Source organism: Paenibacillus glycanilyticus NBRC 16618, from assembly GCF_004000805.1.
GTDB classification, from domain to species: Bacteria; Bacillota; Bacilli; order Paenibacillales; family Paenibacillaceae; genus Pristimantibacillus; species Pristimantibacillus glycanilyticus.
The window spans coordinates 1-57,671 of record NZ_BILY01000030.1 but is presented as its reverse complement, the minus strand read 5'-3'; the positions used below and the strand labels follow the sequence as shown (position 1 = coordinate 57,671).

At 51.5% G+C, this 57,671-nt stretch carries 50 protein-coding genes and 1 riboswitch (1 of these 51 running past the window's edge); of the genes, 15 read left to right on the top strand and 35 right to left on the bottom strand.

Translation table 11 applies throughout. The features are described 5' to 3' along the window. On the top strand, positions 1-97 hold the 3' portion of the coding sequence (locus tag PGL01S_RS21525) for an OmpL47-type beta-barrel domain-containing protein (RefSeq protein ID WP_244935698.1). The gene continues 3,158 nt to the left of window position 1, outside the view; 97 of the gene's 3,255 nt are visible here — the last part of the coding sequence; its start codon lies off the left edge, out of view; it ends in the stop codon at positions 95-97. Between the two features lie 34 nt (positions 98-131). Here the strand turns inward: PGL01S_RS21525 and PGL01S_RS21520 are convergent, their stop codons facing one another. The 3 genes from PGL01S_RS21520 to PGL01S_RS21510 are packed head-to-tail and all read right to left on the bottom strand — an operon-like array spanning position 132 to position 2,091. Further along, entirely contained in the window at positions 132-1,139 is a 1,008-nt protein-coding gene (locus tag PGL01S_RS21520) for an NAD(P)-dependent alcohol dehydrogenase (protein ID WP_127496626.1), read from the bottom strand. A 32-nt stretch (positions 1,140-1,171) separates the two neighbouring features. After that, on the bottom strand, positions 1,172-1,588 hold the full coding sequence (locus PGL01S_RS21515; protein ID WP_127496625.1) for a hypothetical protein: 417 nt from the start codon (positions 1,586-1,588) through the stop codon (positions 1,172-1,174). A 38-nt stretch (positions 1,589-1,626) separates the two neighbouring features. Then, entirely contained in the window at positions 1,627-2,091 is a 465-nt protein-coding gene (locus PGL01S_RS21510; RefSeq protein WP_127496624.1) for a hypothetical protein, read from the bottom strand. Between the two features lie 148 nt (positions 2,092-2,239). After that, positions 2,240-2,343: riboswitch (TPP riboswitch) on the top strand. Between the two features lie 308 nt (positions 2,344-2,651). Here PGL01S_RS21510 and thiC point away from each other — a divergent pair. Beyond that, a complete protein-coding gene (gene thiC / locus PGL01S_RS21505; protein ID WP_127496623.1) occupies positions 2,652-4,415 on the top strand; it encodes a phosphomethylpyrimidine synthase ThiC in 1,764 nt (587 codons plus the stop codon). A 315-nt stretch (positions 4,416-4,730) separates the two neighbouring features. Here the strand turns inward: thiC and PGL01S_RS21500 are convergent, their stop codons facing one another. From PGL01S_RS21500 to PGL01S_RS21470, 7 genes are all read right to left on the bottom strand, one after another. Then, a complete protein-coding gene (locus PGL01S_RS21500; RefSeq protein ID WP_116394019.1) occupies positions 4,731-5,609 on the bottom strand; it encodes a carbohydrate ABC transporter permease in 879 nt (292 codons plus the stop codon). A gap of 95 nt (positions 5,610-5,704) precedes the next feature. Further along, on the bottom strand, positions 5,705-6,586 hold the full coding sequence (locus tag PGL01S_RS21495; protein ID WP_116394018.1) for a carbohydrate ABC transporter permease: 882 nt from the start codon (positions 6,584-6,586) through the stop codon (positions 5,705-5,707). 103 nt (positions 6,587-6,689) lie between these two features. Further along, positions 6,690-8,036, bottom strand: a complete 1,347-nt coding sequence (locus PGL01S_RS21490; protein WP_116394017.1) for an extracellular solute-binding protein — start codon at positions 8,034-8,036, stop codon at positions 6,690-6,692. Positions 8,037-8,138: 102 nt separating this feature from the next. Then, positions 8,139-8,927, bottom strand: coding sequence for a response regulator transcription factor (locus tag PGL01S_RS21485; RefSeq protein WP_127496622.1), 789 nt, complete (start codon positions 8,925-8,927; stop codon positions 8,139-8,141). Next, complete coding sequence (locus tag PGL01S_RS21480; RefSeq protein ID WP_127496621.1) at positions 8,899-10,677, bottom strand: cache domain-containing sensor histidine kinase; 1,779 nt, start codon at positions 10,675-10,677, stop codon at positions 8,899-8,901. The genes PGL01S_RS21485 and PGL01S_RS21480 overlap by 29 nt, the downstream gene beginning before the upstream one ends. Positions 10,678-10,776: 99 nt before the next feature. Further along, the gene (locus tag PGL01S_RS21475) at positions 10,777-11,088 is read right to left on the bottom strand and encodes a carboxymuconolactone decarboxylase family protein (RefSeq protein WP_127496620.1); all 312 of its coding nucleotides are present in this window, start codon (positions 11,086-11,088) and stop codon (positions 10,777-10,779) included. Continuing rightward, positions 11,081-11,494, bottom strand: a complete 414-nt coding sequence (locus tag PGL01S_RS21470; protein WP_127496619.1) for a tautomerase family protein — start codon at positions 11,492-11,494, stop codon at positions 11,081-11,083. The genes PGL01S_RS21475 and PGL01S_RS21470 overlap by 8 nt, the downstream gene beginning before the upstream one ends. 110 nt (positions 11,495-11,604) lie before the next feature. Between PGL01S_RS21470 and PGL01S_RS21465 the strand changes: the two genes are divergently transcribed. Together PGL01S_RS21465 and PGL01S_RS21460 are read left to right on the top strand one after the other, a co-directional pair. Next, entirely contained in the window at positions 11,605-12,489 is an 885-nt protein-coding gene (locus PGL01S_RS21465) for a LysR family transcriptional regulator (protein ID WP_127496618.1), read from the top strand. Positions 12,490-12,566: 77 nt separating this feature from the next. Beyond that, positions 12,567-12,965 carry a GNAT family N-acetyltransferase gene (locus PGL01S_RS21460; protein ID WP_116394010.1) on the top strand — a complete coding sequence of 133 codons (399 nt, stop codon included), beginning with the start codon at positions 12,567-12,569 and terminating at the stop codon, positions 12,963-12,965. 157 nt (positions 12,966-13,122) lie between these two features. Here the strand turns inward: PGL01S_RS21460 and PGL01S_RS21455 are convergent, their stop codons facing one another. From PGL01S_RS21455 to PGL01S_RS21440, 4 genes are all read right to left on the bottom strand, one after another. Next, positions 13,123-13,725 carry a response regulator transcription factor gene (locus tag PGL01S_RS21455; RefSeq protein WP_373864168.1) on the bottom strand — a complete coding sequence of 201 codons (603 nt, stop codon included), beginning with the start codon at positions 13,723-13,725 and terminating at the stop codon, positions 13,123-13,125. Then, on the bottom strand, positions 13,725-14,813 hold the full coding sequence (locus PGL01S_RS21450) for a sensor histidine kinase (protein WP_244935696.1): 1,089 nt from the start codon (positions 14,811-14,813) through the stop codon (positions 13,725-13,727). The genes PGL01S_RS21455 and PGL01S_RS21450 overlap by 1 nt, the downstream gene beginning before the upstream one ends. A gap of 74 nt (positions 14,814-14,887) precedes the next feature. After that, positions 14,888-15,646, bottom strand: a complete 759-nt coding sequence (locus PGL01S_RS21445; RefSeq protein WP_127496615.1) for an ABC transporter permease — start codon at positions 15,644-15,646, stop codon at positions 14,888-14,890. A 16-nt stretch (positions 15,647-15,662) separates the two neighbouring features. Next, positions 15,663-16,553: an ABC transporter ATP-binding protein gene (locus tag PGL01S_RS21440; RefSeq protein ID WP_116394006.1), complete on the bottom strand. Its 891-nt coding sequence runs from the start codon at positions 16,551-16,553 to the stop codon at positions 15,663-15,665. A gap of 201 nt (positions 16,554-16,754) precedes the next feature. Here PGL01S_RS21440 and PGL01S_RS21435 point away from each other — a divergent pair, with 201 nt between their 5' ends. After that, a complete protein-coding gene (locus PGL01S_RS21435; protein WP_127496614.1) occupies positions 16,755-17,213 on the top strand; it encodes a VOC family protein in 459 nt (152 codons plus the stop codon). A gap of 267 nt (positions 17,214-17,480) precedes the next feature. On the opposite strand, the gene PGL01S_RS21430 is transcribed toward PGL01S_RS21435, so the two are convergent. The 5 genes from PGL01S_RS21430 to tynA all read right to left on the bottom strand — a co-directional run bounded on the left by PGL01S_RS21430 (position 17,481) and on the right by tynA (position 22,085). Further along, on the bottom strand, positions 17,481-18,143 hold the full coding sequence (locus tag PGL01S_RS21430) for an HD domain-containing protein (protein ID WP_127496613.1): 663 nt from the start codon (positions 18,141-18,143) through the stop codon (positions 17,481-17,483). Positions 18,144-18,155: 12 nt separating this feature from the next. Beyond that, positions 18,156-18,776: a CDP-diacylglycerol--glycerol-3-phosphate 3-phosphatidyltransferase gene (pgsA, locus tag PGL01S_RS21425; protein WP_244935694.1), complete on the bottom strand. Its 621-nt coding sequence runs from the start codon at positions 18,774-18,776 to the stop codon at positions 18,156-18,158. Then, positions 18,718-19,062 (bottom strand): hypothetical protein, encoded by a 345-nt coding sequence (locus PGL01S_RS21420; RefSeq protein WP_127496612.1) that lies wholly within the window; start codon positions 19,060-19,062, stop codon positions 18,718-18,720. The genes pgsA and PGL01S_RS21420 overlap by 59 nt, the downstream gene beginning before the upstream one ends. Before the next feature lie 143 nt (positions 19,063-19,205). Continuing rightward, a complete protein-coding gene (locus PGL01S_RS21415) occupies positions 19,206-19,664 on the bottom strand; it encodes a GNAT family N-acetyltransferase (protein WP_127496611.1) in 459 nt (152 codons plus the stop codon). A 123-nt stretch (positions 19,665-19,787) separates the two neighbouring features. Continuing rightward, positions 19,788-22,085 carry a primary-amine oxidase gene (gene tynA, locus PGL01S_RS21410; RefSeq protein ID WP_127496610.1) on the bottom strand — a complete coding sequence of 766 codons (2,298 nt, stop codon included), beginning with the start codon at positions 22,083-22,085 and terminating at the stop codon, positions 19,788-19,790. Positions 22,086-22,293: 208 nt separating this feature from the next. Here tynA and PGL01S_RS21405 point away from each other — a divergent pair, with 208 nt between their 5' ends. The 3 genes from PGL01S_RS21405 to PGL01S_RS21395 all read left to right on the top strand — a co-directional run bounded on the left by PGL01S_RS21405 (position 22,294) and on the right by PGL01S_RS21395 (position 24,988). Further along, positions 22,294-23,094 (top strand): helix-turn-helix transcriptional regulator, encoded by an 801-nt coding sequence (locus PGL01S_RS21405; protein WP_127496609.1) that lies wholly within the window; start codon positions 22,294-22,296, stop codon positions 23,092-23,094. 97 nt (positions 23,095-23,191) lie between these two features. Further along, positions 23,192-23,998, top strand: a complete 807-nt coding sequence (locus PGL01S_RS21400; protein ID WP_127496608.1) for an alpha/beta fold hydrolase — start codon at positions 23,192-23,194, stop codon at positions 23,996-23,998. Between the two features lie 18 nt (positions 23,999-24,016). Next, entirely contained in the window at positions 24,017-24,988 is a 972-nt protein-coding gene (locus PGL01S_RS21395) for a sensor domain-containing diguanylate cyclase (RefSeq protein ID WP_127496607.1), read from the top strand. Positions 24,989-25,825: 837 nt separating this feature from the next. Here PGL01S_RS21395 and PGL01S_RS21390 read toward each other — a convergent pair. After that, complete coding sequence (locus PGL01S_RS21390; protein ID WP_127496606.1) at positions 25,826-26,095, bottom strand: hypothetical protein; 270 nt, start codon at positions 26,093-26,095, stop codon at positions 25,826-25,828. A 166-nt stretch (positions 26,096-26,261) separates the two neighbouring features. On the opposite strand from PGL01S_RS21390, the gene PGL01S_RS21385 reads away from it, so the two are divergent. After that, positions 26,262-27,467, top strand: a complete 1,206-nt coding sequence (locus PGL01S_RS21385) for an MFS transporter (protein ID WP_127496605.1) — start codon at positions 26,262-26,264, stop codon at positions 27,465-27,467. 67 nt (positions 27,468-27,534) lie between these two features. On the opposite strand, the gene PGL01S_RS21380 is transcribed toward PGL01S_RS21385, so the two are convergent. From PGL01S_RS21380 to PGL01S_RS21355, 6 genes are all read right to left on the bottom strand, one after another. Further along, the gene (locus tag PGL01S_RS21380) at positions 27,535-28,734 is read right to left on the bottom strand and encodes a glycosyltransferase family 4 protein (protein ID WP_127496604.1); all 1,200 of its coding nucleotides are present in this window, start codon (positions 28,732-28,734) and stop codon (positions 27,535-27,537) included. Beyond that, positions 28,724-29,728 carry a lysylphosphatidylglycerol synthase domain-containing protein gene (locus PGL01S_RS21375; protein ID WP_127496603.1) on the bottom strand — a complete coding sequence of 335 codons (1,005 nt, stop codon included), beginning with the start codon at positions 29,726-29,728 and terminating at the stop codon, positions 28,724-28,726. Before PGL01S_RS21375 ends, PGL01S_RS21380 begins: the two co-directional genes overlap by 11 nt. A gap of 180 nt (positions 29,729-29,908) precedes the next feature. After that, positions 29,909-30,358 (bottom strand): GNAT family N-acetyltransferase, encoded by a 450-nt coding sequence (locus PGL01S_RS21370; RefSeq protein WP_127496602.1) that lies wholly within the window; start codon positions 30,356-30,358, stop codon positions 29,909-29,911. Positions 30,359-30,481: 123 nt separating this feature from the next. Further along, on the bottom strand, positions 30,482-31,252 hold the full coding sequence (locus PGL01S_RS21365; protein ID WP_127496601.1) for an ABC transporter permease: 771 nt from the start codon (positions 31,250-31,252) through the stop codon (positions 30,482-30,484). Further along, the gene (locus tag PGL01S_RS21360; RefSeq protein WP_127496600.1) at positions 31,245-32,225 is read right to left on the bottom strand and encodes an ABC transporter ATP-binding protein; all 981 of its coding nucleotides are present in this window, start codon (positions 32,223-32,225) and stop codon (positions 31,245-31,247) included. The genes PGL01S_RS21365 and PGL01S_RS21360 overlap by 8 nt, the downstream gene beginning before the upstream one ends. Positions 32,226-32,251: 26 nt before the next feature. Further along, positions 32,252-32,854: a TetR/AcrR family transcriptional regulator gene (locus PGL01S_RS21355; protein ID WP_127496599.1), complete on the bottom strand. Its 603-nt coding sequence runs from the start codon at positions 32,852-32,854 to the stop codon at positions 32,252-32,254. 499 nt (positions 32,855-33,353) lie between these two features. Between PGL01S_RS21355 and PGL01S_RS21350 the strand changes: the two genes are divergently transcribed. Together PGL01S_RS21350 and PGL01S_RS21345 are read left to right on the top strand one after the other, a co-directional pair. Beyond that, positions 33,354-39,791 (top strand): Ig-like domain-containing protein, encoded by a 6,438-nt coding sequence (locus tag PGL01S_RS21350; RefSeq protein ID WP_127496598.1) that lies wholly within the window; start codon positions 33,354-33,356, stop codon positions 39,789-39,791. A gap of 135 nt (positions 39,792-39,926) precedes the next feature. Further along, the gene (locus tag PGL01S_RS21345; RefSeq protein WP_127496597.1) at positions 39,927-40,544 is read left to right on the top strand and encodes a DUF975 family protein; all 618 of its coding nucleotides are present in this window, start codon (positions 39,927-39,929) and stop codon (positions 40,542-40,544) included. A gap of 283 nt (positions 40,545-40,827) precedes the next feature. On the opposite strand, the gene PGL01S_RS21340 is transcribed toward PGL01S_RS21345, so the two are convergent. The 5 genes from PGL01S_RS21340 to PGL01S_RS21320 form a co-directional block, all read right to left on the bottom strand. After that, positions 40,828-41,862, bottom strand: a complete 1,035-nt coding sequence (locus PGL01S_RS21340) for a FecCD family ABC transporter permease (protein ID WP_127496596.1) — start codon at positions 41,860-41,862, stop codon at positions 40,828-40,830. Between the two features lie 3 nt (positions 41,863-41,865). After that, positions 41,866-42,942 (bottom strand): FecCD family ABC transporter permease, encoded by a 1,077-nt coding sequence (locus tag PGL01S_RS21335; protein ID WP_244935692.1) that lies wholly within the window; start codon positions 42,940-42,942, stop codon positions 41,866-41,868. Between the two features lie 146 nt (positions 42,943-43,088). Then, positions 43,089-44,093, bottom strand: coding sequence for an iron-hydroxamate ABC transporter substrate-binding protein (locus PGL01S_RS21330; protein WP_244935691.1), 1,005 nt, complete (start codon positions 44,091-44,093; stop codon positions 43,089-43,091). Between the two features lie 237 nt (positions 44,094-44,330). Next, positions 44,331-45,203, bottom strand: a complete 873-nt coding sequence (locus tag PGL01S_RS21325) for a carbohydrate ABC transporter permease (RefSeq protein ID WP_127496595.1) — start codon at positions 45,201-45,203, stop codon at positions 44,331-44,333. A gap of 18 nt (positions 45,204-45,221) precedes the next feature. After that, positions 45,222-46,169 carry an ABC transporter permease gene (locus PGL01S_RS21320; RefSeq protein ID WP_127496594.1) on the bottom strand — a complete coding sequence of 316 codons (948 nt, stop codon included), beginning with the start codon at positions 46,167-46,169 and terminating at the stop codon, positions 45,222-45,224. A gap of 157 nt (positions 46,170-46,326) precedes the next feature. Between PGL01S_RS21320 and PGL01S_RS21315 the strand changes: the two genes are divergently transcribed. The 3 genes from PGL01S_RS21315 (at position 46,327) to PGL01S_RS21305 (ending at position 51,544) form a co-directional block, all read left to right on the top strand. Beyond that, complete coding sequence (locus PGL01S_RS21315; protein ID WP_127496593.1) at positions 46,327-48,075, top strand: histidine kinase; 1,749 nt, start codon at positions 46,327-46,329, stop codon at positions 48,073-48,075. A 36-nt stretch (positions 48,076-48,111) separates the two neighbouring features. Then, positions 48,112-49,719, top strand: coding sequence for a response regulator transcription factor (locus PGL01S_RS21310; protein ID WP_127496592.1), 1,608 nt, complete (start codon positions 48,112-48,114; stop codon positions 49,717-49,719). Positions 49,720-49,837: 118 nt separating this feature from the next. Then, the gene (locus tag PGL01S_RS21305; RefSeq protein ID WP_127496591.1) at positions 49,838-51,544 is read left to right on the top strand and encodes a type 2 periplasmic-binding domain-containing protein; all 1,707 of its coding nucleotides are present in this window, start codon (positions 49,838-49,840) and stop codon (positions 51,542-51,544) included. A 379-nt stretch (positions 51,545-51,923) separates the two neighbouring features. On the opposite strand, the gene PGL01S_RS21300 is transcribed toward PGL01S_RS21305, so the two are convergent. From PGL01S_RS21300 to PGL01S_RS21285, 4 genes are all read right to left on the bottom strand, one after another. Further along, entirely contained in the window at positions 51,924-52,919 is a 996-nt protein-coding gene (locus PGL01S_RS21300; RefSeq protein ID WP_174806586.1) for a glycoside hydrolase family 43 protein, read from the bottom strand. Positions 52,920-52,949: 30 nt separating this feature from the next. Continuing rightward, entirely contained in the window at positions 52,950-53,792 is an 843-nt protein-coding gene (locus tag PGL01S_RS21295; RefSeq protein ID WP_116393980.1) for a carbohydrate ABC transporter permease, read from the bottom strand. A gap of 2 nt (positions 53,793-53,794) precedes the next feature. Further along, positions 53,795-54,679: a carbohydrate ABC transporter permease gene (locus tag PGL01S_RS21290; protein ID WP_116393979.1), complete on the bottom strand. Its 885-nt coding sequence runs from the start codon at positions 54,677-54,679 to the stop codon at positions 53,795-53,797. A gap of 121 nt (positions 54,680-54,800) precedes the next feature. Further along, positions 54,801-56,081, bottom strand: coding sequence for an ABC transporter substrate-binding protein (locus PGL01S_RS21285; protein WP_127496590.1), 1,281 nt, complete (start codon positions 56,079-56,081; stop codon positions 54,801-54,803). A 147-nt stretch (positions 56,082-56,228) separates the two neighbouring features. Here PGL01S_RS21285 and PGL01S_RS21280 point away from each other — a divergent pair, with 147 nt between their 5' ends. Then, a complete protein-coding gene (locus PGL01S_RS21280) occupies positions 56,229-57,299 on the top strand; it encodes a GntR family transcriptional regulator (RefSeq protein WP_127496589.1) in 1,071 nt (356 codons plus the stop codon). Positions 57,300-57,671: the final 372 nt, after the last annotated feature.

Below are 57,671 nucleotides of genomic sequence, written 5' to 3'. Positions count from 1 at the left end.
GGGCAAAACGCCCGGCGCCTACGAATACCGCTGCGAGCTTTTGAATGCGGCAGGCGTTACCGCGAGCGATACGATTACCGTTACCGTCGTGAAATAATGGGATAAAAAGATCGGCAAGAAACCCCATGCCTTTATGGCATGGGGTTTTCGCTTTTTATGCGGACAACGACTTTCCCTTTAAATTCCCCTTCCCCGAAGTACCGGAGAGCTTCGGCGGCATCCTGCAAACCATACAGCCGGTCAATGACGGGAGCAATACGGCCCGCTTCAGCAAGCGACCTCCATACCTGCTGATCCGCATGATTAGGCTTATGAACCAGAATAGTCATGTTCTTCTTCTCAAACCTGCGGATCAGCGGTGCGGCGAGCAGCGTCTGGAGAAGACGAGGCATTAAGCCGCCTATCATAACGTATGTACCGCCTTTCTTTAGCGCGCGCTTCACCTCGAAGACGGAACGGGTTCCCACTACATCCAGGATAAGATCGTATTGCCGCCCATTTGCGGTAAAGTCCTCTTTCTTGTAATCCAGCACATGGTCCGCTCCAAGGGACAGCAGCATGTCCCGCTTGCCCGCACGGTCAACGGCGGTTACCTCCGCCTCGTGCAGCTTGGCATATTGGATGGCAAACGTACCTACACCGCCCCCTGCCCCATTGATGAGCACTTTCTGGCCCTTCTGCAAATTCCCTTTATCGCGCATTCCCTGCAGGGCAAGCACGGCCGCTTGCGGAATCGCTGCCGCTTGCTCGAAGCTCAGCCTATTCGGCATTGGAGTTAATGCCTCCTCGCCCGCGCATACGTATTCGGCAAATCCGCCCCAGCCCCAGCCGCAGCCGGACAGATCGCCGAACACCTCATCGCCAGGACGGAACCGCGTGGCGGAGGCGCCAACGGCAATTATTTTCCCGGCAATATCCGCACCAAGAATCGGATACCGCGGCTTGCGGAATCCGCCAATGCGGGTTATGTACGGTTTGCCGCGGAGCAGATCCCAATCCCATGAATTGACCGAAGCAGCATGAACCTCGATCAGCACTTCATGCTCTTTCGGCACGGGGACATCCACTTCTTCGAGCTCGAGAACCTCCGGAGAACCGTAAGCCTTATAGACCAGCGCTTTCATCTTACGAACACTCATGTCCGTCCTCCTCCAAATAGGAGATATATGAGCTACAGCTTATCGATCGCTCTGCTAATCTGCTTGATTAACAGCGGATTATCCTTGTTGTAAGACCAATAGTTGACGATCAGATTCTTCTTGCGTATGACATTCGGGTACAAATCATTCATCTTGATCGGAGTAGGCGTTCCGTCTAAGCTCTCCACACGGATACGTTCCTTTTCCGAAGAAAATACATAAGCAAAAACAAACTCGCGATGGGCCATATCTGCAGCGGGAAGCGTTAATTCAAAGGTTACGGGTTCAACTCCGTTGATATTAACCGGAGTAGATGCCAGCTGTTTAACCTCATCGGACGATAACTCGCGAACTTCAAGGCCTTGCTTCTGAAGAGCTTTGCTCACGCCATCGGCATGTAAGGCTTCCTTGCCCGCGCAAGCAGACAGCATTAGGACTATTGCAATCATTAAGACTCCCGATAATAGTTTCATTTCATTCTGCCTCTCTATATCCATCTAAAAAAGAACCCGTAATCGACGTTTACGTTATTCCGCTTCGCCCAGTCGGCGATATCCGCGAAGCCTTGTTCCTCTTCGTTCACATATCTGAAGCACATACGGACAGGAACAATTCTCGCGCCATAAGGCTTAATCCCGATAATCGGATGAACCGAGTCCCGCCTGATCATGATGACCTTAATCTGCTCAGGCGTAATCGCAGCTCCGTTAAGCAAAAGCGCATCCCCCTGCAGGCAGAGATCAATCGGTTTCTGTAATGCCCGGTACAGGGACCAGAGCAATACGGCAGCGCAGAAGCAAGAAAACACTATGGCCGGAACGTACAGGACCGCATAATCGTCTTTTCCCCGCAGCGTACAAACAAGAAAGAGTGAACACAGCACCGTCATCGCAAAAATGTTCTTCAGGCCCGAAGGGTTTCTGACCGCATGCTTGCATGGCTGATTGTCCAATTCATCCAACCTCCCCTGATCAAGTACGAGATTGTATATTACTATTCAATAAACGGTCAAATCATCCTGCCTATCAGCCCTAAAATGAAAGATTCCGCTTGAACGGCAGCTTGACAGCTTCCTTTTTCGAGTGTACTCTTTTGACAAGGAATTCCACTAGGGGCGCCCGCAAGGGCTGAGATAAGGCTTAGCCTTGGTCCCTTTGAACCTGATCTGGGTTATGCCAGCGTAGGAAAGTGGTCTTGTGCGCGTCAGCCATATGCGATAGAAACGGATGCTATTGTCATCCGTCCGTTTCGATTTGCACGGATTTCGACACCTCAAGCCGCTCCCGACGGGGCGGCTTTTTTTGTTGCCGGCGAATCGTCCGGCCGCATCGAAAGCTGCCTTTGGGGAGCGACCCGGGGTTGCGGGCTTTGCCCTTCCGGGGTGAGCTCTGCCTATTCGCCCGTGTCTAATTAACGGGCTGCTGAAGCTATGCCGCGTACAGTCTCATTACCCTAAACAACGGCCTCCTAGCGGACATTCCGAACCTATCGAATGCTCTTAGGAGGTTTTTTATGCCGATTTTATCGACGCCGCTGCCGGGCAGCCGCAAAACGTATGTGAGAGGATCAAGGGAAGATATTCGTGTTCCCATGCGCGAAATCGTATTATCCGAAAGTCGGGGAAAAGACGGACTGCCGCAGCCAAACGAGCCCGTACGGGTGTATGACTCAAGCGGCCCGTACACGGACGAGTCCTACGAGGCCGATGTACGAAAAGGTCTCCCTATCTTGCGCGGCAAGTGGATCAGCGATCGTGGTCACGCCGAAGCTTACGACGGCCGGGTAATTAAGCCGGAAGATAACGGATTTTCAAACGAGGAACGAGCAAAGAAGAATGGCGCGGAAATTTTCCCGGGCCTGACTCACCGGCCTCTACGGGCAAAGCCGGGAAAAAACGTCACGCAGCTTCACTATGCCCGCAAAGGCATCATTACTCCGGAAATGGAGTTTATTGCGATTCGGGAAGGTGTTGATCCTGAGCTGGTCCGTTCGGAGGTGGCCCGCGGGCGTGCGGTTATACCGGCAAACATCAACCATCCCGAACTCGAACCGATGATTATCGGGAGCCGTTTCCATGTAAAGATTAACGCGAACATCGGCAATTCTGCCGTTACCTCCTCTATCGAAGAGGAAGTCGAGAAAATGACGTGGGCAACCCGCTGGGGAGCGGATACGATCATGGACTTGTCCACGGGCAAAAACATCCATACCACACGCGAATGGATTATCCGCAACTCCCCCGTTCCCGTTGGTACCGTACCCATTTACCAGGCGCTTGAAAAAGTAAACGGAAAAGCGGAAGACCTGAGCTGGGAAGTGTTTCGCGATACGTTAATCGAACAGGCTGAACAAGGCGTCGATTATTTCACTATTCATGCCGGCGTGCTGCTGCGTTACATTCCGCTTACGGCCAAACGCGTTACCGGCATCGTTTCCAGGGGCGGCTCCATCATGGCTGCCTGGTGTCTTGCTCACCATAAGGAAAACTTCCTCTACACCCATTTTGAAGAAATATGCGAGATTATGAAAGCCTACGACGTGTCGTTCTCGCTTGGAGACGGCCTGCGTCCAGGCTCCATTGCAGACGCCAACGATGAAGCTCAGTTTGCGGAGCTGAGGACGCTTGGAGAGCTGACGGATATCGCTTGGAAGCATGATGTCCAGGTCATGATTGAAGGGCCGGGCCATGTCCCCATGCATCTGATCAAAGAAAACGTCGACCTTCAAATGGAGATCTGCAAGGAAGCGCCGTTTTATACCCTAGGGCCGCTTACCACGGACATCGCGCCGGGTTACGACCATATCACATCGGCGATAGGAGCAGCGATGATCGGTTGGTTCGGAACGGCAATGTTATGCTATGTAACGCCTAAAGAGCATCTGGGCCTCCCAAATAAAGAAGATGTTAAAGACGGTGTCATCGCCTACAAAATAGCAGCGCACGCCGCCGACCTTGCCAAAGGACATCCCTTGGCGAAACTCCGGGACGACGCCTTGTCGAAGGCAAGGTTCGAATTCCGATGGCGAGACCAGTTCCACTTGTCCCTTGATCCTGAACGAGCGATCGCCTACCATGACGAGACGCTGCCCGCCGAGGCGGCGAAAACGGCTCACTTCTGCTCCATGTGCGGACCAAAGTTCTGCAGCATGCGGATAACGCAGGACATTCGGGAATACGCGGAAGCGCGAGGACTGAATAACGAAGAGGCTTTCGAGGCCGGAATGAAAGAACAGGCGGATTCGTTCAAAATATCCGGAAGCAAGCTATACGGCTGAACTAAGACGGTACGTTTCGAGAGCCATTCGAGGCGATAGGGTAACAGTTGGGCTACGTTGGATTTCGTACAGCGTATCGGGCTATTTTTGACTGTTTACTGGATCTACATTGGAGTCTCTACAGGATAGTCCGCTCATTTGGACGATTCTTGCTCATTCTGGCCCCTTATACTGGAGTGAATCCAACGTAGCCTCCGTGTTCTTCCTTTCCCCCTGATTTCAATGGAGTAAATCCAACGTATGAGGAGGAAAAAGCTGAGGCTGTACCAAGGTCATTAAAAATGACGATGGCACAGCCTCGTTTGAATTATTTAATTACCCTTTAACCGAGCCGGCCGCGATACCTTCTACGATCCGGTCACTGAGGAACAGGAACGTGATAAGGATAGGCAGGATGCTGATCATCAGCGTGGCGCCGATTGCGCCCCAGTCGGTAGTGTATTGGCCGATAAAGTTCTGAACGCCAACGGTCAGTGTTTTGAACTTGTCCGAGCTGATAAACGTATTAACGAATATAAATTCGTTCCAGTTATAGATCATGTTGATAATGCCCGTTGTAGCCAGCACGGAGCTGGTCATCGGGAACACGATGCTGAAGAATACCTTATGAATGCTGGCTCCGTCAATGATGGCCGCCTCCTCGACTTCCTTCGGCAGAGCGACATAAAAGCCAAGCAGAATCATAATCGTGATCGGCATGTTAAACGCGACATAAGACAGAATGAGTGACAAAGGATTATCAATCAGATGCGCCTTGTTGAACATGCTGAACAGCGGAATCAGCGTCGAGTGCACCGGAATCATCATCGCGACCATAAAGAGGCCTAGGACAAGCGAGCTGAGCTTCCATTTCATGCGGGTAATCGCAAACGTCACCAGGCTGCCAAGCACAATCGTCGCGGCCGTTGCCGCTACCGTAATCCATACGCTGTTCAGGAAATACGTATCGATATTGCCCGCATTCCACACTTTGCTGTAGTTATTCCAATGCGGAGGCGACGGCAAAGCAAACGGCGATAGATTAAAAACTTCCTGGTTGTTTTTCAAAGAGAAGAACAAAAGCCAGATGAGCGGGTAAACCTGGAACACCGCTACGGCGATGAGAACAATGTACAGTACAGCATAGCCGACCTTCATTCCTATTCTCGAACCGGATTTCGCTTCTCCGCCCAGTTTCATAGTTGTCGATGACATGAAGCGTACCTCCTGAAAAGAATTATCACACCAGCATCCTAAACAAGGCTGCCAGTGATGATTCTTACTTCGTAAGCATTAGATAAAATGTAAATCTAGGAATACTGGATCGTGTCTTTGCTGGCTGTTGCCTTGCGGATGATCCATGTTGCTACCAGACAGATAATAAGCAGGAAGAAGCCAACCGCGCTGCCGTAACCGAAGTCGTAAGCTTTAAAAGCTTTATGGTACATGTACGACGCCATTACCTCACTGGAGCCGTTCGGCCCGCCGTCCGTCATGACATAGATCAAGTCGAAGTATTTCAGGGAACCTACAACCGCCAGGACAACCGTTACTTTCACAACTTCCATAACAAGAGGGAATTTGATTCTCCAAGCGATTTGGAACGAATTCGCCCCGTCAATCTTAGCCGCTTCTTCCAAGGAAGAAGGGATGTTCTTCAATGCCGCATAGTAGATCAGAATATAGAAGCCCGCGTATTGCCACAGAATCGGAATAAACAAAGCGAACAAAACAAGATCCGTCTCTGCCAGCCAAGCGGGAGGATTTGCAACGCCAAGGGATTCCAGCAAGCTATTCATAATGCCGTTAGTAGGATGATAGATTTTGAGCCACAGCTGAGCGATGGCCACCGAGGACAGCAGCATCGGGATTAAGTAAATTTTGCGGAACAGGTTTGCTCCTTTGATTTTTGCCGCAAGCACCATGGCTACGACGAGATAAACGATAAGACTCAACATCGAAAATACGGCTAGCAGAAGCGAATGTCCCGCACTGCTCCAGAAAGCATGATCCTTAACCAGCGTTGCGTAATTGTCGAGGCCCACCCACTTCATTGCGCCAATGCCATTCCATTCGTTCAATCCGTAGTAGCCCGTCAGAACGATTGGGATATACACGACGGCCAGAATGAGCAGAAGGGATGGCAGAACGTATAAAGCGATGACTTTCTTGTTAGATAACACCTTATCCAATTTGGCCGACTCCTTTCTCTGTCAAAAATAAGGAGAGCCGCCTACCCGGTATTTCCGAACCCGTTCGTCCGGATAGGCCTCTCTTTATTTTTGGATGTCTGAACTAGTTGCCTTTCGCGATGGCCGCATCTTGTTCGGATGCAAATTTCTCTGGGTTAACGGCTTTGCCGAAGAGCGATTGGATCATGTTCAGATGAGTCTCAGCCGCGTTAGCCGGCAATTGAACGTCCGCGAACAAGGTAATGCTGCTTGCTTTGTTCAGTTCGTTGAACAGATCGATGTACAGCTGCGGCAGCTGGATCGAGGAAGTATCGATCTTCGTAGCCGGAATAACTCCTGCGCCGGTTACCGATTGCTCGCCCCACTTCGTTACGAAGTATTGCACGAATGCTTTCGCTTCTTCTTTTACTTTGGAGTTTTCCCCTACGAACAAGCCTACGCCTGGACCGCCAACCCAGCTGTCCGCGTTGCCTTTGCCGCCTTCAACCGTCGGGAATTTAAAGAATCCAACGCTGTCGCGGAACGATTGCGGAATGTCTTCGTTGGTGGTGAAGTTCGGCAGCTCCCAAGTACCCATCAGGTACATTGCGGCATTGCCGTTCAGGAATTCGGATTTCGCTTCTTCGTTCGACAGGCCGTTAAAGCCTTTGACGAACGCGTTTGCGTCAACCAGGGATTGCACTTCGGAAGCGGCTTGCTGCAAGCCCGGATCCGTAAATTTCGCCGTGCCTTTAATGGCGTTGGCTACCGTTTCTTGACCCGCAATACGGTCAGCCAGGTACATGTACCACAGGGAACCCGTCCAGCGGTCTTTGTTGCCAAGCGCGATTGGAGCTACGCCGTTATCGGACAGCGTTTTCACGACTTGCTTGAATTGCTCGTATGTCGTTGGAACTTCAAGATTGTACTTCTTGAAAATTTCTTTGTTGTAGTAGATTGGAGCGATGTTGAACTCCAGCGGAAGCGCATACGTTTTGCCGTCGATCGCGTAAGCTTCCGTTGTACCCGCTACGAATTTGCCGTTCAGCTCACCGCTGAGCAGATCGTCAACCGGCGTGAACAGCTTGCCGTCTACGTACGGCTTCAAGAAGCCGGCCGCCCAAGTTACGCCCACATCAGGAAGCTGATTCGATGCAGAGAGGACTTTTAATTTGTTTTTGTATTGCTCGTTATCGAGGACCTCTTGCTTGATCGTTACGTTAGGGTGTTCTTTTTGGTAATCGTTGATGATTTGGTTAACGATTTTGTTCTGGCCCGCGGATACGCCTTCCGGCCACAGGTGCATGAAGTTGATCGTTACCTTTTTGTCGGAACCGCTTTCAGAGGAGCCCCCGTTAGAAGCCGTATTACCATTATTTGAGCTGCTGCCGCTGTTGTTGCCGCATGCTGCCGTTACGATGGCGAGACAGAGAATAAGTCCGAGTGTCATCCACTTCGATTTTTTGAACACGTTTACAACCCCTTTTTGACTGATGTGTTTGTGTTGCTAAACAAATTGTAACAGCGCTTTCACAGCAGCATAAGGTATGGTGAGTTGGGAAAAATACTACTTTTATTGGATTGTCTCCTCCACGTGCGAGACATTTTTTCGATATTGCCCAGGACTTACTCCTTCATGCGAACGGAACACTTTGACGAAATATTTGGCCGTCTGATAGCCAGCTTTCTCGGCAATTTCGTTGATCGACAGACGCGTATTGGTCAGCAATTCCTTGGCTCTTTGCACCCGGCGTCTTGTCAAATAATCGCTGAAGGTCAGCCCGGTCTGCTCCTTGAACAGGACGCTGAAATAGCTTGCGTTCATATGCAGATGATCGGCGATATCCCGCATCGTAACCGGCTCATGCAGACGCTCGTCCACATACTGAATCGCTTCCTTCACCGGCGCGCTGTATTGGGTCTCCTGTTCGGTCGTCTCCAGCAGCTTCGTATCGACAAGCCGCTCCATGCGTTCAATCCGGTTGAGCTCTTCCTCTTTGCGGAACGCAAGCTCCACGGCTTCCACCAGCTTTTTCTTGTCCAGCGGCTTGAGCAAATACTCGATAACGCCAAATTGCAGAGCCTTATGGGCATAGTCGAACTGCGGATGGCCGGAAATGACGATGACAACCGGCGGATGCTGCCTGTCCCTCAGCTTCTCCACAAGCTCCAGCCCGTTAATCTCCGGCATCCGGATATCGGTAATAACCAGATTGGCTTCATTGGCCTCCAGCCATTCCAATGCTTCCACGGCACTGGACGATGTTGTAATCTCGTAGCGGCCTGCCGACCACGACTCCAGCACCTTCCGCACGCCCTCTCTTGTTCTTGGCTCATCGTCTACGATCAGAATCGTCTTCATTTGCTTCGCCCCCATGTTCAATCGGTATTTCAAAGGACATCCTTGTGCCCGCTCCCTGCTCGCTTTGAATCTGTAGGCCATGCGTCTCTTCCCCGTAGTAAAGCCTGAGTCTTCGGTCGACGTTGGAAATGCCAACCCCATTTCCCTTCGCATCATGGACATGTCCCTGCTTCATCGCCGCGTAAAGCGACTGCACCTTGTCAAAGCTCATGCCCGGGCCGTTATCCGTAACGGAAATCCGAATGTATCCCGGCCGTTCGGTTTTCTCTATGCCGATCACAACCGAGCCTTGTCCGATTCGCTGCTCTACCCCATGCGAGATGGCATTCTCGACAAGCGGCTGGATCAGCAGCTTCGGAATCGGAAAGCCCCGAAGACTCTCATCGCCTTCGATCGACCACTTCAGCCGGTCGATCAAGCGCATCTCCATGATTTTCAGATAACGCTCCGCATGCTCCAGTTCATCGGCTACCGTTACCCATTCGTCATCGTCCGCCCGGTTAATCACATACCGGAACAGCCCGGACATCGCCACAACGACCTGGGACAGCTCTTCTTCATCCTTGTCCTCAAGCGCCCAATATAACGCTTCCAGCGTGTTGAAAAGAAAATGCGGATTGATCTGCGCCTGGAGCGCCTTCAGCTCCGTTCGGCTCTGAATAATCTCCTTCTCGTACACCACTTCGATCAGCTCGTTCAAATAAGCGACCATCTGGTTGTACGTATTGTTCAGCTCGTTAATCTCCAGCGTGGAGGACGTTACCGGAATAGGCTTCAGCGAACCGTATTTTGCGCCTCTCATCGCCTTGATCAGATTAAGAATCGGGCTCGTAATCATGGTCGACAGGATAAAGGTTAAGATCAGGAACAACAGGACCCCAACCATAACCGATACGAGTATGGCCGTGCGCAGCACCGATACTCCTTCAGCGGCATATTCGGCCGGCGTCAGGATTAACACCTTCCAGCCTGCCGCTGCCTCAAGCTGCTTCTGAATGGGAATATACAATCGGCCATGCATGCTGATGGTCTTCCCGTCCGTCTTCTGAAGAACGTCCTGCGGAATGTCAGCCGAGAAGTTCGCCGCGATAATCTGGCCGGAGCCGTCGATCAGCCCCATTTCCTCTTTGCCGTCCGAGGATGTATTCGCATCGATTAGCTCAAAATATTTTTTGTCGATTCGGACCAATAAATACCCGGCATTGGAAAAGGACTGGTCAATCAGGCGTACGCGGCGGATCGCCGTAATCTGATTCGGATTATTCTTATCGATGCCGAACCATACGAGCTGACCTGCGGCACGGTCCGCCTCCCGGATCCATTCATTGGGTACCCGGTTGTACAGGCTGATATCCGTCAGCGGGAACAATACCCGGAAGCCATTCGAGTACAATTCAATGGACTGCACGCCGCTTACATACGCCTGCTGCTTCCGGATTTCATGCTGGAGCACCTGACGCTCCTCGAAGGTCAGGTTGGTGCCGCCCGCTTCCTTGGCCATCAGGCTCTGAATCGATGCGTTGGTGGCTACCTGCATCGTAAACGTCTCCATCTGATGGAGCAGAACGTCCATCTTGCCGGTCGCCTGCACCGCTGTCTGTTGAATATGATTTTCGGCATTATTGCGCAGCAGCTCCGAGACTTGTCCGTAAGTAAAAAAGCCTACCGAAGCAAGGACGAGCAGCATAACGAGCACGAATCCGAGAAAAATCTGATTCCGCAACGTGTTCATGCGATTAAACTGGAACAACCCGGACACCCCCGCCTAATATCTGTCGCCATTACTATACACAATATAAATAAAAAAAAGAAAGCTCCTTCATCGGGGCCTCGCTCGAAACGGTTACATTTACTGTTGATTCCGAATACGGTCCATTGCGGAAGCGGCCCTAGGCCATCCCGCATAAAAAGCCAAGTGCGTGACCGCTTCAGTCAGCTCCTCTTTCGATAAACCATTCTCCCTGGCAAGCTGCAGATGATAAGGGAGCTGCTCCATATGCCCGCCGGCCACCAACGCTGCTACGGTAATCAAACTTCGCTCGCGCAGCGAAAGTTCTTCCCTCCGCCACAAGTCTCCGAACAGGATATCTTCCGTATAACGGGCAAACGAGGTATCTCCATAGGCTGGCGCGATATGAGCCGTATCGATTTTTCTATGCATCGCGTTGCGCCTCCTCCCGCTTCCGTTCAAGCATCTGGGCTATTCCGTTCCCAAACGTCCAGTCCTCAAATTCCGTGCCAACAAGCACAACAAAGAGATCCTCCGCCCTCACTCCGCAAGCTGGCAACAGTTCTGCAAGTCTGGCATAAAAGCTCCTCTTCTGTTCCTCCGTCCGACCGGACTTCAAGGTAATCTGGATATAGAGCAGCCGGTCCGTACGCGAGACCTTCAGATAAGCCGGATCATAATAGAACTCCCCTGGTTTATGGCCATGAAACACCTGAAAATAATCATCCGCCGGCACGCGAAAATGCTCGGTTAGCGCCTGATGAATCGCATGGCTGATCGCCGGCAGCTCCTCCTGCTTATATTGATCTTCCCTATAACTGACCCGGATAAAAGGCATCTGTCATCACTCCCTGAATGAGATGACTTTATTGTATATCCAATCGTTTCATCTATATAATTGAATTAATTAAACAACTCATTCAAATTTTTAGATGGAGATGCTTCGAAATGGATCTGAAGGAACTAACCGCTTTTCAAACGATATTGCAGGAAGGCAGCTTCGCGAAGGCGGCAGCCAAGCTGAATTACGCCCAGTCCACCATAACGAACCAGATTCAGCGCCTGGAAAAAGAGCTCGGCTTCCAGCTGTTTGACCGGGGCTGGGAAGCCGAGCTTACCCCCGCCGGGCAGATTTACGCCGCGGAGGCAGAACGGCTTATTCAGCATTGGCATTATGCGTCGGATCAAGCAAAAGCGATTCTGCGGGAGGAGACCGGCACCCTTCGCATTGGCCTGCTGGAGATGCTTGCCCGGCAGATCATGCCGGAAGCGTTATGGCGGTTCCGGGAAGAAAAGCCGCAAATCGCCTGCCATTTCGTGATTGGCAACACCGACCTGGTGGCCGGCGAGCTTCGCCATAAACAGCTGGACTTTGCGATATGCGGCGAGCCTCCCGACCTGTCTGGCCTGCGCTTCGAACCTTTGCTTGAGGAGAGGATTGTTTTTGCGGCGGCCAAGGACCATCCTCTTCACCAGCGCGGAGGAGGCCGTCTTCCTTTTCAGGAGCTGCTGCCCTATCCGATGGTAGTTGGCGGGCCAACCTGTCTGTACTATCTGCACTTATCGAGGCAGCTCGCCAGATTCGACAGCATGCCGATGCTCCATTCGGTCAGCCAGATCTCTGCCATTCCTGGCTTTGCGGCACGTTCACCGTTTATCGGCGTTGTCCTTGCTTCCACCCCTCTGCCAGATGGAGTATTGCCGTTTGCCGTTGACTGGGAGGAGCATAAAATCCCTATTGGTCTGCTTGAACGGCGGGACACGGCATATCCATCGGCAGCGCGCAAGCGGCTTATCGGGATCATCAAAGAGGTCTGGTTCAATGAGGCTTGACGAAAAGACCGTTGACAGAACGAGCAATCCCCTATATTTTTCTTAATAAACAAATCGTAAAAAGAGGTGTATCCGCCATGCCAGTTGAATACCGCATTGGAGCTCCCGTTACAGCCGTGCAAGTCGCCGAAGTATTCCGAAGCTCCGGCATCAGACGACCCGTCGATGATCTAGCCCGCATTCAGAAAATGATCGACAACGCCGATCTCATTCTCTCGGCTTGGGATGGCGAAGAGCTTGTTGGCATTGCCCGGGCGGTTACCGACTTCTCCTATTGCTGCTATCTCTCCGATCTGGCCGTAAGCAAGACGCATCAACGTCTAGGCATCGGCACGGAGCTGGTGAACCGGCTGCGGGAGCACATAGGCGAAGAGGTTGCCCTTCTTCTGCTGTCCGCGCCATCCGCCATGGACTATTACCCTCAGATCGGCTTTAACAAAGCCGACAACGCGTTCCTGATTAAGCGGGTAAGATAATCCTCCGATCCTTTAAAATGAAAAAGTACAGCTCATCCGCGGCAAGATGCTCATTTGAGCATTTTTTCATCGGAATGAACTGTACTTTTGCTTTTTCCTTCGATTTGCAGACTTCAACCAGCCGATGAACCTGTACGATTGCAGGCCAAGCAGCCTTCTAATCGAGCCAGCCGTTTTTCTCCGCGATTCCGATCGCATCAATCCGGTTCTTCGCGTCAAGCTTCTGAATGGCTTCGGACAAGTAATTGCGCACGGTACCCGCGGACAGAAACAGCCGGGACGCAATCTCGCCAGCAGGCAGACCTTCCCGCGCCAGTCGCAGCACCTCCCGCTCCCGCTCGGTAAGCGGATTCTCCGCTTCCCAGAACGATAAGGCAAGCTCCGGACTAACCGCCCGCTTCCCTCCATTGACGTTGCGAAGCGCCGCGGACAGCTCATCGATCGGGGAATCCTTGAGCAGGAAGCCCTTCACTCCTGCCTTCATCGCCCGCTGGAAGTACCCGGAGCGCGAAAATGTTGTCAGAATAACAACGAGGCATGGATGTTTATCCGCACGAAGGCGTTCCGCAACATCAAGTCCGGTCAGCTTGGGCATCTCGATATCCATCACGCAAATATCCGGTTTCAAGCTGCGAATCATCTCGAGTGCCTGTTCACCGTCTTCCGCTTGTCCAACGACCTCGATATCCTCTTCCAAATCCAATAGGGCGCTGAGCGCGCCTCGCAGCATTCCCTGATCCTCGGCTACAAGCACTCTCATTATGTGGAGTCTCCCTTCTTCGATGACGAGTGTACTCTAGGCACGGTAATCGTAATAACGCTGCCGCTGCCTTTCGTGGACTTGAATTCAAACTTGCCGTCCACCAGATTAAGACGTTCCTGCATCCCTCTAAGTCCGTTATGCGCCGGTCCTTTTTCCGCTAGATCACAGCCAACCCCGTTATCCCGGATAACCAAGCGATACTGATCGGGTGTCATTGCCCAATCAATCACGCATTGCCGGGCTTCGCTATGCTTCACGACGTTGGTTACCGCTTCGCGCAGGCACATGCCCAGCATATTATCGATAAGCGGGCTTAAGGAAGCGGAAACGGGATCGCCCTGCACCTTGATGGTTATAAAAGCCGCTGCCAGTATCCGCTTCGCATTCGACAGCTCATCCTGCAGCGTTACCGTATTCATTCCCGTAACCAGCTCCCGGACCTGCTTCAGCGCAGCGCGGGAGGTAAGCTGAACATCCCGGATTTCCTGCTTCGCCCGGTCTGGATGGTGGGCAATAAGCTTCTCGGCCAATTCGCTCTTGAGCGTAATCATCGTTAGGGTATGGCCAAGCGTATCATGAAGCTCGCGGGAAATCCGCTGCCGCTCCTCCTGAATGGATAAACGCGAAATTTCATCATTGGCAAGCTCAAGCTGCGCGCGAAGCACTCTGGACCGTCGCCCGATAAACATGACAAAAGGAACCAGCAGTACCGCAAGCATAGCAGGCAATAAATTATAGAGCCCTTCCAGGCCGTTCGTTTCTTCATAGTGCCAGACCTCCATCCCGTACAACAGAAGCACGCCGGACATGGCAATTCCGATCTGACGAAGGTTTGGCAGCATGCCGACAAGCGATGCCGTAAAAAAGCCCATATACATAAAGCTTTCATCATACCGCCAACTAAAATACCCGATCACGAGCAATTGAATAATAACCGCCCAAATACGCCAGGCTTTGCTCAAATGCCCCGCGATGTAACTTGCGATAAACAAAACAATAAGCGGGAAGCCTATCCACTGCTCTTCGGGCGGCCGTTCGGCGAGTGCCATGACCGGAAATAAAATATAGATAAGCCATAACAGCATAAAGAAAATGGGCGGCCCTCCTTCGGGGGGCCGCTTCATTATTAATCGACGTAAATCATGCAAGTATTTTTGCATTACACCGCTTCCTGTTTTTTCATGATATAAGACGAAATCGCGAGGAATACCACGACATAAGCAACCAGGATTCCTACGCCGGTCCAGTTAATCGACACGCCGGCAACGGCGTCCCAAGCCCCTTGGCCAAGACGATAGGTCGGCGTCAGGTGAGCAATGGTCTTCATCGTGCTGGACATCGTGTCCGTCGGGAACCACAGACCGCCCAGAATGGAAAGTCCCATATAGCATATCATGGAAAGGACTTGAACAAAATCCGCATTTTTGATCGAGCCGATCAAGGTGCCAAGACCCATAAACGAGAAGCCGCCGATAAAGATAAACAGTCCGCAAGCGATCCAGGTGGAAGCGCTCAGGTTAACGTCTTTGAAGACTCCGCCAACTACGAACATAACGATAATGATGGCAAGGTTAATAACCGCTTGCGACAATACTTTGGACAGTACATAAGACCAGGAAGGAAGCGGCGTGATTTTGAGCAGGGACAGCCAGCCTTGGCTTCGTTCTCTCGACAGCCGCTGCGCATAGGAGGTCAAGCTCGCCCCAACAACGCCGTATACCGTCATCGACATCAGGTAATAGGCTTTCCAATCGACATTGCCAACTTGCACATTATCGCCAACGGTATTGGTAAAGATAAAGTAGAACACAACCGGCATAATAAACGAGAAAATAACGAAACGGCGGTTACGGACGGTACGCAGCAGCTCCGCTTTGCATTGCGCCAGCGTTGCCTTCATGCTTGTGGATTGATTCATTGATAATAGATCCCCCTTAGTTCGTAGAGTGGACAATCGCCTGGAATGCATCCTCAAGGCCGCCACTTTGAATTTCGATATCTTTCATCTCAAAACGTTGTTCGATCAACGTTATAATCAACCGGTCGGTATCCCGACTATGAAGCTTCACGCGTCTTCCGTTCCATTCCACGTCGATAACTCCCGGCAGCGCCTGCAGCTGGTCGTTCGTTACCGAAGCACCCGCCGTAAAGGAAATGACGCGGCCCGTTGTTTCGGCTTTGATCTGGCTTGGCGAGCCGTCCGCCACGACCTTGCCCTGATTAATAACGACGATGCGGTCTGCGAGGCTATCCGCTTCTTCCAGGTAGTGCGTCGTCAGAACAACCGTGCGGCCTTTGTCCGCCATCGAACGGATCGTATCCCAGAACATTTGGCGGGAAGTGACGTCCATGCCTACCGTTGGCTCGTCGAGGAAAATAATTTCGGGATCGCCCGCCGCAGCAAGCGCGAAGCCTAGACGGCGCTGTTGTCCGCCGGAGAGGGAGGCGGCCATTTTATCCTTTTCCTTCTCCAGGCCGGAGATCCGGAGCAGCTCCTGCAAGGAGAGCGGATTGCTGTAGTAATTGCGGAACAGCTCAATGGTCTCCGCTACCTTCAAGTTATCGATGACGCTGACATCCTGAAGCATCGCGCCTATCCGGTTGCGAACCTTGATGTCCTTCGGGCTTCCGCCCAGCAGCTTGATCGTTCCGGAGGTTGGCTGCTTCAGCCCCAGTATCATGGAGATCGTTGTTGTTTTGCCGGCGCCGTTTGGCCCAAGCAACGCGATCACCGTGCCCTTTTCCACCTTCAGCGATAATTGGTCTACCGCTTTTTTCCCTTGGTAGATCTTCGAGACCCGATCCAATTCGATTGCGTAACTCATTGTCTGCTTCACTCCCGCTATCTATGATTTGTTGTGCTGTTTATTCTCTCAAGTTGTTGTCTTCCTTGTATACATATCTTACCTTTTCGATCAGCTGACTCCCACGCATGAACGTAATCTCTTTGGGATGACAAATGTCATATCATCGGCATGATAAGTTACAATAGGACAAACAGGCATTTCTTAAAGGAGTTTACCGACATGATTGATTCCATCTTCGAAACCCATTTACAGGTGACGGATTTAGACCGTTCCATCAAGTTCTATAAGAAGCTGGGGCTAACCCTTGCGCTGCATAAGCCCGAGCGGAGGTCTGCTTTTTTCTATGTAGGAGAACGCAGAGACCTGCTTGCGTTAAAGGAGCTGCCCAAAGGACAAAAGCTGCAGCCGCGTCATTTCGCTTTTGGCGTTCAGCTTGATCAGCTGCTTACGGCTTCGGACTGGCTGGTCGAACGGGGAATCCACCCGCTTCCGGGCTTTGGCAAACAAGAGGCTCCACCGGAGCCTTTCGTCCACGCGTGGATGCCGGCTGCAAGCGTCTATTTCAACGACCATGACGGCAATGAGCTCGAGTTCATGGCTTGGCTGGACGATGAGCCGCAGAATCTTAACCATGTTCCTTACTTAAGCGAGTGGAATGAAATCAAGACGAAAAAATAAGACCTCTAGGGGTCTTATTTTTCTGTTTTATATCGCGTGAGGGTCAGTTGAATAGATCCCGCTGCACGAAATGCAGGATATGGACTGTGAGAGAGGCGTCTGGTGAATTATGCTGTACAGAATACAGTATATTAGATGGATTATGGCTGAATGGGGCGGTTTAGCTGCCCATATCCTGCACTTCGTGCAGGATATTTCTATGTATAAGGCTTAATTAGGGGAATATACTGCAATTCGTGCAATGACGTCATTCGGCCACTACCTGCTCTACCGGTTCCCGTCCCATTCCTCGTAGAACCGTTCTACGAATTGCTCCATGTAGAGGTGACGTTCTTCGGCTATCTTTCTGGCAGCATCCGTATTAACCAGGTCTTTGAGCTTCAGAAGCTTCTCGTGAAAATGATTGATCGCCGTACTCTTCCCGTTCCGGTACTCCTCCGCGGTCATCTCGCCGCGGGGCGGAATAGCCGGATCATGGATCGGCGTGCCCTTCCAGCCCGCGTATACAAAAGCTCTCGCGATCGAGATAGCTCCAATGGCGTCAAGCCGGTCGGCATCCTGCACAACCTTCCCTTCCAGGGTGCGCATCGGGGGATTTTTCCCTCCGTTGTAGGACATGTTCGAGATAATATCCATCACGTGCGCGCGATGTTCTTCTTCCGGCAGATTGGCTTCCAGCCACGCTTCAACCTTCTGCAGTCCCGCTTCCTTCGAAGGATTCAACTTCTCGTCCGCCACATCATGCAGCAGCGCCGCAATCGTGCAGACGAACGGATCCGCCCCTTCTTCGCGGGCAATCCGCTTCGCCATCTGCACGACCCGGTGAATATGCCACCAGTCGTGGCCGCTTGTATCGTTCTCCAATACGGAACTGCTGAACTTTTCCGCTTCGCGGATCATCTTCTCTTTATCGTCATGCGTGATTGTCATGGTTGTTTCACCTCAAGCGTTTAATAGATGTACGTTTTTCTTTATGTAGTTGTAACCGGATAATACGGTTAGAATGAAGGCCGCTAGCATGAATAATTGGTCAATCGGAATAAGAAGCCCTACTGGCCGGAAGTTTAACAGAACAACAGTAATCGCGATGACTTGAGACACCATTTTGATTTTGCCATATCGGTCTGCCTGCAAGGCGATTTGTTGAGCGGAAGCAACCAATCGGATGCCTGTCACAACCATTTCCCGTGCAATGATGCCAACTGCCATCCATGAGGCTATCATGTGTTGGCTTACCATCAGAATCAATGCCGCCGAGATAAGCAGCTTATCCGCCAGGGGATCAAGCAGCTTGCCCAGGTTTGTAATCTGGTTATACTTTCTGGCGATATGTCCATCCAGCTTGTCAGTCGCGGACGCCAATGCAAAGACAAGTGCCGCGTAATAAATACCGTAATGATTCAAATGCTGGAGCAAACCGGAATGCGCTATAAGCCAGTCGGGATAAATCGGGAATAACAAAATAAATAGCGGAATCAGCCCGATTCGGGCTGATTGGCCGTATTCATGCGTCTCGCGTCTCCTCCTTGCCTTTTTGGAAGGCTTGAGCTGCATTTCTATCATTGGCAACCCTGCATAGCTTAACGAACAGAACCCCGATTACGATAAAAAGTACGGTAACCCCAAACGTAAATGCGCCCGTATGACTTGTAGCCGTATACCACAGCGGCGTCGAGCCCGGATTCCATGCATCGCTGGTGAATCGGTCATATCCGCCGTCAATGAACATCATCGCCCAGATCAGATAAATCTTCGCCATGGCGTAACCGGCGATACAGCCAACAAATCCGCCTAAATAGTAGTAAGGATTAACCTTCTCCAACGCTCCGCCAAACAGACGGTCATTCATATCCTCTGCAGCTCCCTTCTTACAGGTCCGGGTTCCATTTGTCATTTTCTACCGATAATGTTAATCGAGAACCATCACTAGCCGCAAGCTAAAGCTGACAAAATAAAACTCCGCCTCTAAGGACGGAGTTCATCTTCCATAAGTTACAGCACCTTCTCATAACAGAGGCTGGATTCGCAATCCGTATACTCGCCGAAGCGGTCGATCTCGTAATAGCCTTTGCTTGCGTAAAAACGAAGGGCCTCCGGCTGCGGCACTCCCGCTTCCAGCCGCATAATCCGGCGGTTCATCGCGATTGCCCGATCCTCCAGAGCGGATAAAACGGCGCCCGCAATCCCCTGTCTCCGGCAGCTCGGGTCTACATAGAAGCGCTTCAGCTCAACGGTCGACTCGTCCAGCGGACGAATAGCGCCGCAGCCGACCGGCGTTCCATGGATATACGCGACCATAAAGATTATGTCCTTCACCTTCGGATCCGAGAAATCCACCGTAAACACTTCGTCCGGATTGGAATAGCGCTCTGCCAAATCCTCGTCCAGCTTCCGGATTAATTCATGCAAATCTTTGTTGTCATGGGCAACCTGGACAATCTCTCTATCCATTGTCAGCTCCTCTTTCCCGGCATCCCAGCCTATACGTTATATTTTCTAACATTATAGCTTGCTAGACTCGAAGGAACAACTAAAAACAGGAGTCCCGCAAGAGACCCCTGTACAAAACCATGCTTACTTTATACCGTTCAAATTAAGCGTAGGCGTCTGGTCGAAGAAGTTCCACGGCTTCAGCATCGTATACACCCATTCCGTCGGCATAATCGGCCATTCCTCGGCGCGCGCCACATGGGTGGTGCCCGTTGTCATCCAGACCACGTTGTCCGTATTGACGATTGATTCATTATCCGAGGTAAACAATCCAAGCCCCGTATCCGACTTCGCCCGGTTCGGGTATTTGCCCTCCGGATAACGCTCGTTCTCGTAATAGCGCGTAACCCAAAGCTGCTTATCCATAAAGTTAACGCGGTTGAACAGCCATTCGTCCTTGCTGAAGTTGGCTCCTTTGGCAATCGGATGCGTGCCTCCGGCATACGGGATAATCTGATAGGAGACCGGATTGCCTACCTTGTTCTCTTTATTCGTGTTTGTGATTAGGCGAATAGTCGAAGCATCGAACTTTTGAGCCGCCTCCTGCTCCGTCCCCACAATACGCGTCTCGGTCTGCATCGTGCTCTCGCGCGGGCCGCCGGCCGTATTGTCCGCCACGACGGGATTAACCTCCATCAGGGAATTTTGCTCGCCGTCCACGTCCATATCGAGACGGAAGTTATAAATATGCTGATGCGTTGTACCTACGATGTTATGGTCAATCAGCGTGCCGTATTTCGTATCGCCGGCAGCGGTCTCGTCATGCATAGTGCTGGACTCTACGCCTTTTACGGCTTCAATGCCGGTAGCGCCCGCGTTAATGCCGATCGTGCCGTTTTGCGCGAATACCCAGTCGAAAATATAATCGTAATTGCCTACCGTGCTGATCCAGCGGACAACAAGCTCACGTCTTTCCGCGCTGACATTGTCCTGTCCCATCTCCTGATGCTTATATTCCGGACCCGCGTAGCGTTCGAAGATCGCCATCGCGTTTGGAATGTTCATCGCCGCGCCCGTGTAGTCGGCGATCGTCGCATCAAGCAGCACCGCGTTGTCCGGCACATCCTTGCCGCGGGCAAGCGAGGAGGTCAAAGTCCCCATGCCATATTCGCCCGAATCGAGATAAGCCTTGAAGTACCAGCCTACATCCGGATCGCCATAAGGAACGATCATACCGCCAAGCGAGCCCTCGTACATGATTTTGCGCTTTTTGCCTTGGTCGTTATAAGTGACCGTCGACAGAATCGGACCTACGCGGGAGTCCAGGCGAAGGTGAAAGTCCCAATTCTGCCAATGAATCGTATTGCCGGTAATCGTGTAGTTCTTGCCTTCCGGCTCCGTAATTTCAAGCGGCTTCGAAGGCGTTGCGGCTGTCATATTACTGCCGTCGTACGGGGTTGCCTTCATCGGAATCGGCACGACGCCGGCATCCTCAATCTTAATCACCTTCTTCTGCTCGAGATCGACCACCGCAACCAGATTCTCGATCGGATGCGCCCAGTAGTTGCCGTCCCCCGTATTCAAATAAGCGACTACCTTAAGCAGCCTCTTGTCCTGCTGCAGCTCGTCCTTGCCGTCGAAATAACCAACCGTCAGCGGCGTGGATACGACTTGCTTCACATCGTTAATGCCGCGTTTCTTCAGTGCAGCCGCATATTTCTCGCTTTCCTCGATGGCGGTCTGCACCGTGCCGAAATCATCGAGCAGCACCATGCCATGCGCGCCTTCGACCGGCTGCCATGCGGTTACTTTTTTGGTTGCCAGATCGACCGTCCCCTCAATGACATGCTTGCCGTCCAGAATAACGACCGCAGCCGAGCGGTGAGCCGATACATCCGTGCCGTCAAGCGCAAACTTCCACACCTGCTCCTTTGGCGGAGCCTTGAGCGTAATTTCGGTAAAGCGGTAGTTATCCCCGAATTTCCCTTCCGCCTTCAAAATATTAACCGTCTCCGCAATCTCGGCGGAAGTAAGCGGGTTTAGCGGATTAGCCTTTTTCTCTACCTGGAACGTCTGGTCCAGACCAGATTGGAATACTTCGCTAATAAAATGATGGGATACGTACGCCAGGCTTTTCTTCATAATGACCGGGGCTTCCATCTCCAGGCGTTGGCCGTTCACCAAGGCGATATTCGAATTCGGTTTTACCTTGACCAGCGTGCTGTTCTTGGTAATTGTAATGGTTCCCGCGAAGCTGTCCCATTTCACCTCAGCCCCAAACTCCTCCAAGGTTGTGCGAAGCGGAACAAAATCCTCCGAGCCTCCATGTGCTTCAGCTGTTGGTGCAGATAGCGGAGCGACTACCCCGCTGCCAAGCGCAACCGTTAAAGCCGTGCCTAGTACCGCCGATTTTTTAGCAAGCGAATCCTTTAATTTCTTCATCTTTGTGTGCCTCCCCATTCTCTTGCGTCTTTCCCTGACGTTAATTTACCTGACATAATAGAGCGAGTAATTGTAAAAAACGGAACTATCTCAAAAATTGTGTTAGAAAATATAACCTAAACTCATTGACGAAAGAACAATGCCTTTGTTATTGTTGTACGCATATTAAGGTTGCGAGAGATTAAGGTTGCGGGAGGAACGAACACAGATGATGGAGGAACTCGTTAGCGGCATCCAGTACGGTTTTGAATGGGAAACGACGGGTTATATCGAACGAAAAATCCATTATGGCGGCCAGCCCGTTATCTATTATCAGTTCAAGACGGATGCGTCCGGGCGGATGATCCATGTCGTGCCGGACGGCTGTGTCGACCTCCTCTTCTGCTGCCATCCCGGAAAGCCTTCCGCCAGGGTTTGCGGCACCGTGCTGCAGGGAAAAGCGCTTTATTTCGAGTCTGATACGACCTATTTCGGGGTTCGTCTGTCCGCGAGGCTAAGCCTTCTGCTGCCTAATCTGCCGTTGAAGGAAGTCATCGAGATCCAGGTCCCATTCGAGGATTCTTTATCTAAATACAAAAATACAGGCGCTATTATTGCGGAGCTTCAAGGTTTCTCCGAGCGGATAACAGGCTTTGAAAAGCTATGTATGCCCATTCTGTCCGGCGATGTCCGTTCCATCCGGATGATTGATTACTGTCTGACCTCCATGCAGCGATCAAACGGCAGCGTTACGATCCGCGAGCTGGCAGAGGATACCGGCTACTCCGAACGTTATATCCGCACGAAATTCGAGCAGTCCCTCGGCATCTCCCCCAAGCTGTACAATCGGATTATCCGTTTCCAGCGTTCGCTCGGCAGCATCGTAAGAGGCGCATCCTCCTTGACGGATGTCGCGATGGAAGGCGGTTATTTTGACCAATCCCATTTCATGAAGGAATTTAAATCTTTCAGCCAGCACACTCCCATTCAGCTTCGGAAGCTCCCGAGACCTTCCTCATCCTTCCTCTAGTAAATTCGACACAAATCTACAATTGTTCATCCCAATTCCAGAATAATCCGATATAATATTCATAGCTTTACACTTCTCTCAAGAGAGGAGACCGTCTATGAATATGGATATTCTCACGCGCAATAACGTAAAAGTGCTAGGCCACGGTAAACAGGCTATCGTATTCGCCCACGGCTTTGGCTGTGACCAGAATATGTGGCGGCATATGGTCCCCCTTTTCGAACAGGACTACCGGATTGTTCTATTCGATTACGTCGGCTCCGGAGCATCCCAAATCAACGATTACAGCCCAGACAAATACAACAGCTTAAACGGCTATGCCGAAGATGTGCTTGATGTGATGGATACGCTTCGTTTGGAGGATGCCATATTCGTTGGCCACTCCGTCAGCGGTATGATTGGCATGCTTGCTTCGATCCGGGAAAAGAAATATTTTCGGCAGATTGTTATGCTTGGCGCTTCCCCTCGGTACGTCAACGATCTCCCAAGCTATTACGGAGGCTTTGACCGCAGCGAGATTGACGAGCTGCTGCAGATGATGCAGATGAATTTTATCGGCTGGGCAAGCTACCTCGCCCCTATCGTCATGCAGAATCAGGAGCGCCAGGAGCTGTCGACAGAGCTGGAGAAAAGCTTCTGCTCCAGAGATCCGCATATCGCCAGGCAGTTCGCGGAAGTGACCTTCTTGTCCGATTGCCGGCCGGAGCTGGCATCCGCTTCAATCCCGACGCTTATTTTGCAATGCACGGATGACAGCATCTCGCCTCCGGAGGTCGGAGAGTACATGCATACGCAGCTGAAGAACAGCACGTTAAGGCATATGAAAGCAACAGGCCATTATCCGCATCTCAGTCATCCGGAGGAGACAACGCAGTATATCAAGGATTATTTGGCTATCTCTTAAAAGAAAGGCAGTATTTGAATGGATACCCTGTTAAATGAAGCTCCCTGCGGTTATTTCGCGATTACCGACAAGGGGCTAATTCAATCGGTCAATCAGACACTGTTAACGATGCTGGGTTACGACCGCGAGGAATTGCTGGAACGGCATATCGAGTCCACGATGTCGGTGGCGAATAAAATGTTTTTCCATACGTATTTCTACCCCTACATTCAGCTTTACGGCCAGGTGGACGAGATGTATTTCTCGTTTCGGACGAAGGACGGCAAGGATCTTCCCGTTCTTCTGAACGGCATCAAGAGGAACCGGGACGGCAACGCCGTGATCGACTGCGTGGCACTTGAGATGCGGAAACGGATTGAGCATGAGAAGGATATCATGAAGACCAAGCAGCAGCTGGAGGTCTTGTATCAGCAGACGAATGAAGCGAATCACAGGCTGGAGCTGCTGCATGCCCAATACGAGAAAAAGCAGCAAGAGCTACTGGAGCTCAATGAACGGCTCGAAGCCCTGGCGTCGACAGACCCGTTAACCGGATTAAAGAACCGGCGGTATTTCCAAGAGCAGCTGCAGAAATATACGGAGCTGTCTGAGCAGACGGAAGCCGCGTTCTCGCTTTGCATCGCAGATATCGACCGATTCAAAAGCATCAACGATACGTATGGCCATCCTGTCGGCGACCTTGTTCTTACACGGCTGGCCCAGCTGCTGCAGGAGCAGTCGCCGGCTGAGGCGGTCGTCGCCCGGTTCGGCGGAGAAGAGTTTGTCATTCTGCTGCCGGGACTGGATCAGGAGCAGGCACTCGCTGCCGCGGAGCGGTACCGTGCGGCCACGGAGACGACTCCGCTTGGCGATCTGCGTATTACCATCAGCATCGGCGCAGCAACCTTTGCTGCCGCGGACACCGAGCTTTCCCTGCTCCAGCAGGCCGATCAAGCGCTCTATCTCTCGAAAAACAACGGGCGCAACCGGGTTACGCATTACCGCGATTAATGATAAAGGCAGTCCATACCGTTGGTATGGACTGCCTCTGTTCGCTTTCTCATTTACCCAGCCTCTGCATCCGCACGCTTTTGGGCGATATGCACCTAGTGTCCGCCCAAAACGGGCATCCTTAACGATGCGCGACATCGCTAAGGCTGCTAACGAGCTGCTTTTTCACGGCCTTAACGATACGCCGTATCGTTAAGCAGTGCGTGGCTGCACACTTTCGACCATATCCGCCCAATACGGGCTGCCTTAACGATGTGCGGCATCGTTAAGGCGGCTAACGAGCTGCTTTTTCATAACCTTAACGATGCGCCGCATCGTTAAGCCGCGTGCGTATGCACAGTTTCGGCTACTTCCGCCCATTGCGGGCAGTCTTAACGATGTGCGGCATCGTTAAGGCTGCTAACTAGCTGCTTTTTCACGGCCTTAACGATACGCCGTATCGTTAAGCAATGCGTGGATGCACACTTTCGGCTACTTCCGCCCAATACGGGCTGCCTTAACGATGCGCGGCATCGTTAAGGCTGCTAACAAGCTGATTTTTCACGGCCTTAACGATACGCCGTATCGTTAAGCAATGCGTGGATGCACACTTTCGACCACATCCGCCCAATACGGGCTGTCTTAACGATGCGCGGCATCGTTAAGGCAGCTAACTAGCTGCTTTTTCACGGCCTTAACGATACGCCGTATCGTTAAGCAGTGCGTGGATTCACACTTTCGACCACATCCGCCCAAAACGGCCCGCCTTAACGATGCGCGGCATCGTTAAGGCGGCTAACGAGCTGCTTTTTCACGGCCTTAACGATACGCCGTATCGTTAAGCTACCCTAGGCAGCATCAACGCTGGCCCGGCCTCTCGTTAACCCCATTATTTTTAACCAATAAACCATAACAGAACACAGCCGCGAAGAGTAAAGCAACGGAAACGAGAAGAATATAAGCTGCCCGGTACTCAACAAACTCCCTGCGAAATACAACAAGCTCCAAACACGCAATCATGCTTAGACCAACATTCTCGCGATTGTACTTCGTTAATTTATAGCGGAATATCCGATAAATAAGCAAAATAAAGATAAAGCCCAGAATAACGCTTCCTAAATAGATCATGCCAACTCCCCCTCCCCCAACACGCTCAATTACCATTTATACCCAAATAGTATCATGCCACAAAAACTTAATCTACCCGCGCAGCCATCTTCTGCTTTACATTAAGAAATTTACGAGTAAGATTGTTAAGACAGTCAAATCTTCATGCTCGAAAGGAACCGTCATTATGTCATCCACTCATACGCTTCAATCGCCGGCAGCACCGGCGGACAAAGCATCGCTTTCCAAGGGACTGCTGCTTCTGATGGCTTTTACCGCCGGTATGACCGTCGCGAATTTGTATTATAACCAGCCGCTCCTCGCGGATATCGGTCGATCCTTTGGCGTAGCTCCCGATGAAGTTGGTTTTGTGTCCACCTGCACCCAGATCGGCTACGCCTTGGGCATGTTCCTGTTTGTGCCGCTGGGCGACATCAAGGAACGCAAGGGACTTATTACCGTTCTGCTCTCATTGGTCTGTCTTTCCCTGATTGGCGTAGCCACCGCGCAAAATCTCGCCTGGATGTTTATCGCAAGCTTTGCCGTTGGCCTGACAACCGTTGTGCCGCAAATCCTCATCCCGCTTGCCGCGACACTCGCGGCTCCCGGCGAGCAAGGCAAAGCCGTCGGCACCGTAACAAGCGGCCTGCTGCTGGGCATCCTGCTTACCCGCACCGTATCCGGCTTAATCGGCGGAACCTGGGGCTGGCGCTTTATGTACGCCGTAGCAGCTGCAGCCATGCTGGCTTTGCTGCTTCTGCTCCGCATCAAGCTTCCCGTAGCCCGCGCAACCGCCGAACTGCGTTATACCGAGCTGCTGCTATCCATGGGAAGGCTCGTGAAAAAGTACTCCACACTGCGGGAGTCCGCATTGATTGGAGCTGCCAACTTCGCCGCCTTCAGTATTTTCTGGACGGCATTATCCTTCTACGTTGAAGGCGAGCCTTATCATTACAGCAGCCAGATCGCCGGCCTGTTCGGCTTAATCGGAGCGGCCGGAGCATTAGGCGCTCCCTTCGTTGGCAGACTTGCCGATCGCATCCCGACCAAGTGGATGATTGGCGCGTTAATCGCGCTTAATATCATCGCGTATCTATTCTTCGGGCTGCTCGGCGGCATGTTATGGGCGCTTATCGCAGGCGTTATTTTGCTCGATCTGGGCGTGCAAGGCACTCAGGTTGCCAATCAGACCCGTATCTACGCTCTCGAGCCACCGGCACGCAGCCGTCTGAATACGGTACAAATGGTCACCACCTTCCTTGGCGGTGCGATTGGATCGTCCGTAGGCAGCTTTGCCTGGCATGAATGGGGCTGGAGCGGCGTTTCGTTCGCCGGCGGAATGGTAGGACTTCTCAGCTTTTCCGTATGGCTGATCCACCGTTTAAAAAAGTAAAGCACAAGAAAAAACGCTGTAAAGCTGGTCTACCGCCAGCTTTACAGCGTTTTTCCCTTCGCAAGAACTACATCCGCTGGGCCGCTCTTTTCCCTGCCCGCTTGTAGCTTGCGGCAACCGGACTGGAACAGATGCGTCCCGCATATTGATCAAAAACCTCCGCAAGCGCATCATGCTGGAATTGCAGCTTGGCGCGTTTATAGCCCTCGCTGACCAGTCTTTCGCGCAGCGGCGTATCGCTTGCCAGCTTTACGACGGCATCCGTAATGGCCATAACGGACTCCGGCTCCACAAGAAGACCCGTTTTCCCGTCGAGCACCGCTTCCGAAGCTCCGCCGGAGCGCCCGGCAATAACCGGCACGCGGGCGGAAGCCGCCTCCAGATAGACGATGCCGAATCCTTCAGCGTCACCCTTTTCAAGCTGCCGGCTTACCATAATGAATTGATTGGCCAGATTATAATAATCGTTCAGCCGCTCCGTGCCGCTTACTCCCCCCACGAACCGAACCTTGCTTAACACGCCAACCGTTCCGGCCAATTGCTCCAGTCTGTCCCGCTCCGGCCCTTCTCCTACAATGACGTAAACGGCACCCGGAATATGGCGCAAAATCGCAGGCATCGCTTCGATCACCTTGTCATGTCCTTTCCGGGTAACAAGCCGCCCTACCGACAGCAGCACATATTTCCCTACCAACCCGTGCTCCCGCCTTAACTTCTCGTTAACCGCCTTTGGCTCGAACAAGCTTTCAACCCCGGGATGAACAATTCCGATTCTGCCCGGCTCTACTCCGTACTCCTCGACCAGGCGGCGGGTAAACTCGCTATTCACCATCACGCCATCCGCCTTGCGCAGAATAAGCTTCACCACCTGATTAAGGCCGAAATAACGACGGAACATCAGCATATCCATGCCGTGAGCCGAGATGATATAGCGGCGCCGGCCAAACACGCGGAATAATAAACCGATAAAGCCGATTAACACATAGCCGTACACCGTGACATCCGGCTCTTCGCTGCGCAGCGTTTTTTTGACCTGCCGGAACAGCCGTCCCCAACTGAACACATCGGCACGCTCCCCACGCATAAACGCTCCTCTTATGGTCCGGTACGGCTGATCTTCGTCAAAGGAAGCACAATCCGGATATTCCGGCGCGATAACGGTCATCTCATGCTTTGTATGTTTGGACAGATTGTAATAGTAGTTCTGCATACCTCCGACACCAGGCGGAAAAACCCCCGCGACCAGTACGATCTTCCTACGTTTCATATACCTTCTCCCCTCGCGTCAGATAGCATACAACCCGAATAACCGCCCAGAACAGCACCTCCGCCATAATGTTCCAAAGCCGGGCAATAACCGAAATCTGGAGCGCCGTCTCCGTCCCAAGCTTCATGGAGAGGAAATAGACCAGGAAGCCCTCCCTTACGCCAAGCCCGCCGGGCAGCGGACTTACAAGCCCGAGAAGCCAGGAAGTCGCAAACGTTCCCGCAGCGTAAAACAAACCTACCTTCCCTTTGTCAAAGCTGTTGGTCAATAGCCAAAAAGCGATACCCATGACAAAGTGGCTGGCCAGAAAGCATGCCAAATAAGCAAAAAACTGATTCCGCGTCAGACTTACCTCCGAGCCGGCCATCTGCGCGCCGCCAAACGACTTGGTCATTTTTCCGATCATCTTCTGAAGGAATTTCCACTTCGAAGCTTTGATGAACAAGGTTTTGACCGTTACTGTCAGCGGGCTGTAGAACAGATAAATAAGAGCAAACACGATAACCAGCAAAAGCCCCACCCAGACCGGGACAATATGCAGGCTGACAATCAGCATCATGGCGTAGACCAGCGCCGCCGCAACGAGCAGAATATTCTCGTACACGATAGCGGCGAATTGGGCATCCAGCGGTACACCGGCTTTGGTCGCCATGACAATCCGTCCGGCAACGTTCCAGAAGCCTCCGGGAATATACTTGCCGAACTGGGTTTCAATAAAAATACGGAGACCGCCTAACATCGAGAGTCCCGAACTGCCGCTTAAGCGGCCGGTATCGGATAAGGAGGCATTGACGATTAACACCCAAATACCGGCTTGAAGCATCAGAAAGATCGAGAATAAGAGCAAGGACAAGTAAAACCGGTCGTTCGCATGTACCAGGAAGGAAGTAAGATCCTCCAGCTTAAGCGGAATGTTGCGAACGATAAATACGACGATGATGGCCAAGACAGCGACCTTGAGCACCGTTGGCGCCAGCTTGCGGTACAGCGGCAACCGGCAACACCTCCTGACTATAGTTAAGCCATCTTCTCATTATAGGAATGTTCTGTTATCCGTGATTTATCTAGAATGCCGAATTTGGTAAAATCCCATACCTTTTCCATTTAAAAATGGATAAACAAAAAGCCGGCTGCCGAAGCACCCAGCCTTGATAAACTGCTTTTTCCGCTGCCGTTACCCCAATTCCCTAAGCTGTTTTTTAAACCCTTGATTATCGCTGGAATAGCCCAGCGCGCGGTAGAACTGATGAGCCTTTTCCCGGTAACCGCTGGATACAAAAATGATGTAGCTGCACACCCGTTCCTCTGCGAATTGCTCGAGCCGCTTCATCAGCATTTTTCCGACGCCTTGTCCTCTGTAATCGGGATTCACCACAACATTTTCCACGACCAGGAAAGGATGGCAACTCCCGACAAGATCATAACATTCGATCCCCATTGCCGTTCCAATCACCTTATCGCCGTCGCAAGCCACCGCGAGAAAATAGTGCGGATCCTCCGTCACTTTTGCCAGATGTCTGCCCATCGCTTCTATATTAGAAGGAACCTCCATCAGCACCTCGAACAGCCTAGCCAGATCCTGAAGATCCCGTAGTCCCGCTTCCCGTATTTCAATCGTTGTCATATCGAGCATCCTCCAGTCTTTCGTTACCGTAAATTATTGTATCATTCCGTTAGGCCAAGGCCAAAAGCCGGATAACAAAAAAACCGCCGCCTTGGTGGCCAGCGGTTAATGCTATCCTTGGAGCTAATCGGCTGCACGCCAGTTGATCATTCTCGAAATAAAGGCAAACGATACAACGATAAAACCAATCAGGATGAACATGTCTACGGTTACTTCATGCGTCCAGCCTTTGGTAAGCATCTCCCTGAGCGCGGAAGCGGAATAGGTGGTCGGAAAAATAACCCCGATATACCGCAGAACCGGCGGCAGCTGGCTGGCTTCCATCATAACCGGCGACAGGAACCCGACAAACATCATCAGCCCCTGCACGAGCATATTCGTCATCTGGTGGTCCGGAGACCAGAACCCGATTCCCGCCCCAACGCCGACCATGCTTAATACGGCCAGAAGAAAGATCGGAATAAGCCCCCACTCGTAATGAAGCCTGATGCCATAAGCAAACTGCCCGATAAACGCCATGATGATAACCGAAGGCATTGCCGTCATCAATCCTCGCACCAGCTGAGTGACGACAAAGACGGCTTTGGAGATCGGAAGAGAAGAGTAGAAGGTAAAGTACCCGGCATGCTTCTGCCAGGAGATCTCCTGCCCGAGCGCGTTAAAGCCCATCATAATAATGGCGAATACGATATTGCCGACGATGACATTCACCATGATCTCCCCGGAGGAGATTCCGTACATAAACTTCATGAACAACAGCGTCGTAAGCGGAAAGATCGTCGCCATAATAAAGATCCATATCCATTGCTCCCGCACGATAGCAACCTGGATTCGCAATAGGATATACAGCTCGGTCCACATTCTTCCTTTGACAAAAGCAAGCGCGTTAGCCAATGAAGCTTCCCACCTTTTTCTCACGGATAACATACCCTGCAGCCTTCTCCTTCTGACTGTCAATATAGAGATAGACATCCTCCAGATTGGGAGGAAGCATGGCGTATTCGTCAATAGGCAGATCGTTCGCATGAACCATCCAGTCCAGCATCGTACCCGCCCGGTTCTTATCGATCAGAAGCCGCAGCCGGTTCTCGGCAGTCTGCTGGATATCCCCCCACTCCTCCAGCCGTTTCATCAGATTCCCCGCCTCGCCTTCCACTGCCGTCAGCTCCAGCTTCAGCCTGCCGTCCACCTTTTGTTTCAGGTGAGGAACGCTATCGATTTCCAGAAGTCTTCCGTAGTTGATAAAAGCAACCCGGTCTACCACTCTCTCCGCTTCCAGCACGTTATGGGTGACGAGAAGAATGGTAGCCCCTTGGCGGTTCCGCTCCACGATAATATCCCATACCAGCCGCCTGTTCAGAGGATCAAGCTCGTTAGTCGGCTCATCCAACACAAGCACGCGGGAATCGCCAATAATGGTTGTTCCGATTCCGACCATCCGCTTCTGTCCGCCGGACAGCTTCTTGAGCGGCCGGCCCGCGAGCTCCGCCATGCCGAACCGCTCCAGCAGCTCCATCGTCTGCTTTTCGGCCTCCTTCTTGGCCATGCCTCGAAGGATCCCGGTGAAGAGCAGCGCCTCTCTGGCCGTCAGCGCGCCAAGGGCATGCGGCTCCTGCGCGTAATAACCGAACTGCGAGGCCACCTTCTTCGCCTGCTTGAGTACGTTAACGCCTGCGTACCGGACTTCGCCGGAGGTTGGAGCCAGCAGTCCAACGATCTGCTTGATTAACGTGCTTTTGCCCGCTCCGTTAGGCCCAAGCAGTCCGAGAATCTCGCCTTCCCGGATGGAAAAGCTGATATCGATGTTGGCTTGCTTTTTCCCCTTCTTATACACCTTGTTGACCTGGTCAATCTCGATTAGCTCCATCGGCAATCCACCTCTTGTTTCCAAGATTATTGGTTTGTTACAGGTGCAAACAGCTGCAATCCAACCCGGCGCATCCCATCCCATACGGGTGAAGAAGGATCATCGGTATTCACCAGTCCCACGCCTTGAATAAAACAAAAGTACCCCCACGCGACTTCATGCGCATCGTAGGACTGTAGCTGGCCGGCCGCTTGGCCTTCCGCTATAACCGTGGTAAGCCCAACCGTATAATCATTGGCGAACCGGTACATCGCTTCCGCTTCCTCCGGAAACCGTTGGTGCTGCCCCAGCACGTATTGCACCAGCCGCAGAAAGGACGAATTGCTGGCCGCAATCCTTATATGCACGTCAATCATGGACTTGATCCTGTCCAGAGGCGTTCCCTCCCCTTGCATGAACGCAAGAAATGGCTGGCGGAACCGCTCGAGCGGCTCCAGCACGGCGCATCGGAACAGCTCCTCCTTGCTTTCGAAGTAAAGCAGAATCGTTGCCGCGCTTATCCCCAAGCTCTTGGCCAGCAGTGCAAATGTAGTACCGGAGAAGCCATTCTCGGGAAAAGCAGTAACGGCTGCCTGTAAGATAAGCTCCCTTTTCTCTTGTCTGGCTTGCTCATTGACAGTCCTTGCCATGCTCGAGAGATCTCCTTTCGAATTAAATATATGAACGTTTATTTATATAATAAGCATCATTCCTTAAATTGTAAATACACCCCGTTAAGAATTCGTGAAATTTGTTACTCTCTTTTATCCTTGCCTTCTTGGATTCTAGAAAAAAAGTTCCCGGATCCCCTCGTTTACTAGATATGTAAATCAAAAAAATACTATTTTTTATTCTATTATTCTTTGACGTACTTATCTGTTTTTCTATTATTTAAAGCTTCAGCAGTTAATAATTTCTGCCTAAAATAAGTTATTCTCGCTTATCTCTCCTTTAATAGCAATATTCCAGATTAAGGTAAGTAATCTCTTGTCGAAAAAATGGATATTACTAGAAAAATTCGAGTTGACGCTGTCGCCTGCTGTCATTTATAGTTATTTAGAACTAGTAGGGTGTCGAATCTATCAGGGACTTTATTCCTAAAATTTGACACATTCAGAAAGACTATAAGAATAGGAAGGAAGTGAGTCTATGTTGGCTCGATCATCGGCCTTTACAAGAATTGCCCTATTGCTTCTTGTATTCGGCGTCATGCTCGCAGTCACGCATCCAACTGCCACCAAAGCAGCGGTAAATGTGGTTGACATTAAGAGTAATGCGATGAATTTGGGTACGCCTACCCTGGTTTCCGGCACTGCCGGACAAGTAGGGGCCGTCTACAAGTATACGAACGTCATTACAAGAGACGGCATTACGGTTGATGCCAAAGTAACGATTAAAGGGGCTAGCGGAGCATCCCTTGCAGGCAATGTATTAGATAATCCGGGAACCGGCTTTGATGAGCGGTTTAATCCATGGGTTACAACCAGTCCCGGAAGCGGCTCATTGACCTTCCACTTTGATTTCATTGATCAGGCAACCGGCAATCCGGTTCAAATCAAGAACTTCTTTGTGACGGTCATCGATATTGACGGCAGTAATTCCACCTCCAAGGAATATGTCGAATTATCCGGCTTTGCAAGTTATTCTGTGAATAAAAACACACAGCTTGTCATAAGCTCGCCAGCCTCCGGAAGAACGCAATTTGCAGGAAGAGGTTCCTCCCTTAATGGCACATCTTTTGAGGATACCGCTTCCGTAATCATCAATTACAACGCGCCAATTAACGGACTGGATCTTGTCGTTGGCAACACGAGCAATTTAAGCTCTCGTCAATTCTCGGTTAACTTCGGCGCTCCTGGCGGTACATTCAGCGATCCGAAGCAGGTAGACAACAGCGCTTCCCCAACCATTAACGTTTCTATTGACGACGGTGGAGACGGCAAACTGACCGCAGGACAAGATAATCTTAAACTGGTTAATATCTCCGGATCCACCAATGCGGGCGCTGGACAGCCTGTCACCCTTACGGTGAAGGATTCCTCGGGCACGGAACGAAATTATGCAGCAACCGTGGGAGCCGACGGGAAATATGCCGTTCAGCTTGACTTCTCCGCTCTGAAATACGGAACCGTAACCGTATCGGCGGACACGGTCAGCTCAGACGGCAATCCGGCCAAGACGGCAACGGATACAACGGATAAAGTGAATACGGCCCCAGTTGCCGCAGATGCTTCTTTCTCGGGAGACGAAGATACGGTTATTAACAAATCCCTGAGCGATAAAGGCAGCGACATCGACGGTGACTCAATCGCCTATTCGCTTGTCACCGTTCCTACTCACGGCACTTTAGTTTTAAATGCCGACGGATCTTTTACATATACACCTAATGCGAATTACAACGGGACAGATACATTTAACTATAGAGTAAATGACAGCTCGCTTACCTCGAATACTGCAACGGTAACTCTTACCATTAAAGCGGTGAATGATGCTCCAATCGCACATGATTCCAGCACAAGCACCGTGGAGAATACGCCAGTTGACGGGTCAGTGACCGGTTCAGATATAGATGGAGATCTACTCTTTTTCATGAAACAAGACTTACCGCAACATGGCACTCTGGTGCTGGATGAGTTTACAGGTACGTATTCCTACACACCTGACAACGGCTTTGTTGGTACAGACACCTTTACTTTTACAACTCATGACGGTACCGACGAATCTAATAAGGCAACTGTCACTATTACCGTTACAGCAGCTCCCAACGCTGCTCCTGTAGCGCAAGATGATAGTAAATCTACAGATGAAGATACTCCGGTTAACGGTGCATTAACTGAAACTGACGGGAACAATGACATTGTAACCTATTCGCTTGTCACAGCGCCGGTTAACGGTACGGTTGTACTGAATGCGGACGGTACTTACACGTATAATCCAAATGCAAATTACAACGGTTCCGACAGCTTTACCTTTAAGGCGAATGACGGCAAAGCGGACTCCAACGTGGCAACCGTTACTCTGACGATTAACGCCGTTAACGATGCACCTACCGCAAACCATTCGAGCAAAACAACGGATGAGAACCAATCGGTAAATGGAGTGGTGACGGGACAGGATATCGATAGCAGCGCGCTCACTTATGAGCTCGATACAGCGCCTGTCAATGGTACGGTCGTCTTAAACAGCGACGGCACGTACACGTATACTCCAAACCCGAACTACTCTGGCTCGGATAGCTTCACCTTCAAAGCTAACGATGGCAAGCTTGATTCCTTGCCTGCTACCGTAAGCATCACGATTAATGAAGTAAATGAAGCTCCTGTTGCCCAAAACGATACTGTGCAGACTGAGGAAGATAAACCTCTTAACAGCAGCGTTCATGCAACAGACGGCGACGGCGATACGCTTCACTATTCGGTAGTCAACCAGCCTGCTCATGGCGACTTGACTCTGAATCCGGACGGAACGTTCACCTATACGCCAGATCCTAATTACAATGGACCGGACAGCTTTACGTTTAAGGCGAATGACGGCTCGGAAGACTCGAATACGGCATCCGTGAACATCACCGTTACTCCGGTCAACGATGCGCCAACGGCAAACGCCGGAACGAAAACAACGGCCGAAGATACTCCTGTTAACGGATCGGTATCGGGAAGCGACGTGGAAGAGAGCCCGCTGACTTACGCGATTGTAACCCCGCCGCAGCATGGCACGGTTGATTTGAAGCCGGACGGCACTTATACGTATACGCCAGATCCGAACTTTAACGGCGAGGACAGCTTTACGTTTAAAGCTAACGACGGCACGGATGACTCTGCTCCTGCTAAAGTGGACATCACCGTTACTCCGGTCAACGATGCACCGGCTTCGGAGAACAGCTCCGTCAGCACGGCAGAGGACACGGCGGTCAACGATAAGGTAAAAGCAAGCGACGTAGACGGCGATACTTTGACCTACACGCTTGTGAATGAACCGGAACACGGAACCGTTAATCTGAAGCCGGACGGTACCTTTACTTACGCGCCAGACCCGGATTACAACGGCCCGGACAGCTTCACCTTTAAGGTAAATGACGGACAGTTGGAATCCGCGGAAGCTACTGTCAGCATTACCGTAACTCCTGTAAACGACACGCCGACGGCAAATGCAGGAACCAACACAACGGTTGAAGATCAGCCGGTAACCGGTACAGTAACCGGCAACGACGTAGACGGTACAACGCCTACCTACGTTCTTGTAACGGAGCCTGAGCACGGCACGGTTATTCTGAATCCGAACGGCACTTACACGTATACGCCGGATCCTAATTACAATGGTCCGGACAGCTTCACCTTTAAAGCAACCGACGGAACGGCCGATTCCGCGCCGGCGACTGTAGAGATTACGGTTACTGCCGTGAATGACGCACCAACGGCATCGGATGATTCCAAAGCTGTTGAATCCGGCTCCAGCGTAACGGGCAGCTTTAAGGCGAGCGATGTAGACGGCGATACTCTTACCTTCACGGTTGTAACTCCGCCAGCGCATGGTACGGTTGTTATCAACAACGACGGTACTTACACGTATACGCCAGCCGCAGGTTACGGCAGCACGGACAGCTTCACTTTTAAAGCCAATGACGGACAATTTGACTCCAATACGGCTACCATCGCTTTAACCGTTCGTCTGCTTGACGGCTGGGTTGGCGACCGTTCTGTTACGGATACATCCGAATGGACCGTAGCGCCTAACAAACCGCTCAAAATCTCGGCTATTACGGAAGTAACCGCAACGGCAGTTACGGCAACCTTTGATTTCGACGGTCCGGATAACGGAACGGACAACGATTCGGTTACGCTGACATTGGCTAACGGCGATACTTACCAGACAGACGGATTCAAGAAATGGGAAAACGTGCAATACCGTCTTCCTTCCGAAGTAACGAGCGGGGCTCATTCGGTAACCTTCACCTCTTCGAAGGGTAACGAGGTTTTACCGGCTGAAGCAGCTTCCAAGCTTCTAAACAATGATTTTACCGTGATCCGCACCGTTTCCGTTGACGGAACGGTTAAAGATCGCAACACCCAAGCTCCGATTGAAGGAGCAAAAGTAACCTTGTATGATCCGACAGGAACCAATAAAGTGGCTAATACAACTACGGATGCTTCCGGTTATTACAAATTCCCGAATGTCCGTACCGAGCATTACCTGATTGTCGTAGAGAAGCAAGGCTACGCAACACGCAATCAAGTGATTAATGCCTTGCCGGGCTTGGCGGCTGAAACAACAATTCATCAAAACTTCGAGCTTGTGAAATACATCTTGAAGCTTAGCGCTAACCCTAGCTCCATCGTAGGTGACGGCCATACGGTTTCGAAACTGACGGCTATTCTGACTGACATTGACGGCAAACCGCTTAAGGATGTCAGCATCACCTTCTCTGCATCGCTCGGAACCTTCCTTGGCGGTTCCCCAACCGCGGTGACGGATGCAGCGGGCAAAGCCACGATAGATTACCAATCGTCCAAGATCGAAGGTATTTTATCGCAAAGCGTTCCGGTAACGGCAACGGCCAATGACGTAGAACGCAGCATTTACGCGCAAGAGCAGATTATCATTACCTTCGAGCCTGCTTCCGTAACGGGCGTTGTAGCAACAACGGATAACGGAACGCGTACGATTGTTGCAGGTGCAGTCGTTAAAATCACGAAAGACTTTGACGGCGACGGCATTATCGATTTCGCGGCTGAAGCCATTACCGACGCAGACGGCAAGTATAGCATCGCCGTTCCGCGCGGTGACGAAAGCTACGATATCGAAGTCATCAAGACCGTTCAAATAGGCGGCCAGACCAAAGAGGTTTCCTTCAAGCAAACCGTTGAAGTTGGCGCGGTAAGCGGTAATCCCGGCGAGGTTTTTGAATCGACGAAGACCATTACCGGCCTCCTTACGCAAAAGCTTCCAACCGGTCAAAATGACGTGCTTCAACAGGATTTCATGAACCAGGTAACCGTGAAGCTGATTGGTCCGGCACCGGAACATAAAGAATACACGGCACCTTTGAACGGCGGCGTATTTAATATTCCTGGCCTTGAACGGAATACGGAGTATCAGATTGCAATCATCTTCAAGGTTCCGGATGCGGAACACGGCGGCACTAAAGAAATTATCATTAACGCATTAGACAACAACGGTACGCTTCCGACAATCAAGCTGGCAGCCAACGGCGAAATGAACATTCTTAACGAGCTCATTGACCCGTACGGCGACATTACCGACATCAACACCCATGCTGCGATTGACGGAGCAACCGTAAAGCTGTATTACGCAAACACGCCGCGCAATATTACAAACGGCAATACGCCTGGCACGGAAGTTAAGCTGCCTGCAATCGCAGGCTTTGCTCCAAGCGACAACGCGAACCCGCAGACAAGCAAAGACGGCGGCAAATACGCGTACATGGTTTATCCGACAACCGATTACTACATCGTTGCAACGGCTCCAGGCTATATCACTTATACGAGCCCAACGATCCCTGTCGAGTTTGCGATTGTCCGCCATGACATTCAGATGTCCAAAGCGTCTGTTGCTCCTGCCGGCAAGCCAAACGTCGTTGTTAACGTATCCGTAGACAAGGACAGACAGGAAGAAGGAACTGCAGGCAAGATTAAAGTGGAGTACCTGAACAACGGTACAAAGCAAGCTACCGGCGCAACCGTGACGTTGACCCTTCCTGAGGGCACAACGGTAACCAATGCCGACGGCGGCAAGGTAGAAGGCAATAAAGTGACTTGGAATGTGGGAGAATTGAACATCGGAGATAAGGGCGTACGCAATGTAGAAGTGAAGTATCCTTCCATTAAGGAAACAGAACTTCTTGTTACGATCTCCGCGGAAAGCAAAGCGAGCCTAGAGCTTCTCAATCCTGAAGCGGCAAAGGCATCCGTGAAAGTATTGCTGTTCAAGACCGGAGACGAGATTGTGAAGCATCAACGCTACATCCTCGGCTTCCCTGACGGCAAATTCAAACCAAGCCAGAAGCTGACCCGCGGGGAGCTTGCAGCCATAATCGCACGCCTCCTGAACGGCGGCTCGACAACGCTGAAAGCCGAATTCAAGGATGTGCCTTCTACCCAATGGGCTAGCGGCTATATCCGGATCGTAACGGACAGCGGTATCTTTAAAGGCTTTGAGGACGGCACCTTCCGTCCGAACCAGCCTGTAACCCGCGAAGAATTGGCTATGGTTATGGTACGTTACCTGAAGCTGGAGACGTCTATGCCAATCACTCCGCAATTCGGAGACAGCGACGGACGCTGGTCCTCCTCGGCAATCGAGGCATTGTTCCGTAACGGCCTGACAACGGGTTATCCTGACGGTACGTTCCAACCGGGCAAAGACATCGTACGTCTTGAAGCCGTAACGCTGATCAACCGCCTTCTGTACAGAGGCCCGCTGACTGACGTGGAACCATCCTTCCCGGATGTTGCGAAGAGCAACTGGGCGTTTGGTCAAGTCGAAGAAGCAACAAGAAGCCACGAAGCTAAGCGCACTTCTGATGGCAACGAGCATTTCGTTAAAGCAATCGACGACAATGTGAAGTAATCGTTAAGGCCGGCAATCCTTGAGGGACTGCCGGCCTTTATTTTATCACATGGAATTAGGGTATTTGCCTAAATTAAACCAATATTGCTGCCGATTAGATAATATACAGACAAATAGGAGAGTGTTATTTTCGCAATGAATGTTACTTATTCCGAGCTTCGAGCAAGAGCTAGAGAAAGTCTGCAAGGCAACTGGGGCAAATCGATTCTGGCCATCATTGTATACGGCATTGTTGCCGGCCTCATCGGTTTGCTAAATTTCATCCCTGTAATCGGCTATATTATTCAAATACTTACAGGCGGAGCTTTTGCACTAGGCTTAATTATTTTCTTTGTTGGCATTGCACGGAATGAGGGTCCGCAAATTAGTGAAGTATTCAGCGGCTTTTCTCATTTTATTAAAGCTTTTTGTGTCTATTTCCTTATGACTCTCTTCACCGTTTTGTGGTCGCTATTGCTCATTATTCCCGGTATTATTGCTTACCTTCGTTATTCTCAGGCTTATTACATTCTGCAGGATAATCCGGATATCGGAGCACTTGAAGCGATTCGTCAAAGCAAACAATTAATGAAAGGCCGCAAGTGGAAGTTTTTTGTGCTTAATCTTACGTTTATTGGCTGGATGTTCCTTGCACTCCTTACTTTCGGTATAGGATTCCTATGGCTCTACCCTTATATCTTTGTCACCCAAGCCCACTTCTACGACGAAATTTCGGGTAGAACAACGCCTCCCCCGCATCCATCGTCCTTCTAACGAAACGTAGAATCCTTATTTGGCCAAAATCCAGCATTACGAAATTCTAACGAAACGTAGACACGCTATTTTCACGAAAATGCCTCGCAAGGCAGCTTAAACAGGCAAATAACGATACCAGGTTTCGTTAGATTTCATAAGAGGACGAAATCGGCAAAATAAGACTATGACGTTTCGTTAGCTAATACGAAAAAGAGGCAGTTGCCTAAGCCAATGATATGGCTTTTGGTAACTGCCTCTTTGCCTATACGCACGGGAATACAGCCTCCATCATCGGGCACGCTTATCCTTTTGTCCGGAACATCAAGTAGAGGAAATATGGAGCTCCAATGACCGCAACAACGATACCTGTCGGGATCTCCGACGGCTGCAGAATCCATCTGCCAAGCGTATCGGCTACAAGGACAAGCAGTCCTCCGGCAAGCGCCGTAGCGGGAAGCAGGATCTGATAGCGCTGCCCGACCAGCCTTCGGGCCAAATGCGGCGCGATCAGCCCAACAAAGCCGATACTGCCGCTGACCGCTACGCAGGAGCTTGCCAGGCCAACGGCAGCGGCCAGAAGCCAGATCTGCTGCTTGGCAACGGCTGCCCCCAGACCCGTCGCGAGCGGCGCGCCAAGGTTAAGGACATTAATCGTTTGCGACTTGAAATAAACGAAAGGCAGCAATACTACGATAAATGGCAGCAATGCCGTTACGTAGCTCCAGTCCTTGCTCCAAATGCTCCCCGCTAGCCATGTCGATACGAATTGATACTGCTCCGGATTAATCCGCAAGGAGACCAGAATCGTCACCGCCGAGAAGCCCGAGCTTATCGCTACGCCGTTCAGCACAAGCCGGTTGGAGGACAGTCCTTTATGCTTGCGGTAAGAGATAATAAAGACCAGCAATGCGGCAACGCCGCCTCCCAGCCAAGCGAGAATCGGCAGCAAATACGCCGGCGCTGCTGTCGGGGACGAATAAAACGCGACATAGAGCAGAATAACCATGCCCGCGCCGGAGTTAATTCCGATAATGCCGGGATCAGCCAGCGCATTTCGGGTCAGTGCCTGAAGAACCGCACCGGATACGGCCAGTCCCATGCCGATCAGAATGGAAATGATAATACGAGGCAGTCGGAAATCAAACAGCACCAGATGCTGCTGGGCGGTTCCGAAGCCAAGGAGCGTCTTAACCACGTCAAGAGGCGACATCCGGATAACCCCGGTGTTCATGCTTATTAGAAAAGCTGCAAGAATACCGATTAACATGACGGAAATAACAAGAGTATTACGCCGTTTTCTGCGTACTTCGGCTAAGGAAATCATCGTCCCTTTCATCGCTTACAGCTCCCTCCTTTCCTTGTTGGCAAGGTACAGGAAGAATGGAACGCCAATCAGCGCAATCATTGTGCCAATAGGTGTCTCATATGGAGGATGGACCGTTCTGGCAGCCAAATCGGCAAGCACAACAAGCAAAGCGCCAAGCACGGCCGAGGTTGGAATAATCCATTTGTAATCCACGCCTACAAGCTTGCGGGCCACATGAGGAACAAGAAGGCCGATAAAAGATACCGCCCCTGCCACCGATACCGCCGAACCCGCCAGCATGATCACGATGATAACGCCTGCCAGCTTAACGGGTCCCGTCCGCAGGCCAAGACCCTTGGACACTTCTTCGCCTAGACTCAGCATCGTAATGGAACGGGACAGCACCATTGCAGCGATAAGCGCAACGCCTACCCACGGAAACATAACTTTCAGCTGCTCCCAGCGGATACCGGCAACCCCTCCGGCATACCAGAAGGCAAGCTCCTGGCCAATGCGGAAGTACAGCGCAATCCCTTCGCTTAATGCGGTTAACAAGGCGGACAGCGTTACGCCCGCAAGTACCATCCGCATTGGCGTCAGCCCTCCGCGTACGGATGCCCCAAGAACAACGACAACAATAGTGCTGACTGCCGCGCCAAGGAAAGAGAACATCATAATGTAGGAATAAGAAAGACCCGGAGCAAAAGCAAAGCATAAAGCAAGCGCAAAGCCGGCGCCGGAGTTCAGGCCAAGCAGACCGGAATCGGCAAGCGGGTTACGCGTCATTCCTTGCATAATCGCGCCCGCAACCGCAAAAGCGCTGCCTACCAGCATACAGCCTAGTACCCGCGGCAAGCGCAGCTCGTGAATAACCTGATGCTCCTTCAAATCCGGATTAAAATGAAAAATGGCATCCCATACCATCAAAAATTTGATGTCCATCGCGCCAAAGGAAACCGACAGAACCAGCGCCAGAATCAGCGCAACAAGACCGCCGAGAATAATGAGAATCGCAGTAATCGGCCTGGAATACAGCCGTTCAACCTCCTGGCCCGCCAACGCGGGTTCGGATTCCAATTGAGAGTTATGTAGCCTAGAGTTCTCAGCCATATCGTCTTATCTCCGCTCCAACTGAATTAATATAAGTACTGTATAGAGCAAATTATACTCTCTTTACTAACGCAAGGCGAAACGCCGTTCAGAACGGCAAAAAAGGGAGCAGCAGCTCCCTCTAATCCCTACTACTCCGTATTTCATTATTTCACGAGATCTTTCAAGACATTGTCGATCATTTGGGAGCTTGCTACCGGTCCGTAGTACAACCAGCTGGACGTCCTGTCATATTCATACACATGACCGTTCTTAACAGCCGGAATGGATTGCCAGATCGGATCTTTCAACGCTTCAGAGCCGGTCGCTTTGTCGCTGTTGACCAGAATCAGATGGTCAGCGTCCAGATCGGCAAGCTTCTCAAGGGAGATTTCATTCCAGCTGCCCGTTCCGGAAGCGGAAATTTCTTTCACGACATTCGGAACTTTCAGGCCAAGGTCGTTATAAAGAACCGTGCCGCTCGAAAGCTTATCGCTAACCACATAGAATTTGTTTCCTACAAGCCAGATTGCCGCAACCGATTGGTCTGGAATGGCTGCCTGAAGCTTTGTTTTCGCATCTGCCGCCTTCGCATTGTAATCGTCAAGCACCTTTTGAGCTTGATCTTTCTTCTGCAGCACTTCACCGATTTTCAGAAGCGCTTTGCGCCAATCGTTATTCACTTCGTCGCCCAGAACAAAGGTTGGGGCAATCTTCGCGTATTGATCGTATTTGCCGCCGTCAACCGTACTGTTAGCGCCAAGGATCATTAGATCCGGAGTGAAGCTTGTGACCGCTTCGTAAGGAAGATCATAAGCAATTGTCGGAATATCCTTCAAATCGCCTTGCAGGTATTCTTGAATACCGTTTGCTACGCTCCATTGCGCAACCGGCTTCACGCCAAGAGCGACCAGGTAATCTTCCAGGTAGGAAGCGATAATTCGCTGCGGATTAGCCGGAATCGTAACTTCGTGGCCCATGCCGTCCGTCAGCTTCTGCTCCGTTGGTGCCGCTGCCGTCTCCGTCGCCGCAGGTGTCGGCGATGCGCTTTCCGTTGCCGCGTTATTCGCATTACCGTTATTTTCTTTATTCCCTCCGCATGCCGCAAGGACAAGCGAAAGAGACATTACACTCAGAAGTACAATAACTAGCTTCTTCCCTTTACCGAACACAAATACGTCCCCCTATAAGCTGTTACGCTGTAAACTCGTTAATTGACTAAAGTGATGATAACAATTCTCATTATCAAAGTCAATCCTTAATTATAGGAAGAAACGCAAACACGATCCGTATTTGGTGCTCCTTTCATAAAGATTGCGTTTATTGACAAAAACCTCTAATCGGAGCCACTCACTCGAGGAGAGCGGCCGCGTTTAGAGGTTGACTTTGTTGCGGTATGGAGTTCCGGTCTATTCCTTCACGGCGCCGATGACGACGCCTTTTACGAAGAAGCGCTGGAGGAACGGATATACAATCAGAATCGGCAAAGCGCCGATGAAGATCTGCGAAGCGCGGAGCGTCCGCTGCGACATGTTCGCGATAGCCGCTGCGTCGAATGACGTCATGTCCGACTGTACGATAAGCGTCTGCATAAAGCTCGCGAGCGGAAGCTTGGCCGCGTCCTTCATATAGATCAAGCCGTCGAAGTATGCGTTCCAGTGACCAACCATGGTGAACAGCCCTACCGTCGCAAGCGAAGGCAGCGAGATCGGCAGATAGATCGAGAAGAAGCTCCGAAGATGGCCCGAGCCGTCCATAAACGCCGCTTCCTCCAGCTCCTTGGGCACCGTGCGGAAAAAGTTCAAGAGCAGAATCATATTGTAAGCCGCCACTAGACCCGGCAGGATAAGCGCCATGAGGTTATTGATCAGATGCAGCTTCAGAATAAGAATGTAGCTTGGAATGAGGCCGCCGCTGAACAGCATCGTTATGACGAAGTACCACAGGTACATGTTTCTCGCGCGGAATACCCTGGTGTCCTTGGACAGTGCATAAGCCGCAATCGCGTTTACGAACAGGCCAAGCGCCGTGCCAAGCAAGGTCCGCTCGATGGCTACCCACAGCGCGGTAAGAAAGTTCTTATTGTCGAACGTCTTGGCATACGCCTCGAAGGTGAAGCCTTTCGGCCAGAACGTGACCAAGCCTCCGTTCGCGGCGGCGCTGGAGCTTAAGGACACCATGAGCAAATGGAACATGGGCAGCAGGCACAGGATCCCGATGACGAGCAGAATGACGTTATTAAAAGCGCTGAATACGCGGTAGGGTATCGTTTTGTGATACATGGGTTCCCCTCCCCTTTCCTAGAAAATCCGGTAACCGGCGAATTTGTAGGCAATCCGGTACGAGATCACGATTAGAACCAAACTGATGACCGACTTGAACAGACCAACCGCAGTCGCGAAGCTGAACTGGCCGCTTAACAGGCCTTCACGGTAAACAAACGTGTCGATGATGTCGCCCTGCTGATAGATCATCGGACTGTACAGGTTAAACACCTGGTCAAAGTTGGCGTTCAGCACGTTGCCCATAGCCAGCGTTGCGACTACGATCAGCATTGGCAGGAGTGACGGAAGCGTAATGTGCATCGTCTGCTTCCAGCGGGTCGCCCCGTCCACCTCCGCCGCTTCGTAAAGAGCCGGATTAATGCCCGAGAGCGCAGCCAGGAAGACGATGGTGTTGAAGCCGAATTCCTTCCAGACGTCGCTTACGACGATCGTTATCCGGAACCAGCTGCCGTCCCCGAGAAAGAAGATCGGCTGAATGCCAAAAACGCTTGTCAGGAACTGATTGACGATACCGGTCTGTCCCAGCACATCGATCAGTATGCCCGACAACGTAACCCAGGAAAGAAAGTGAGGCAGGTACACCAGCGTCTGAACGGAACGCTTTAGTCCCATGTTGCGGACTTCGTTGAGCAGAAGCGCGAAGGCGAACGGGATGATGAGGTTCAGGACGATTTTGGAACTGGCGAACAGCAGCGTATTCCCGATGATTTTCACAAAGTAATCGTTGGAGAACATGTAATGGAAATGCTTGAATCCCACCCATGGCGAATGAAGGAAGCCAAGCCGTGCCTTATAATCCTGAAAGGCCATCACGACACCCGACATCGGGATGTAGGAGAAGACAAACGACAGCAGAACGGCCGGCAGCACCATGAAGTGGAGAATCCATGGCTGCTTGTAGCGTCGTCTTTTGCCGGCTTTCGGCGGTGTCGATAATTCGAGACTGTTTATTGTATTTTCCATGGCACTCTCTCCTATCTATTTTCTAAAAATCGTTAACTGGTATAATGGAGCAAATCCTTGCTTAGCTATCGTAGCAATCAAGCGCATCGTCCCACTATAGGACATTGTTAGGATCGATAGGGTTTTGTTAGGCATATCTCCGGGGGGAACGGAAACGATGAAGAAAACGAGACAGCCATTGCAGATCAGCCTGTTCGTCAAGTACTTGGGGCTTATTATTCTGCTGTTTATACCGATCGGCATTTTATTCGCTTATTCCAATAATGTCGCCACCGGCGTCATCGGCAAGGAGATCCGCAACTCGAACATTAAGCAGCTCAGCTTCCTGTCCAGCCAGATTGAATCCCGGATCAACCAGACGATGGATTTCGTGTTCACCTTCTCGAAGGATCCCAACGTACAGAAGTACAACGGGCTTAACATCTGGGACGATAACTATGATTGGATGCAGACGAGATATATGGTGCTGGAAAAAATGGCGCTTCAGTCCGGCGTCGTCAACATCTGGCCGGTCGAATTCACGGTATATTCGCAGCTGCATAAGGAAGCGCTCTCAAATTCCAGCACAAGCGTTGCGTACGACGAGGAATATTTAAAGCGCAATATTTCGAAGAATTGGACCTATAGCGAAGGAGCGACGGGTACCGAAGGAATGGCGTTCCGCTGGTATTACGCCGACTCGCTTGGCCAGCAGAAGCTTACGGGCAGCAATCTGGTCGTGGGAGCCAGCTTTGGCGCCTCGAACATCCAGAATATGCTGGATACGTACAAGGAAGGCGGGCAAGGCGATCCCCTCTTCTACGCCCCGGGCCAGAAGCCGATTCTGAACCGAAGCGCCTCCCCGGAGCTTGCGGAGGAGCTGACCCGTTACTTGGACGGCCAGAAGCTTGAGGATACGATGCAGAAGACGATCAAGCTGAACGGGCAAAGCTATCTCGTCAGCCTGGTGAAGTCGCCACAGTTGGAGTGGTATCTCGTTGATCCGGTGCCTCTCGACCAAATTCTCGGCCCGATCTCGTCCAGCCGTAATCTGTTTTACCTGGCTATGGCCCTGTTGCTCGTTATCGGAGCTTTCTTCTCGATCGTGCTCTACCGGGACGTGCAGCGCCCAATCCTGAAGCTGATCCGCGGCCTCAAGAAGGTCCAGCTCGGCGATTTCTCGGCTCGCATCCATGCCAAGGCGAACAGCGAATTTACCTTCCTGTTCTATCGGTTCAACGATATGTCGGCGCAGATCGAGACGTTGATCGACAACGTGCTGAAGGAGCGGCTGATCGCGCAGGAAGCAACGATGAAGCAGCTTCAGGCGCAAATCAATCCTCACTTTTTATATAACTGTCTAGGGTACATGATCAATATGGCGCAGATGAAAGACGAAGAGGCCGTCGTCAAGATGGGCTACAGCCTTAGCGCGTATTATCGTTACATCACCCGGATGGAGAAGCCGGTATCCAGCCTTCAGGACGAAATTCAGCTGATCGTCAACTACTTGGATATTCAAAAAATGCGAAACGGCCGGATTCATTATTCCATCGACATTCCGGAAGAAATGCGGGGACAACAGGTACCGAGACTGATGCTGCAGCCCTTGGTGGAGAACGCCGTTATTCACGGGGTAAGCAAATCCTACTCCTCCGGGGAGATCCGCATCGCCGGACGGATCGACGGCGGCTTCTGGCGAATCTTCGTCGATGACGACGGACCCGGCCTGGATGAGGAGAAGCTGGAGCTCATGAATCAAAAAATGAGAGGTCCTATGCAGGACGATATGGGGTACGGGCTTTGGAACACCAATCAGCGGATTATCCATTGCTTTGGCCCCCGCTCCTCCCTGTCCTTCTCCTCATCCGAGCTTGGCGGCTTCCGGACCGAGATCGTATGGGAGATTCCGAAGGAAGCTTCATAATCCCAATTCGCAGCACACATACAAGGAGGCTCTTCCATGCAATTGTTAATCGTAGACGACGAAGCCCACTGGGTTGAGAACCTGTCCATGCACAAGCCTTGGCATACGCTTGGGATCGAGCAGGTCCACCGCGCCTATTCCGCCCGCGAAGCGCTGCAAATCATCGGCACGAATCCGATCGATATCGTCATCTCGGACGTGCTTATGCCGGAGATGACCGGAATCGAGCTTATCGAACGGATTCGGGAGCAAGACAAGCGAATCAAGTGCATCATCCTGTCCGGCCATGCCGACTTCGAATACGCCAAGGAGGCGCTTCGGCACCATGCCGTAGACTACTTGCTGAAGCCGCCGACCAACGAGGAGCTGCTTGGCGCCGCGCAAACCGCGATCGATCAGCTGAAGGCGGAATGGGAAAACATCAGCTCCCAGGAGCGAACGCAATTCGCCCTGCGCGAGAACCTTCCGCTTCTTAGAGGGCAGCTGCTTCTAGGCGCCTTCCGGGGGGAACGGATAGCGGAAGAGGAATGGATCCGGAAGCTGGACATGTACGGCTTGCCATTCCGAAGCGGTTCCTGCGCGCTGGCGCTCGTGCGTCTGGAGGACGAATTCGGCCAATACCGGGGCAACGGGCAGCATCTTGTGGAATACGCCATTATGAATATCGCAGAAGAGATTCTCCAGGAATTTATGGGCGTGTGGAGCGTCAGGGAGGAGCACGGATACCTGGCCTTTCTGCTGCAGGCCAAGGAGCATCCGGCGGTAGACCGGCCCGACATCCTGCTCGAGAAGCTCGCCATGCAGATACAGGCCAAGGTGAAGCAGTTCCTGAAGGGCGCTGTCTCCATCGTGGTGACGGATGCGTTCCTCTTCCCGGAAGAGCTGCCGGAGCAATACCGGCAAGCTGTCTCCTACTTCCGGCAAATCGTTGGGGATGAACAGGAATTCGTCATGAAGGTGGACGGTACGAAGAAAACGGCCGCTTTCGGCGCGCTGGATGTCATTCACGGTCATCCCGGGCTCCTCAACCTTGCGGAGGCCGGCCGCTGGGATGCTGCGGAGGACAAGCTGGCCGCAGCGTTCGACGAGCTGGAGGACAAAGGCTCCGAGTCATGGGAACACTGCCTCGAGATGGGCTATACGATCAGCTCCGCCTTCATGCACCTTGCCCACCGCAGCGGACACACCTTGGCAGATTTGATCGGACCGGATATGGAGCTGCTGCAAAGCGGAGAAGCCTTCGCTTCGATTGGCAAGCTGCGGAAGTGGTCGCTTAACGCTCTGGCGAAGCTGCGCGAAGGAACGGCTCACGACGCAAAAAACGCCCGCTCCCAATACGTTCAGAAGATTAGGGATTACGTGGACAAGCATCTCCATCTCGACGTATCGCTGCGCGCGCTGGCGGATTACGTTAACCTGCACCCTACTCACCTGTCGAAAATTTATAAGCTGGAGACCGGTGAAGGAATCAGCGACTACGTAGCCTCCGTTCGGATGGAACGCGCCTGCCATCTGCTGAAGGCGACCGACAAGAAGATTTACGAAATCAGCGCCGACATCGGCTACCTGGATCCCGCTTACTTCATCAAAGTGTTCAAGCGGCAATTCGATGTCACTCCGCAGGAATACCGGGATGGACGTTGATTTTGCGCCAACAGCCTAAGAGAGTCCTACGAAAACTAATATCGCCATATAGATGCCGTCCCCAAACTCTTGATAGAGTTACACATGAAGACACCAAACAACGTTGGGGGATAGATAAATGAGCAAATTCAACAAAAAATGGCTCGTACCTGCTGCCATGTCGCTCGTCGTTCTGGCTGGCTGCTCGAATAATAACGGCGGAAACAATGCAAGTCCTTCCGCTAACGACGGCGCAAGTCCTTCCGCATCGGCATCCGCGGAGCAATCCGCTGCCGACAAGGCTTTTGCGGCAGGCAAATACGACCCGCCAATCGAGATCAGCACGATTCTTATGCCGAAGAAGTATAGAGAGGGCGAGACCAAGGAAGACAACGTTCACACCCGCTTTATGGAGGAGAAGCTTGGCATCAAGCTGAGCAAGGATACCTGGTTCCCGGCAGGCAGCGACCAATACAAGCAGCAGCTCCAGCTTGCCCTGACTTCCGGCGAGAAGCTGCCCGACTTCCTTATGGTGCCGACCGATCCGGTCCTAACCAACCAGCTGATCGATTCCGGCGAATTTATGCCAATCGACGAGCTGTTCGACAAGTACGCCAATCAAACCTGGAAGGACCATGCAGCCAAGCATCCTGAGCTGTGGTACCCGTTCACCAAGGACGGCAAGAAGTGGAACCTGCCTATTATGGAATATACCGATAACGACGATACCGTGCTCTGGCTGCGCGAGGATTGGATGGAGAAGCTAAATCTGCAGGCTCCGAAAACGATCGCGGATCTCGAGAACATTCTGGATAAGTTCAAGAACGAGAATCCGGACGGCTTGGCTGCAAAGGATGTTTACCCTCTCGCCGTCTCGCTTAAGAACAATACGAATACGTGGATGGGCGGCCTGGATTGGCTGTTCGGCGCTTACGGCACGATTGAGGAGCAATGGAACAAGGATGCCAGCGGCAACCTGGAATACGGCTCCGTAAATCCGGGCGCAAAGCAAGCGCTGGCGAAAATGCAGGAATGGATGCAAAAAGGCTACATTCATCCGGACGCTGCCCTTTGGGATGAAGGCAAATCAGCCGAAATCTGGACCAAAGGCAACGCGGGCGTCCTGCCTGGCGCGAACTGGGTTCCGGACTGGCCGGCTCCCGACCTTCTGAAGAACGTAAAAGGCGCCAAATACAAAGCTTATCCGGTTCCAGCCGGACCGGACGGCAAGATCGGAACGAAATGGCAAAACTCCGGGGTCAACAGCAGCTTTATGATCAACAAAAACGCCGAGCATCCGGAAGCCATCATCCTTTATTACAACTACTTGCTGGATAATCTTGCGAACCCGGCCGTTGGCAGCGAATATGAATACGGCTTCGCCAAAGGGTACGACTGGGATGTCGTCGACGGGGAACCAACAAGCGATCAAGCGAAGATCAAGGACTTCAACAACGACTTCCAGTTCATCACCGGCCCTGCCCGTATTCCGGACTTGTACATGAAGACGCTGGTGAAGCTGGCGGAAGGCAATAAACCGGAAACACCGTACGAGAAGCAGCTGTTCGAATTCCGCAAACCGGAGAACTGGTACGCCGCGAAGGTCGTTATGTCGCAGATCGACGTACGCAAGCAGAACTATTTCACGGGCGCGGCAACGCCTACGATGATCTCCAAATGGAACCTCCTCCGCCAGTCCGAGCTGGAGACGTTCAACAAGATCATTTACAACAAGCTTCCGATCGACGCGTTTGATACCTTCGTCTCCAGCTGGAAATCCAACGGCGGCGATCAGATCACGAAGGAAGTTAACGACTGGTTCAAGTCGGTATCGCAATCAAAATAACAATCCTGATAAGCATACGACAAAAGGCAGTCCCCATCGTCATTTTCTAATGACGATTGGGCTGCCTTTCTCCTTCTCTTTTCGCCATACGTTGGATCTACTCCAATAAAATCAGGATAATAGGATGGTTTATGAAGCTACGTTGGATTCACTCCAATAAAAAGGGCCAGAATGAGCTGCTGTCGTCCATTTTGGACTGATTATATTGCACCGATTCCAATGTAGAGTTAGTTGCCTGTTAAAATCGTTCCTTTATGCTGGAAGAAATCCAACGTAGCCTGATACAATGAGAATTCCGTTGTTCAAACGGCAAATGGCTGCCCCAAAAGTCTATGAAAAGACTTTTGGGACAGCCATTTTGTTTATCAGGCTCCTCTGTCTACGAGGACGCTTCCTCATGAGGAAGCTGCAATGCCGCAACGGATGCCCGGAAATCGGGTCTTCCGTCTTCGGTCCACTTCAGCTCCGTCACGAAGGTATGGCGGTTCGGGTCATACAGCGGATCGCCTACAATCTCTTTGTAGGTTCTGGCGTGGAAGACAAACAGCGCGGTTGTGCCGTCCTCCGCTACGGTAAAGTTATTATGACCGGGTCCATACAGGCCAAGCAGCTCATCGGTTGTTAGCACCGGTACCGGCGATTTGTCCCACGATGCCGCATCAAGCAAATCCGCATCGGCGGATGCTTCCAGAATTCCCATGCAATAGTTGAAGTCCGTTGCGCTGGCGGAATAGGACAAGAAGACGCGGTCTCCCTTGCGAATAAAGGCTGCCCCCTCATTCACTTTAAAGCCGATTCTTTCCCAGTCGAGATCCGGGACGGAGATCATCGTTTGCTTGCCGGCGAGCGTCCACGGATTGCTCATTTTCGAAATGTACAGATTGGAGTTGCCTTCAATAGCCGGATCCTTCTGCGCCCAGACGTAGTACCTTTCCCCGTTGTGCTCGAAGGTTGTGGCATCCAGCGAGAAGCTCTCCCAAGCCGCGCGCACCTGCCCCTTTTCCACCCATTCGCCTTCCAGCGGGTCGGCATCGCCGCACTCAAGAACAAACATCCGGTGGTCGAAGAGGCCTTCATTCGTCTCCGAAGTATGCGCCGCGGCGAAGTAGACATACCATTTGCCATCGATAAAATGCAGCTCCGGCGCCCAAATATTCGCGCTTAGCAGCCCTGTCTCGTGCTTTCTCCAAACAACGGCCGGCACGGCATCCGCCAATCCTTGAACCGTATCCGCCTTGCGGATTTCAATGCGGTCATATTCCGGGACGGAAGCAACAAAGTAATAACAGCCGTCCGTATGCCTATAAATGAATGGATCCGCTCTTTGTTCGATTAATGGTTTAACTCCGTTCATTTCCGATTGGTGGACTCCCATCCTGTCACCTGCTTCTATTCGTATTTGTCATTAGCCTTTAACGCCACCCACGGTTAAGCCGGAAACGAAGTAGCGCTGGAAGAAAATAAAGACGATCATAATCGGCACAATCGCCAGCACGGAACCGGCAATAAGAATATCGTAGTTGTTGCCGTACGGCGTTACGAGACTGGACAGACCTATTGGCAGCGTCAGTTTCTCTCCCGAGTTCAGGACGATCAGCGGCCAGACGAAGCTGTTCCAGCTGGCGAGCGCCTGCACGATAATCATTGCTCCAAACGCGGGGGTCATAAGCGGTACAAAGATTTTGAAGAAAATGCCGTATTCCGAGCAGCCGTCGATTCTACCCGCATCCATGAAATCTTTCGGAAGCCCCGCCGCGTATTGGCGGAAGAAGAAGATCGGCAGCGGCGATACGACAAACGGAAGGATTACCCCGCTGAACGTATTGATCAGGTTCATCGCGATCATCTGCTTGTACAGCGGCAGCATGATAATCTCTATCGGCACCATCATGACCAGAAGGACAAACAGGAAGATGATATTGCGGCCCCTGAAACGATACATCGCCAGCCCATATCCAACCATGGAGGAGAGCAGCATACAGAAGACGGTATAGATGACGGTAACGACTAAGCTGTTTTTATACCAGACCAGGTATTTCTCCGCCCCGCTCGAGAAGATAAACGAATAGTTATGGAAGGATAGCAGCTCCGGCTGCAGTCGAATGTTCAGACCGAAGCGAAGCAATTCCTTTGACGGCTTGAACGAAGCTAACAGCAGGCTGTAGAAAGGAAAGACCGACAAGGCCGCAAATAGAACGAATAAGGCAAGCAAAAGCCACGTTTGAGGACGATTCCATTTGGTACTCACGTTCAATCCTCCTTCCTAAACAAGCCGAATAAACGAAGCTGAATGACATTAAGGACCATCGTAAGGAGCAGCAGGATCATCCCGATTGCCGAACCAAGCCCAAGCTCGTTCTTTTCGATGCCGCTGCGGTATAACAAGCCGATCATGGTAAGGCCAATATCGTTTGGAGAGTGGTTGCCGCTCCACAGAATGAAGCTTTCCGTAAACATGGAGTACCCGCCGTAAATGCTGATCGTAATGACGTAGATCGAAATCGGTTTGAGCAGCGGCAGCGTAATGCGCCAGAATTTGTTCCAGGTATTCGCCCCGTCGATGCTTGCCGATTCGTAAAGCTCGCTTGGAATAGACTGCAAGGCCGACATAAAGTAAATGATGTTAATGCCCAGATAACGCCAGGTCGCCAAGACGACCAACACGAGCATGCCCGACGCGCTGCTGCCAAGCCAGTTAATGGTCTCGAAGCCAAAGGCATGGCGGAACGTATTCATAACGGAATTATCCAGCGAGCCAAATACGAGCCGGAATACGATGCCTGCTACAACAACGGAAGTCAAAGCCGGCAGGAACAGGGTCGAGCGGAAGAACGCGCTCCACTTCATAAGCTTGGAGTTAAGGAACACGGCAAGCACGAGAGGCAGCGGAATGAGGACTAGTATTGTCCAGAACGTATATTTCGAGCTGTTCCAAAGCGCGGTATAAAAGGAATCATCCCAGAGATTCCTGTAGTTGTCTAAGCCAATGAAATGGGTCTGGCCCGGCAGTACTTCCTGAAAGCTCATAATGAAGGTCGATATAACGGGATAGACGAAAAAGATCGCAAGCGAAAGCACAAACGGCAGCACAAAAACATAAGGGGCGACTCGCTGATTGTATAGTATCTTTTTCATTCGGACGCTCACTCGCTCCTTCCTGATCAGGATCACTTCGCTGAAGGACCGCCATGCATGGCATTGGGTCCTCCAACGAAGCGGTTAAGCTTGTTTTTTCAGCTGGACTGTCAGCTTCCTCCTACTTAATGCTCGCTGCCGCATCGTCCAATACTTGCTTCGGATCCTTCAGATCGTTAAGCGCTTGGAACATCGCTTTCGTCTTGATTACATCGGATACCGCTGGCGTTTTCTCTTTGATATTCGTAGGCGCGATTTCGTCCTTGAGGCTGCTGAGGAATGTAAAGATATCTTTGCCGAAGTAATCGGTGTATTTATTCGACTCGGTCATAGCCGGGTCCGTCCAGGCATCCGTGCGGATCGGGTCAAAGCCAAGCTGCTTCCAGATCTCGATATTGCCTTCTTTGGATATTTTCGCGAAATCGAGGAACTTCTTAACGAGCTCTTGGTTCTTCGATTGATTGGTAATAACCGTACCCGTACCGCCCATACCGGAGGAACGCATTTCGCCTTGTTTGAATACAGGCATTGGTTTGATGATGATTTTACCTTTCAGGTCAGGCATGTAGTCCGTGAAACGGCCCATGTACCACATTGGCATCCAGATGGAAGCGGCGCCGCCGCCGTTCATAAATCCGTAGTATTCTTCCGCGTGATGGAAGCCGCCCGGCGCTACAACGGCTACCTTTTCTTTTACAAGCTTCTGCAGATAAGTCAGCACATCCACATTCGCTTGGTCGTTAAGCGTGACATTGCCGTCTTTATCGAGGAAGTCCGAACCGTGCTGCACGACCAGCGGCCAGAACGACCATTGGTCCGTTGTTTCAACGGTAGTCATCGGTTTGCCGGTTTTCTCGAGCACCTGCTTGCCTGCTGCTTCGTAATCATCCCAGGTGATGATCTTGTCGGCATCTACGCCTGCTTGATCGAGAATTTCTTTATTGTAGTAAATAACTTCCGCGCCTACGTGGTAGTCGATCCCGTAGTATTGTCCGTCCTTGGCGTAGTTATCGAGGCGGGACATAACGAGATTGTCTTTATTCGGTTCTACGATATCGTTGAGCGGTACGAGCTGAGGCTCGCCTTTGAGGAAGTTGCCGATTTTGCTGATCTCGATGTCGGCCATGTCCGGCGCGCCTTTTCCGGATTGCAGCGCAACCTGCAGTTTGTTGTGGTTATCGTCGTACGGGAATGTCGTAGCTACCAGCTTAATCTTCTCGTCCGGATGTGCTGCATTCCATTTGTCCGCCATGCTCTCGAAAAATTGCTGATGAAGTTCATTAAAAGTCCAAAAAACAACCTTGGTTGCTTTACCCGAGGAACCCCCGGAGCTGCTGCAAGCGGATAAGACCAACATGAGTGCCAATGCCAAGGTTGCTGTTAACGTAATCCCTTTTTTCATTTGACGTTTCCCCCTCACATATTGGTTAAGCTTTTGTTACCTGACCATTGTAAGCGCTTCACAATTAGATTATAATAGGCGTAAAGTATTATTTATATATCCAATTGGTTATAAAAACATATTTATTTATTGAGAGTAGGTGCCTTCATGAAAAAGACAGCTTTGTACAAGCAAATCCAGCTTGAGATTAAAGAACGAATTGCCTCCGGGCAGCTCCGGCCGCTCGACCGCATTCCTTCCGAGCAGGAATTAATGGATGAATTCAAGGTCAGCAAGATTACCGTTAAGAATGCATTGACGGAGTTAGCGGATGAAGGACTCGTCACGCGTATTCAAGGCAAAGGAACGTTTGTTGCGGCGGATTTGAAGCCTGTCGAAGTGAAGGCGCCTGCTCCCGAGCCTAAACCTGAACCTGTCCAAGTCCCTCTTGTTGGCTTCATTATCCCTACCATGAAAACAACCGTTATCCAGAAGCTCGTTGATTATATAGAGTTCTATTTGAAGGAGGCAGGCTTCCAAATGATTCTGAGCATTACCCGTGAGCATGCGGCAGAGGAATCCAGAGCAATTACCGCTTTGGTTGATGCCGGCGTTCAGGGGCTTATTGTGTTTCCGACCGAAGACGAGAAATATAACGAATCTCTTCTGAGGCTGTCTCTCGATAAGTTCCCCTTTGTGTTTATTGACCGTTTCCTTCGCAATATCGAGACGTATACCATAACTTCGGATAATGACGGCGGCGCCTACCGGACCGTCACGCATTTGTTATCGAAGGGGCATCGGCAGATCGCGCTGATCTCGCCGGAGAATGCTAATACCACTATTGAAGACCGAACGATAGGCTTCGAGAAAGCCTATATCGATCAAGGCGAATCTATCGACAAAAGCCTCTGGTGCCATGTTCCGCTGGATGTGCTGCGCAGCGAGAGGGCTCTGGATTATGTAACGGACTTCCTGAAGTCGCATCCGACTATCACGGCTGCCTTCACCCTTACCGCGGAAATTGCCGGCCTGACCTGGCAGTCGCTCCAACTGATCAAACGGCGCACCGAGGTTGAACTCTTCTCCTTCGACAATCCGGATATCCCGAATGTCCCTTACGTCCAGCAGGACGAGCAGGAGCTCGCCCGCTCCGCGGTTATGCTGCTGCAGGACCAGATCGGGCATACTTACGACCCGCAGCATATCGTTGTGCCGGTGCAGCTGGTGTTTCCTTAAGAGGCGTGGGTGGCACTGGCTAGGCGGGGGCTTAACGATGTGCGACATCGTTAAGCGGCTGGTAGAGGTGCCTATTCGGGAGCTTAACGATACGGCGCATCGTTAAGGATGCTAACTTTGCCTGTTTCGCGCCAATTATTGGCGTTTGTGGCTGGCTTAACGATGTGCGACATCGTTAAGACGCTGGCAGAGGCGCCTATTCGGGAGCTTAACGATGCGGCGCATCGTTAAGGATGCTAACTTTGCCCGTTTCGGGCTATTATCGGCATTTTGCGGTCGGCTTAACGATGTCCGACATCGTTAAGACGCTGGTAGAGTTACTTTTTCGAGAGCTTAACGATGCGGCGCATCGTTAAGGATGCTAACTTTGGG

Excerpts from the sequence above, each read along its gene's own strand:
- PGL01S_RS21520 (WP_127496626.1), bottom strand. The coding sequence starts at position 1,139 with ATGAGTGTTCGTAAGATGAAAGCGCTGGTCTATAAGGCTTACGGTTCT.
- PGL01S_RS21515 (WP_127496625.1), bottom strand. The coding sequence starts at position 1,588 with ATGATTGCAATAGTCCTAATGCTGTCTGCTTGCGCGGGCAAGGAAGCC.
- thiC (WP_127496623.1), top strand. The coding sequence starts at position 2,652 with ATGCCGATTTTATCGACGCCGCTGCCGGGCAGCCGCAAAACGTATGTG.
- PGL01S_RS21500 (WP_116394019.1), bottom strand. The coding sequence starts at position 5,609 with ATGTCATCGACAACTATGAAACTGGGCGGAGAAGCGAAATCCGGTTCG.
- PGL01S_RS21485 (WP_127496622.1), bottom strand. The coding sequence starts at position 8,927 with ATGAAGACGATTCTGATCGTAGACGATGAGCCAAGAACAAGAGAGGGC.
- PGL01S_RS21475 (WP_127496620.1), bottom strand. The coding sequence starts at position 11,088 with ATGCATAGAAAAATCGATACGGCTCATATCGCGCCAGCCTATGGAGAT.
- PGL01S_RS21470 (WP_127496619.1), bottom strand. The coding sequence starts at position 11,494 with ATGCCTTTTATCCGGGTCAGTTATAGGGAAGATCAATATAAGCAGGAG.
- PGL01S_RS21465 (WP_127496618.1), top strand. The coding sequence starts at position 11,605 with ATGGATCTGAAGGAACTAACCGCTTTTCAAACGATATTGCAGGAAGGC.
- PGL01S_RS21460 (WP_116394010.1), top strand. The coding sequence starts at position 12,567 with ATGCCAGTTGAATACCGCATTGGAGCTCCCGTTACAGCCGTGCAAGTC.
- PGL01S_RS21455 (WP_373864168.1), bottom strand. The coding sequence starts at position 13,725 with ATGAGAGTGCTTGTAGCCGAGGATCAGGGAATGCTGCGAGGCGCGCTC.
- PGL01S_RS21450 (WP_244935696.1), bottom strand. The coding sequence starts at position 14,813 with ATGCTGTTATGGCTTATCTATATTTTATTTCCGGTCATGGCACTCGCC.
- PGL01S_RS21445 (WP_127496615.1), bottom strand. The coding sequence starts at position 15,646 with ATGAATCAATCCACAAGCATGAAGGCAACGCTGGCGCAATGCAAAGCG.
- PGL01S_RS21440 (WP_116394006.1), bottom strand. The coding sequence starts at position 16,553 with ATGAGTTACGCAATCGAATTGGATCGGGTCTCGAAGATCTACCAAGGG.
- PGL01S_RS21435 (WP_127496614.1), top strand. The coding sequence starts at position 16,755 with ATGATTGATTCCATCTTCGAAACCCATTTACAGGTGACGGATTTAGAC.
- PGL01S_RS21430 (WP_127496613.1), bottom strand. The coding sequence starts at position 18,143 with ATGACAATCACGCATGACGATAAAGAGAAGATGATCCGCGAAGCGGAA.
- pgsA (WP_244935694.1), bottom strand. The coding sequence starts at position 18,776 with ATGATAGAAATGCAGCTCAAGCCTTCCAAAAAGGCAAGGAGGAGACGC.
- PGL01S_RS21420 (WP_127496612.1), bottom strand. The coding sequence starts at position 19,062 with ATGAATGACCGTCTGTTTGGCGGAGCGTTGGAGAAGGTTAATCCTTAC.
- PGL01S_RS21415 (WP_127496611.1), bottom strand. The coding sequence starts at position 19,664 with ATGGATAGAGAGATTGTCCAGGTTGCCCATGACAACAAAGATTTGCAT.
- tynA (WP_127496610.1), bottom strand. The coding sequence starts at position 22,085 with ATGAAGAAATTAAAGGATTCGCTTGCTAAAAAATCGGCGGTACTAGGC.
- PGL01S_RS21405 (WP_127496609.1), top strand. The coding sequence starts at position 22,294 with ATGATGGAGGAACTCGTTAGCGGCATCCAGTACGGTTTTGAATGGGAA.
- PGL01S_RS21400 (WP_127496608.1), top strand. The coding sequence starts at position 23,192 with ATGAATATGGATATTCTCACGCGCAATAACGTAAAAGTGCTAGGCCAC.
- PGL01S_RS21395 (WP_127496607.1), top strand. The coding sequence starts at position 24,017 with ATGGATACCCTGTTAAATGAAGCTCCCTGCGGTTATTTCGCGATTACC.
- PGL01S_RS21390 (WP_127496606.1), bottom strand. The coding sequence starts at position 26,095 with ATGATCTATTTAGGAAGCGTTATTCTGGGCTTTATCTTTATTTTGCTT.
- PGL01S_RS21385 (WP_127496605.1), top strand. The coding sequence starts at position 26,262 with ATGTCATCCACTCATACGCTTCAATCGCCGGCAGCACCGGCGGACAAA.
- PGL01S_RS21380 (WP_127496604.1), bottom strand. The coding sequence starts at position 28,734 with ATGAAACGTAGGAAGATCGTACTGGTCGCGGGGGTTTTTCCGCCTGGT.
- PGL01S_RS21370 (WP_127496602.1), bottom strand. The coding sequence starts at position 30,358 with ATGACAACGATTGAAATACGGGAAGCGGGACTACGGGATCTTCAGGAT.
- PGL01S_RS21360 (WP_127496600.1), bottom strand. The coding sequence starts at position 32,225 with ATGGAGCTAATCGAGATTGACCAGGTCAACAAGGTGTATAAGAAGGGG.
- PGL01S_RS21355 (WP_127496599.1), bottom strand. The coding sequence starts at position 32,854 with ATGGCAAGGACTGTCAATGAGCAAGCCAGACAAGAGAAAAGGGAGCTT.
- PGL01S_RS21350 (WP_127496598.1), top strand. The coding sequence starts at position 33,354 with ATGTTGGCTCGATCATCGGCCTTTACAAGAATTGCCCTATTGCTTCTT.
- PGL01S_RS21345 (WP_127496597.1), top strand. The coding sequence starts at position 39,927 with ATGAATGTTACTTATTCCGAGCTTCGAGCAAGAGCTAGAGAAAGTCTG.
- PGL01S_RS21340 (WP_127496596.1), bottom strand. The coding sequence starts at position 41,862 with ATGAAAGGGACGATGATTTCCTTAGCCGAAGTACGCAGAAAACGGCGT.
- PGL01S_RS21335 (WP_244935692.1), bottom strand. The coding sequence starts at position 42,942 with ATGGCTGAGAACTCTAGGCTACATAACTCTCAATTGGAATCCGAACCC.
- PGL01S_RS21325 (WP_127496595.1), bottom strand. The coding sequence starts at position 45,203 with ATGTATCACAAAACGATACCCTACCGCGTATTCAGCGCTTTTAATAAC.
- PGL01S_RS21320 (WP_127496594.1), bottom strand. The coding sequence starts at position 46,169 with ATGGAAAATACAATAAACAGTCTCGAATTATCGACACCGCCGAAAGCC.
- PGL01S_RS21315 (WP_127496593.1), top strand. The coding sequence starts at position 46,327 with ATGAAGAAAACGAGACAGCCATTGCAGATCAGCCTGTTCGTCAAGTAC.
- PGL01S_RS21310 (WP_127496592.1), top strand. The coding sequence starts at position 48,112 with ATGCAATTGTTAATCGTAGACGACGAAGCCCACTGGGTTGAGAACCTG.
- PGL01S_RS21305 (WP_127496591.1), top strand. The coding sequence starts at position 49,838 with ATGAGCAAATTCAACAAAAAATGGCTCGTACCTGCTGCCATGTCGCTC.
- PGL01S_RS21300 (WP_174806586.1), bottom strand. The coding sequence starts at position 52,919 with ATGGGAGTCCACCAATCGGAAATGAACGGAGTTAAACCATTAATCGAA.
- PGL01S_RS21290 (WP_116393979.1), bottom strand. The coding sequence starts at position 54,679 with ATGAAAAAGATACTATACAATCAGCGAGTCGCCCCTTATGTTTTTGTG.
- PGL01S_RS21285 (WP_127496590.1), bottom strand. The coding sequence starts at position 56,081 with ATGAAAAAAGGGATTACGTTAACAGCAACCTTGGCATTGGCACTCATG.
- PGL01S_RS21280 (WP_127496589.1), top strand. The coding sequence starts at position 56,229 with ATGAAAAAGACAGCTTTGTACAAGCAAATCCAGCTTGAGATTAAAGAA.